The following is a 57671-nucleotide window of genomic DNA, read 5'->3' on the forward strand; positions in this document are numbered from 1 at the left end:
CGCGCTGGCCCCGATGATCACCGACGCCGAGCACGTGGTGGTCGCGCTGGGTGTGGCGAACGGCCTCGGCTTCGCGGTCGGCGCCGTGGTGGGCGGTTTCCTGCTGCACCGCAGTCTGGGCGATCTCCGAATGGCCAATGTAGGCCGAACGGTGACTCGTGTCGTCCTTGCCTCACTCGCGGGGGGCGCGGTGATGTGGATCGTGGACCGGGTACTCGGCCTGGATCGGCTGAGCGCGTCCTTCGGCGGGCCCGGTTCACTGATCCGGGTGGCGATCAGCGCGATCGTCATGTTCGCGGTGGCCTTCGGCTTGATGCGACTCGCCGGTATTCCGGAGATCGTCGCCATCACCGTGGCCATCTCGCGACGCCTCGGCTGGACCCCGCCCGCGCCGGAACTCGGCCTGGAAAGCCCGGCCGAAGATCCCTATGTCACGCAGGTGCTCCGCAGGCCCGACCCCTACTTGGCATACCCGCGGTTCGATCCGTACATGGATGCCCAGACGATGGTGCTACCTGTGATCAGACCCGATGCCGTTGACCGCACTGGCATGGGGGAGTTCCCGTACCCTGTTCGGCAGAGAAGCACAAGTGGCGAATTCGCCGGAACCTCGACATACCAGGGCGAAGGAGGACCGAGGGTGAGCGACGACGCGGTGGGCGGCGTCCCGGCCGCCGATTCTTCTGCGACCACGTCCGGCGGACTGTCCACCGATGTACCGCCGACCGCGGGGGAGCCGTTGGATCCCGCGTACGCGAACAACGAGCCGGACACGGCCGGACCGGAGCAGGACGCGGCGAAACCGCAGGAGAACCAGCTGCCGCCGCGCGATCCGATGTACGACACCGGGATGATTCCGGTCGGCTCGCCGGAGATGCCGCCGATGGGTGGCGAGAACTTGGGCGCCCGGCGAATCCCGCGCGGCCCCAAGTTGATTCCGGGCGCGTCGGTGGCAGGCGGCCGTTACCGCCTGCTGGCCGATCACGGCGGCGCCCGCGGCCTGAAGTTCTGGCAGGCGCTGGACATCAAACTCGATCGCGAGGTCGCGCTGACCTTCGTCGACGCCGACCAGAAGGAGACGGAGAACTCCGGGCAGGACGGTCCCCAGGCGATTCTGTCCCGGACACTACGGCTCGGCCGGATCAACTCACCCGGCCTCGCCCGCGTACTCGATGTCGTGCGCGGCAGTTCCGGCGGCATCGTGGTGGCGGAATGGACGCCGGGCCGTTCGCTGCGCGAGATGGCCGAGACGGTGCCTTCGCCGATCGGCGCGGCGCGTGCCATCCGCGCCCTCGCCTCGGCGGCGGAGCTGGCGCACCGTGGCGGCGGATCGCTGTCCATCGACCATCCCGACCGGGTACGCATCAGCGCATCGGGTGACGCGGTGCTCGCGTTCCCCGGCACGCTGTCCGATTCCGACGCGCAGTCCGACGTGCGCGGTCTCGGTGCGATGCTCTACGCGCTGATCACGGCCCGCTGGCCGATCCGCTCGGGCGGTGTGAGCGGCGCCGCCGCGACCGTCGGCGGACTGCGGCCGGCCGATTTCGGCCCGGACGGCACTCCGGTGGAACCCCGCCAGATCCGTCCCGAAGTGCCGTTCGAGATCTCCGCGGTCGCCGTGCGCTCGCTGGAGTCGAACAAGGGCGTGCGTACCGCGGCAACCGTCCAGCACGTGCTGGAGCAGGCGTCGGTGGTCGACCAGAAGACCGATTTCATCCCGGTGCTGCGGCTCGGCCAGCGCGCTCCCGCGAACATGGACGACTCGCTCGCCGATCCGGAGCTACTCGCGGCCGAACGCGAACGCTCGCAGCGCATGATGTGGATCATGGTCGGCCTCGGCATCCTCGCCGCGCTCGTGGTCGGCGTCGTGATCTGGTGGATGGTCAGCGTGTTCGCGCCGAGCGCTTCCGAAGCGCCGCTGAACGAGCAGCGCAATATCGGCCTGACGACGAACAACCAGCCCGCGCCGACGCCCGCCGCCGCGGGCCCGAACCTGACCTCGACCGGTGCCCCGGTCCCGGTGACCGGCGTGTCGGTGTTCTCGCCCGAGGGCACCGCCGACGGCGTCGCCAACGCCCGCGCGGTGCTGGACAACGACCCCGGCACCCAGTGGCGCACCGATCAGTACTTCCAGCAGTTCCCCGCGCTCAAGAAGGGGGTCGGTCTGCTGGCCACGCTGCCGGCCCCCGCGAAGCTCACGAACGTGTCGATCAACTCGCCCAGCGCGGGCACCTCGGTGGAGATCCGCACCTCGCCCACCGGCTCGCCGACGCTGGATCAGACCCAGCTGATCGGTTCCGCCCGGCTGGACGACGGCGTCACCGACATCCCGGTACGGGCCGACCAGGCCGCCCGCTACGTGCTCGTCTGGATCACCGGGCTGGCGAATTCCGGAGGACAGTTCCAGACCGCCATCGCGGACATCCGCTTCGACGCCGCGCCGTAGCCCGGCTCCACCTGCGCCGCCCATTCGTTCGCGCGCAGTGTGCTGCGCGACGTCGAGTGTCGCGTATTCGCTCGCATCCGTCCCGAAGTTGGTTGCTGCCAAAACATAACGGACGATATGATCTTCGGGCGCTCTCAGCAGGGGAGCTTCCCAGGTTCTGGCGTTTCTCGATCCTGGATGCTGCGAGTCTCGGTGATGGTCAACCATGCCCGTTGCCGCCGTGAGGGCTGTCCAAGGGGTTGGCATTGTCGTCCGAAGTGAACGAGGAGCTCGGCAGGGATGCGTCGCAGCCGGTGATGTGTCGCGAGCGCTCCTTCGAACTCGGTGAACGCACCGATGTGGAGTTGTTGCGGGCGCATGTCGCCGGTGAGCGGTACGCGTTCGCGGAGTTGCTGCGCAGACACAACGATCACCTGTGGCAGACCGCGCTGCGCACCTCCTACACGCGTGAGGATGCGGCCGATTCCCTACAGGACGCGCTCTTGTCGGCGCATCGCACCGCCGGCTCGTTCCGAGCGGAGGCGGAGGTGCGCAGTTGGTTGCATGCGATCGTGGTGAACGCGTGCCTGGACCGGATCCGGCGGAACAAGGCCAGGCCGGCGTTGTCGCTGTCACCGGAGTCGATGCCCGAGCCGAGGCTTACCCGCGACGAGATGGCCGAGGTAGAGACGTCGTTGGTCATCGATCGGGCGTTGTTCTCGCTGCCTCCAGATCAGCGAACCGCGCTGGTGGCGGTGGATGTGGAGGGGTATAGCGTGGCCGAGGCGGCGGCGTTGCTCGGCGTGCCCGAGGGGACGATCAAGAGCCGGTGCGCTCGCGCGCGGCAGCGGTTGAAAGAGCGATTGGATTTTCTGCGTGATCCCGGGAACCGGGGGTAGTTGGGATGCGTCATTAACAGTGACGAACCACTGAGCGAATCAGAGACAGGCCCCGTCGCCGAGGGGGTCCCCGCGATATCCGATGCGAACAACGGAGGTGCGATGGCTACCGAGTCCGTGCCGCAGCCCCCGTTCGCGCCCGACTTGCTGTCCGACCTGCATGCCGGCAACGTAACGCCGGCGCAGCGGAAGCAGCTGTGGCCGATCGTCTCGCGCGACCCGGAAGCGGTTCGCTATCTGCACGCGCTGGACGACGTGCGTGCCGAGCTGCGTGCTCTTGGCCGGGACGAGCGCATCGTCCATTCGATGCCGGACGACGTGGCGGCCCGGCTCGCTCGGTTCGTCGACGAGCTGGAGCCGCCCGAGGGCGCCACGGTTCATGAGCTTCCGCCTCCGCGGGTACGCGAATCCGTCGGCGAAACAGAAGTTTCCGGATCGGCGCCGGTGGCTTCGGACGAGCGTCGCCGCGGCAGGTTGCGCTGGTTCGCCGCGGCAGCCGCGGCGATCGTCGCGGTCGCCGGTGCGGGTGTCTGGGCTTCGACGCTGCGCGGCGGTGACGGCCCGGCGCCCACCGCACAGCCGACCACCAGTAATGAAGACTTGGGCGAGGATCTCACGGCCACCGTGGCCCTCGGCGCGCTGGGCCGTCACAACGTCACCGGAGCGTTGGCCGGCCCGGAAGCGCTGGAGCGTTGTGTACGGGCGAACGGTCTGGACCGCACGATCCTCGGCTCCACCGATATCCGTTTCCAGGGCGGCAACGCGGTGCTCATTCTGCTCAACGGCCCGCAGCCGCCCAAGATCACCGCGCTCGTGGTCGGGACCGGTTGCGGTACAGGTGATCCCCAGCGCAAAGCGCTACAGGACATCGGCTGACCTTGCGATCTGGACCACCCGAGCGGTGTGACCCCGCCGATTCGGGAACAACAGCCATTACCCTGTTGTTGACCGACACGTCCGATCGAAACTTTGCGGAAGGGCCCCATGAGCGAGCGTAGCGAGCAAAAAAGCGACACCGGCACGCCAGTTCGCGATCTGATCATCATCGGCTCCGGCCCCGCAGGCTACACGGCCGCCGTCTACGCAGGCCGCGCCGAGCTCCAGCCGCTGCAATTCGAAGGGACCCAGTTCGGCGGTGCGCTGATGACCACCACCGAGGTCGAGAACTTCCCCGGCTTCCGTGGCGGCATCATGGGCCCGGACCTCATGGAGGAGATGCGCGAGCAGGCCAAGCGGTTCGGCGCGGACATCCGCACCGAGGACGTAGAGGCCGTCGACCTGACCGGTCCGATCAAGAAGGTCGTCGTAGGCGGGGAAACCTTCCAGGCCTACGCCGTGATCCTCGCCATGGGCTCGGCCGCGCGCTACCTGAACGTTCCCGGCGAGCAGCGGCTGCTCGGCCGCGGTGTCAGCGCCTGCGCCACCTGCGACGGCTTCTTCTTCAAGGGCCAGGACATCGTGGTGGTCGGCGGCGGCGACTCCGCCATGGAAGAGGCGACCTTCCTGACCAAGTTCGCCTCCAGCGTCACCATCGTGCACCGCCGCGAGGAGTTCCGCGCCTCCCGCATCATGCTGGAACGCGCGAAGGCGAACGAGAAGATCAAGTTCGTGCTCAACGCCGAGGTGGCCGAGGTGCACGGTGAGACCAGCGTCACCCACCTCACCTTGCGTGACACCCGGACCGGCGAAACCTCCGAGCTGGCCGCCACCGGCCTGTTCGTCGCGATCGGCCACGATCCGCGCAGCGAACTCGTCAAGGGCCAGGTTGCTCTGGACAGCGAAGGATACGTGCTGGTAGACGACCCGACGACCGCGACCGACATCCCCGGTGTCTTCGCCGCGGGCGATCTCGTCGACCACACCTACCGCCAGGCGATCACCGCCGCAGGCACGGGTTGCCGGGCGGCCATCGACGCCGAGCGCTGGTTGGCAGACCAGGGCGACATCACCTCGAACACCCTCACCCACGCGGGTGAGTCGGTAGCCGTCAACTGAGCTCGCGCCGGACGAGCCACACACTTCTGTCTCGCTGTATCGCAAGGAGAACATTCATGTCCGAGTCCGCCAACACGGTCACCGTCACCGACGCGTCCTTCGCCGACGACGTGCTGCTGAGTGAGAAGCCGGTCCTCGTCGATTTCTGGGCCGACTGGTGCGGACCGTGCAAGATGGTCGCGCCCGTCCTGGAGGAGATCGCGGGCGCGCACGCCGACAAACTGACCATCGCGAAGCTGGACGTGGACGCCAACCCGAGCACCGCCCGCGACTATCAGATCCTCTCGCTGCCCACTATGATGCTGTTCCGCGGCGGTAAGCCGGTCAAGCAGATCGTCGGAGCAAAGGGCAAAGCGGCTCTTCTGCGCGAACTCGAAGACGTCATCTGAGGACGCGCCGTAGGATGCCTGGACCCGGGGATTGTCGAAACCCGGTCCGGGTCTGAGACAATCGACTGACGCTCCGGTCGTGCGAAGGTGTATCCCGTCGCATGAGTGGGTACCCGCGGGTTTGACGGAAGGAAAGGGCTCTCACGCATGCACCGACTTCGTCACGGCGATTCCGGTCCAGCCGTAGCAGAGGTTCGGAGCACCTTGGCAAGCCTCGGGTTCCTGCACGCGCACGTCGGTATCGATAGCTCGGACGCCCGCGAGTACTGGAAGGACACCGAAGTCTCCTTCGATCATCACCTCGACTCCGCGGTTCGCGCATTTCAGCAGCATCGTGGTTTGCTCGTCGACGGTGTGGTCGGCCCGGCGACCTACCGGGCACTGAAGGAAGCGTCCTACCGACTCGGCGCGCGCACGCTGATCTACCAGCTGTCCGCGCCGTTGTACGGCGACGATGTGGCCACGCTTCAGCGCAGGCTGCAGGATCTCGGCTTCTACGTGCACCGGGTCGACGGCTACTTCGGTCCGCACACCCATGACGCGCTGACCGCTTTCCAGCGCGAGATCGGCCTGTCGGCCGACGGCATCTGCGGTCCCGACACGCTGCGCTCGCTGGACCTGCTCGGTGCCAGGGTGACCGGGGGCAATCCCCACCGGATCGCTGAGGAGGAGGTCGTGCACCGGGCAGGACCGCAGCTCACCGGAAAGCGGATCGTCATCGATCCGGGTCTCGGCGGCCCCGACAAGGGCTACACCGTGCCGACGGAGTACGGCGACGTCTACGAGTCGGAGATCCTGTGGGACCTCGCCAGCCGTCTGGAGGGGCGGATGGCGGCCACGGGCATGGAGACCTTCCTGTCCCGGCCGTGGGGCGCCAACCCCACCGACGCCGAGCGCGCGGAAACGTCCAACGCCTTCGACGCCGATCTGATGATCTCGCTGCGCTGCGCCGCCAACCCCAGCCCGCTGGCCAACGGCGTCGCCGGGTTCTACTTCGGCAACTCGCACGGCTCGGTGTCCATGATCGGACAGGTGCTCGCCGGGTTCATCCAGCGCGAGGTCGTTGCTCGAACGTCCTTGCAGGACTGCCGCACCCACGCGCGAACCTGGGACCTGTTGCGTCTCACCAAGATGCCTACCGTGCAAGTCGACATCGGTTATCTGACAAACGAATACGATGCGTCGGTACTCACCAACCCGCGCATGCGCGACGTGATCGCCGAAGCCATTTTGATCTCGGTGAAGCGGCTGTACCTGCTCGGGCAGGACGACCAGCCCACCGGCACATACACGTTCGCGGAGCTGCTGGCCGAAGAGCTGGCCGCCGCCGACCGGATGTAGCCGTCGTTCTTTCGCAAGTCGAAGCGCTCCCTGCCAACGCTTGGTCGGCAGGGAGCGCTTCGATGTTCAGCTCAACGCGCTCCGATGCGGGTCGGCACGGTCATCGACGCCGCCGCGAGCAGCTGATCCAGCGCCCGTTCGACGTCTTCCTTCCAGCCGTGGTCGGAGGCCAGCTCCAACCGCAAGCGCGGGAATCGGTGATGCGGAGCCACGACCTCGAAGCCGACATCTTCCAGGAAGTCGGCGTCGATCATGCAGCTCTCGGGTGAGCATGCGGTCGTCGCGCCCGCCGGGTTCGCATTCTTGATCGGCGCGACGATCCGCTCGAGCAGTGTCATCGAGCCGGACCGATCCGACAGCGCCTGCGTCGTCGGATCGGTTCGAATACCGAACGCCTCCAGAGCGCGCACGCCGCGGCGCACCAGATCGGCCACCACGGCCTGGATCAAGCGGTGGGCGACATCGGCATCCTGATAGGGGAATTCGGCCCGCAGCGTGGTCAATAGGACCGCGTCCGGGCTCACGGGGGAGGTGGGGAAGAGCGTGGCGCGCGGCACCGCGCTCGGTGGTGCGTACAAGGCGCAGCCGGCGACGTTGCCGTCCACGTTCGCCACCTGTCCGCAGGAACCCCACTCCAGCATGACCGTGGACAGCCAGGCTTCCTTCTCGAACACCGGATCGCTGAAGTTGCGCGAGTCTTCGGCCACCGCGGGGTCCATCTCCCAGAAGACACAACGCCGCGCATGCGCGGGAAGCTTCTCCAGTCCGCCGAGGGTTAGTGCTGTGACGCTGGTCGACACCGCTCTGCTCAGCCTCCAGCTGTCCGATTCATCCACGCTCACGTCGCATCAATGTTTGCTCGCCAGCAAGAATAAGCGATCAACGGGAACCTGCCTCATTCCATATCGCTGTGCTGTTTGTCGGAAGAACTTGTGTTGCTCCACTGGGAGCGACGCACGCTCCACGGCCGCGCGAGACCCTGCCGTCACAGTGACGTTTCGACCGGGACCCTGCACCTATCTGAACCACAAGTTCAATTTCGTCACTTCTGTCACACTGCGGGTGCGTTCCGCTCCATCAGGGCGACGATCCGTTCGAGGTCGTCGACCGAGCCGAACTCGACGACGATCTTGCCTTTGCGCTTGCCCATGCTCACGAGGACCCGGGTGTCGAAGGAGCCGGACAGCCGATCGGCCACGGCCTGTAGACCTGGCATCTCGATCGGCTTGCGCCGAGCGACCGGAGAGGGCGCGGCCGCGTCCTGTTCCCGGTTCGCCAGCATGACGGCTTCCTCGGTAGCCCGGACCGAGAGTCCCTCGGCGACGATCCGGGTGGCGAGCACCTCTTGAGCGTCCGCACCCGCGTCGAGACCGAGCAGTGCTCGCGCGTGCCCGGCGGACAGTACGCCCGCCGCGACCCGGCGCTGCACCGGAATCGGCAACTTCAGTAGACGGATCATATTCGTCACAACGGGGCGAGAGCGGCCGATTCGGGCAGCCAATTCCTCGTGGGTGACATCGAATTCCTCCAGCAACTGCTGGTAGGCCGCCGCCTCTTCGAGCGGGTTCAGCTGCACCCGGTGGATGTTCTCCAGCAAGGCGTCGCGCAGCATGGACTCGTCCGCGGTCTCCCGGACGATCGCGGGAATCGCGGCCAGCCCTGCCTCCTGGCAAGCCCGCCAGCGCCGCTCGCCCATGACCAGCTGGTAGCGGTCCACACCCGGTTCGGTCCTGCGCACCACGATGGGCTGCATCAAACCGAATTCGCGAATCGAATGCACCAGCTCGGCCAGTGCGTCTTCTTCGAAGACCGTGCGCGGCTGCTTCGGGTTCGGCTCGATCTGATCCGGCGGGATCTCCCGATAGACGGCGCCGCCGGCCTCCAGTTCGGCGTTGTCGGCAGGATCCGGCACGCGATGCAGGTAGGTCGAGGGAGGCTGCTGTCCGACGGGATCCAGACCGATGACACTCGCCGCAGCACTGCTGAGTCCCGGTGCTGCCGTCGGTGTCGTCGGTGTCGTCGGGATCAGCGCGGCGAGGCCACGCCCGAGCCCACCCTTCTTCGCCTGACTCATCGGTCTACCGACCCCTTCCTCGTTCCGCTACCAAACCGGACTGTGCCGAGCGTCGGCCCGGCCGGCCGAGTCACTCCGCCGTCTTCGCGGCGACGCGCGGGACCATCGCGCGGGCCGCCATCTCACGTCCGGCGTCCAGGTAGCTCATCGCGCCCCGGGAGCCTGGATCATAATCGAGCACCGTCATGCCGTAGCCGGGCGCCTCCGACACCTTCACACTGCGTGGAATCACCGACCGCAGCACGACATCGCCGAAGTGCCCACGGACCTCTTCGGCGACCTGGTCGGCCAGTTTGGTTCGCCCGTCGTACATAGTGAGAATCACGGTCGAGACGTGCAGTTCGGGGTTCAGATGCGCCTGCACCAAACCGATATTGCGAAGCAGCTGACCGACTCCCTCCAAGGCGTAGTACTCGCACTGGATCGGAATCAGCACCTCCTTCGCCGCGACGAGCGCATTGACCGTCAGCAGCCCCAAGGAAGGCGGGCAGTCGATCATCACGTAATCGATGTCGTATCCGGCGATATTCGCCTCTTGGATAGCGGCTTTCAGGCGCCCCTCCCTGGCCACCATCGACACGAGCTCGATCTCGGCGCCCGCCAGATCGATCGTCGCGGGGATGCACAAGAGGCGCTCGTTGTGTGGACTCGCTTTGATGGCGTCCTTGACCGATACCTCGCCGATGAGCAGTTCGTAGCTCGAGGGGACACCCGAATGGTGCTCGATACCGAGGGCGGTGCTGGCGTTGCCCTGTGGATCGAGGTCGATCACGAGCACCGTCATCCCCTGATGCGCCAGGGCGGCCGCCAGATTCACGGCGGTGGTCGTCTTCCCGACGCCGCCTTTCTGATTGGCGATCGTGATGATCCGTTGCTCGTGCGGTTTCGGCACAGTCACCTTTCCTGGATGGAGGACCTGACTTGCACGTTGCGCTTCGGCGGCTATCGGGGTCTCACTGGGAGAGATGTGCCCGAATGGTGTACTTCCGAATGCCTCCGTCTCGAAATTGCTGGAGTCCAGCATCCCCGGCACGCGCGACGTTGTTTCCCGTGAAACATTCGCCGGACCGCTCGACATAGACAGCTCCTAACCCGAGAAACTTCAGAACACGTGCGCGCGACGGGTCGGCGTCGTTTCTGCAACAGCCTTTGTCGGTTCGAGCGCGATGCACAACCGGCTTCGCGGCGCCCGATCGACCGAGCGGAGCTGCTCGCCGCAGTGACAACCAGATCCCTCGTGGCACCTACGCTCACGCCCGACGCACACTAGCTTGCCAGCACTGAGCGGTTTAAGAAAGCTGAATCGCGGCGAGGCGCACAGCGACACGCAAAATCCGCACGAATTTGCCTCGACACGCGTGCGGTTTCACATGAAACATTGCCGTCGGCAGGCGATACGGCGGCAGGCGTATCGCAGCCGGATCGCGGATTGCTACTCGCAGTGACGGTTCGACCCCGGGTGCACTTCGAGAGGCACTCGATGCAGTCCCCTGATTGACGCAGAGGCATGCTCGTGGAACTCCCCGGCTCGGCGGCGCGATTCAGACACTCCGGTCGGCTCTTTGGTCCCGGCACACGGCACAGCCGTGCACCACGTCAAATGAACTGAGCTCGATCGCGGATCGACAGCCCAGCAGTGGATTCTTGCCTTGCGTGTACGTTGCCGCGTTCCGAGAGGGACGGGCGGACAAAGGATCACACAGATCGCATCCGGCCGCAGCTCCACTCGGAGGCTGATCCCGTCAGCGCCTTCTGGTTCCGCGGTGGACGGCTCCGCCACGCCACTATGACTTCACAGCGATCACGCCCCAGCGATCCACCGCTCTCAGCGCGCGTGCGGTTTCACATGAAACATTGCCCGTCGGCCGGCAGGCAGGCGTGCCGCAGCCGGATCGCGGATTGCTACTCGCAGTGACGGTTCGACCCGGCGCGATTCAGACACTCCGGCCGGCTCCTTGGCCTGGCATAGCCGTGCGGCAGCTGAGCGCTCTTGGCGCCACTACGGTCCGATGGCCACGAGGGGAGTCCCGTCAACATCACGGTACGGCGGCTTCGCACCGACTGCTGCCCGCCCTGAAACTCTGTCGCAGATCTCTGCGATCACACCGTCCCAACCCGACCGTATGCGGAGTTCGCGAGGACTCCTTCTACGCAAGTCCGACTAGATCCAGCGGCGGGAGATACCGATTCACGTGAAACATCCGGCGGGCGACAGCTCGCACCGTGAACAGACGGCTACGAGTCCCGAGACGGAGTCGCTCTAGGGCACTTTGATTCACGTGAAACATTCGCCGCTCGGCAATCTGGACCGCCACGCGATAGCAAATCCGTGACCGCCGCTCTCCGCTCGGACTCCCGCGGCTTGGATTCACGTGAAACATCGGCAGCAATGTGTCCGCGGATGGATGAGCCGAGCCGGGAGTTCCACGAGCATGCCTCTGCGTCAATCACGGGACTGCTTGGAGTGCCTCTCGAAGTGCACCCCGGGCATGCATACGGGCGGCTAACGCGATGACCTGTCGCATGCCGGCACGATGGGCTTGATCCGATCCTTCACCACGCGGACCGCTCCGCACGCCTTCGCTCGCAGGGCGCCAGTCGCAATTCCCTTTCGAAGCAACAGCAGACGGAAGCCCTGACTCTCGACTTCAGCCACCGAGCAGCCACACCGGGTTCGAAATGTGGGACCCATCGATGAAGTCCCCGCCGCGCCCGAGTACCGGAGGGAATCGAACCAGGTGCAAGTAGATCATCCGCTGAGTCGTCCAAGCGACTTACTCGGAAGCGTACGCAGCACCACCGGGTGCACGATCTGGATGATCTCCCCGACCGCTCGGCGATCACCCACGGCCGCCTGATCCATCCGCGACTCGGGACTGGCGGCCAAAAGCCGGACCATCTGCCTGGACCGGGTTTCCTCGACGACATGCCGATAGGACGGAGAAAGCAGCGACTCCACCTGACCGAGCATGCCCGAACCGACTCCAGCGGTCTTGGGCCCATGACGCCAATAGATCCAGCCCCGACGCTCCGCCCACCACCGCGATCCGATCGATCACGACCACTGCCACGACAAGCCCCGCCACTCCGATCACCCAGTGCATTCGCCAGCCTCCCACCGCTCGAATCGCCACCCGAAACCAACGGATCCGACGATCACGGACAGAGCGGATCCACCCGCCGCCACAACTTGACGAAAACCATAGGAACACCCCGAATTCGCGCGCAGCTACAACTCCCTGCCGCTCAACCGGCGACCATTCCGTCAGAGTGACGAATCGAGCCCAGGTTCGAGGTCGAGCGTCGATCCTTCGTAATCGAAGCTTCTACTTGGCCTTGCGTGCCGCACGCTTGCGCGCACGCTCCGTCGTCGCGGTGCGAACCGCCTTCCCGCCACGCTCGACTGCGCGCTCGGCACGCCGCCGGGTGGCACGCTCGGTGCGGGGGAGGCGCTCTGCGCTGATCACCATCGTGGGTGTCGACACCAGGCCGACGCCGCATTCGAGCACGACCGCATTACCTGCTCCGGCCTTCACCAGTGCGTCGCCGTCGCGTTCGAGCTCCTCGGCCGCGCTCGCGCCTTTGAGCGCAAGCATGTGCCCATGGTCGCGGAGGAGGGGAAAGGACCACTGGGCGAGTTTTCCGAGTGGGGCAACCGCGCGGGACGTGACCACGTCCGCGCCGCCGGCTTCCTTCATCACGCCGGACTGTTCCGCGCGCCCGCGCACCACGGTTATGTCCAGCCCGACCGATTCGATGAACTCGCTCAGGAAGATGGTTCGGCGTAGCAGGGGTTCGACGAGAGTGATCCGGAGGTCCGGCCGCGCGATCGCGAGCGGGATGCCGGGCAGTCCCGCGCCGCTGCCGATATCGACCACGGACGCACCCTCGGCGATCAACTCGCCGAGCACCGCGCAGTTCAGGATGTGGCGATCCCAGAGGCGGGGTACCTCACGCGGGCCGATCAGCCCGCGCTCGACGCCCGCGGTAGCCAGGGCGGTGCAATACCGACGCGCGAGATCGAGTCGGTCGCCGAAGATGGTGGCCGCCGCCGCGGATGGCTCCAACTCCGTGGCTCCCGCGGTGGTTCCACCGAGATCTCGTTCCACGTGAAACATCCTTCCGAACTCGGGTCGATCGACGAGCGAGCAATCGGGCTCCGGACACGAACAAGGCCCCCGGTCCACAGACCAGAGGCCCTATCCAACCACTACCCGTCCGGGCCGCGAAACATGCCGCCCGCTCTAGGGAGCTGCCCGCGCCTCAGCTGGGAACGACCACCACGTGCCGGTTCGGTTCGACGCCTTCGCTTTCGCTGCTCACGCCTGCGACGGCCGCCACCGCGTCGTGCACGATCTTGCGCTCGAACGGGGTCATGGGTGCAAGCGACTCCGGCTCGCCGGAGTCCAGCACTCGCTGTGCCGCGGCGGCGCCGAGCTCGCTCAGCTCGGATCGCCGCTTGGCCCGCCAACCCGCCACGTCCAGCATCAGCCGGCTGCGAACTCCGGTCGCCTGCTGAACGGCGAGCCGAGTCAGCTCTTGCAACGCGTCGAGTACCTCGCCGTTTCGCCCGACGAGCTTCGTCAGGTCACGTCCGCCGTCGATGCTCACCACGGCGCGATCACCTTCCACGTCGAGATCGATGTCGCCGTCGAAGTCCAATACGTCGAGCAACTGTTCGAGATAGTCGCCCGCGATCTCGCCTTCCTCGATGAGCGCTTCCTCGGCATCACTCGCGACATCGCCGGTCTCCGCTCCGGCGTTCGCCGTCGTCGTCGCCACGGTGGCGTCCCCTCCGTCGGTCTCAACAGTCATTTGATTTCCTTCATCTGCTCATCGCGCGCGCCGGGCAATCGCCGCCGGGCGGTATTCGCGATCAAGGGGTTGCTCAGCGATCAAGGTGGGCGGCTCAACCCACCGATGGTGATCAGCGCTTGCGCTTCTGGTTCGCCCTGCCCCGGTTGCCCGGCCGTTTCTGCCCCGCCGGACGCTGTCGGCCCGCCGACTGCTTCGGCGGCTTGGCGGTGCCGTTCGTCGACGCGACAGAGGTGTCCTCGTCCGACTCGGTATCAGCAGCAGCGGCGGGGGCCGGCTTCTTCTTCACGTTGACCGGTTTGGCGCCGGGCTTGGGCGCGTTCTGCGCGCGCTGCTCCAGCTTGGCCTGTTTCTTGGCTTCTTCTTCTTTCGCCATGCGACCGAACACGAGGTGCTGCTGCCCGTAGGTCCAGATGTTGTTGGAGACCCAGTACAGCAGGATGGCGATCGGCAGGAAGGGGCCACCGACGAGTACACCGAGCGGGAACACCCACAGCGCGAGCTTGTTCATCATCGCGGCCTGGGGGTTGGCCGCTGCTTCCGGCGTCTGCCGCGCGACCGACGCGCGGGCGTTGAAGTGCGTCGCCACGCCTGCGATGACCATCAAAGGGATCGCGACGAGCGCGATGCTCAGCTTGGACGGCACACCACCGTAGTCGGCGAAGGCCTGCAACTGGGGAGTCGGAATGGTGATGAATGCCGAAATCGGCGCGCCGAAGATGCGAGCGCTCAGGAAGGACTGCACATCGGTCGCGCTGAAGACGTAGTTGGCGGTATTGGCGTTCTGCTCCGGCGTCATGCCCAGCTGGCCGATACCGTGCCCGGTCCGGTTGAACGAGCGCAGCACATGGAAGAGCCCGAGGAACACCGGAACCTGGGCGAGGATCGGCAGGCAACCCATCAGCGGGTTGAAGCCATGGTCCTTCTGGAGCTTCTGCATTTCGAGCGCCATCTTCTGGCGGTCGTTCTTGTACTTCTTCTGCAGCTCTTTGATCTGCGGCTGCAGTTCCTGCATCTGCTTGGTGGTGCGCACCTGCTTGACGAACGGCTTGTAGAGCACCAGACGCAAGGTGAACACCAGGAACACCACGGCCAGCGCCCAGGTGAGACCGTTGTCCGCGCCGAACGCGAACCCGAAGACCCGATGCCAGAACCAGAGGATCCAGGACACCGGGTAATAAATGAAGTCGAGCACGGCTCTATGCACTCCCGTCGTTCGTGTCGCCGATCACCGCGTACGGCGATCCTTTACAAGCTTTCGGCTCCGACCGCGGTCCGGCGGGCAGGCTTGTTTCCTGCGACGTCGCGTCGGTCGCTGCCCCGTCCGCCGGCTCGGCGCGATGCGTGTTCCGCTTCCGCTCCGGAACGGGGTCCCACCCACCAGGGTGCCAGGGCGCGCATTTGGCCAAGCGCACGACCGTCAGTAAGAGCCCCATGAACACGCCCCGAGTGCGCAGTGCGGTCACCGCGTACTCACTACAGGTCGGGGTGAATCGGCACACCGGCATGCGGGTGGGGGAGACGTAGGTCCGATACAGCTCGATCGAAAAGATCAGCACGTTCGCGGGCAGTCCGGCGATTTTCGCCCGGAGACTCATGCCGGGCCGCCCGTCGACATATCCGCCTGAGAGCCGACCCCGAGCTTACGCAGTGCAGTGCGCAGCTGGCGCAGCAGGTCGTCCGACGACGCGGTTGCGGCACCTGGAAGCGCACGGATGACGACATCGGTCTCGGCGGGCAATTCGTCGACCACCTGGGCGCACATATGACGCAGGCGGCGGGCGACGCGATGTCGAATCACCGCGTTGCCCACCGCCTTGCTGACGATCAACCCGAAGCGTGGTCCGCCCACGCGGACCAGCGCGTCATCCGGGATCTGATCGTGTCGTCCATTCGCGCCCACGACTCCGTCATACCCGTGCGCGAGCGCATGTACGACCAGATCACGCCTCCCGATTCGCTGGCCGCGGCGCACCGTCCGGGAGAAGTCGGCACGATGATGCAACCGATACGGCTCAGGCAACACCCGAGCGTCCGAGAGCGAGAATCAGGCAGTGAGGGAAGCGCGGCCCTTACGGCGCCGCGCCGAGACGATGGCGCGGCCCGCACGGGTGCGCATCCGGAGGCGGAAGCCGTGAACCCGCGCCCGACGACGGTTGTTCGGCTGGAACGTCCGCTTGCCCTTGGCCACGGTCAACACTCCTCGAGTAGGCGGGCACCAGGTAGTGCCCGAAGCTTGTCGGTGATACGTATGTTGCGCGAATGAATCGCAGGTCTGGTCATCATCGGCGCGCGTCGGTCCTGGCGCACAGTCGGTCGATCATCGACCTAAACGCGGTCAGCACAAGACCGCCACCGCACCAAGGGGTGACTGTACGAGGGTACTGATCGGCAACGGACGGGTCAAACTCGCCCCAGCCCATTCGGCCGCCTCCGGTGACCAGGCGGTATCCGGCTTGTGGAGTCAGGCATTCTGACAATGACCGTGAGTTCGTCCACACCCCTGGCCATCCCGCACCCAGCGCCACTAAGGTACTTAGCCAGGCGATTGCTGTAGATCCGCAGGTCGTGGCGTCGCTGCTCCCGCGCGTGCGCGCGTTCCACAGTTCCCCAGGGTTCTCCACATCTGTGGATAATTGTGTGGAAAGAACCCTGGAGTGGCATATTCGTAGGGCCGACGGTGCCACGCCGCTGTCCAGATGGGGGACCCGGACAGCGTCCGAACCGGTTACGGACGTACGCAGGATCACGGGACCGATCCCGAGCATCGCACCCCACGCGTGCCCCGGCCGTCTGCTCCTATCGACCTACTCCGGGGAGGAACTGCATGGACGACGAGCAGAACGTGCTGGCCACGGTGTGGCCCGAGGTTGTCACCGAGCTGACCACCGGGTCGCCCGACGGCGCTATTCCTCCGGTGACCCGAGCACAGCAGGCCTGGCTGAAGCTGGTCAAGCCGCTGACGGTCGCACAGGGGTTCGCGCTGCTCTCGGTGCCCTCATCGCTGGCCCAGGAGGCCATCGAGCGCGATCTGCGCGAGCCCATCCTCCGTTCCCTCGGCCGCCGGCTCGGCCCTCAGGTGGAAGGACTCGGCGTTCGCATCGCTGCCCCCACCACCCCGACCGTCGATCGGCAGAGCAACACGCCGCGGCACGCGCGGATGACGAGCAGGCCCGAGCGCACCCGCGATGGCCGCGCTCCCGCCACCTATCCGGGTTCGGAGTTTCCCGGTCGCGATGCCTACCCGGGGCCGCGTTACGCACAGCCGACCGATTTCCCCGCGGCATCCGCGTACAACGAGGACTCCGAATACCCGGGCTCCGAATACGGTCAGGACTTCGCCCCGCCGCAGGAGTACCGCCGGCCGGAGTACGCCCACGCCGACTATCCGCCGCGTGGCGAGTACGCCACGACAGCCGAGCTGCCCATGATGGCCGGGCCGGACGCCGCGCCGCGACGTGAACCCGGACTTCCGCCGCGGCGGGAACCTGGCATCCCGCCGGGACAGGAGTCGCTGTTCAACCCCGAGCCGTCGCCGGGTGGGGTGCGCGGCCCGCTGCGTTCGGCGATGCGCGAGACCGCCGACGACGACACGGGCTTGGCGCACGAGCCGGTGCGTGAGCCGGTGGGTGACCCGCGTGGCGATCAGGACGACGAGCCCGTGGTGAACGTCCGCAACTCGTGGCCCACCTACTTCGCCAAGTCACAGGAATCGCCCGCTCCGTCGACGTCGTCGGCCAGTCTGAACGCGAAGTACACCTTCGAGACCTTCGTCATCGGCGCGTCCAACCGCTTCGCGCATGCCGCGGCCGTCGCCATCGCCGAAGCCCCAGCCCGCGCTTACAACCCCTTGTTCGTCTGGGGTGCTTCGGGATTGGGCAAGACGCATTTGTTGCACGCGGCCGGCCATTACGCACAGCGTCTCTTCCCCGGGATGCGGGTCAAGTACGTGTCCACCGAAGAGTTCACCAACGACTTCATCAACAGTCTGCGCGACGACCGCAAGGTCGCGTTCAAGCGCCGCTACCGCGAGACCGACATCCTGCTGGTCGACGACATCCAGTTCATCGAGGGCAAGGAAGGCATCCAAGAGGAGTTCTTCCACACCTTCAACACCCTGCACAACGCGAACAAGCAGATCGTCGTCTCCTCCGATCGTCCCCCCAAGCAGTTGGCCACCCTGGAAGAGCGGTTGCGGACGCGATTCGAATGGGGGCTGATCACCGACGTACAGCCGCCGGAGCTGGAAACGCGCATCGCCATCCTGCGCAAGAAGGCGCGGATGGACCGGCTCGACGTGCCGCACGACGTGCTGGAGTTGATCGCCAGCCGGGTGGAGCGCAATATCCGCGAGCTGGAGGGCGCGCTGATCCGGGTCACCGCCTTCGCCTCGCTGAACGGCCAGCCGCTGGACCTGCCGCTGGCGGAAGTGGTGCTGCGCGATCTGATGCCGGACACCGCGGCCCTGGAGATCAACGCGGCCACGATCATGGCCGTCACGGCGGAGTACTTCAACACCACACTCGAAGAACTCACCGGTCCCGGTAAAGCGCGTCCGCTGGCCCAGGCCAGGCAGATCGCCATGTACCTGTGCCGCGAGCTGACCGACCTGTCGCTGCCGAAGATCGGCCAGGCGTTCGGCCGCGACCACACCACGGTGATGTACGCGGAGAAGAAGGTCCGCAAGGAGATGACCGAACGCCGCCGCGTCTACGACCAGGTGCAAGAACTCACAGCCCGGATCAAGCAGCGCTCCCGCTGACCGGCATTCACACCTGAGCACCGCCCCTGACCTGGGGCGGTGCTTTTTTTGGGTTGTGGATTCCTCGAGGAATCCTTGTGGACTCCTCGAGGAATCCACTGGTTTGTCCACCGATCTGTGCACAGGTCGGGGCAACGGGTCCCTCGAGTTTCCGCACAGGGCGAATTCAACAGTTTCCCCAGGCATGCTTACGCACACCCGCTGACCAGGGGAGGACCGGATCCGGCCTTGTGGATTCCTCGAGGAGTCCATGTGGAGTCCTCGAGGATTCCTCGAGCTGTCCACGATCTCGTGCACAGGTGTGAACAACCGGGTGAATCCAGTGGAACAACTCGAGGAGTGCTCGAGGATGAATCCGGGACAACCATGGAAGCTCCACAGACGCCTCGTGTTCATCCTCGAGACACTCCACGGTCATCCCCACGGCACCACGCCCGCTGAACAGCGGTTTCGGCCGCAGTCCACAGAATCCACAGCGCCTACTACTACTTCAGTTCTTCTCATTAGAGATCTCTCTTCAAAACAGGGTGTGTGGAAAGTCGGTCGAGCGACGCACTTCGCCGTCCGCCCCCCGTTTCCCGCACGGACGACAGCACCGACCGGAAGCCGCATCACGGTCCCGATGACCGATCGCCGTACGCGGCACGCGCCCGCGGCACGCCGGACTCGATTTCCCGTCGCCGGTCCGCGCGGATACGCTCCGGGCTCGGCCATCCGCCGTGCCGGAGGGTCGGGCTAGGTGCACGTCCCTCGCGCGGGTACGGTTTGATGTCGGTCGCCTGTGCCAGACTTCGAAGGCGGCCGATTCGGCCGGACCCTTTCGAGCACCGACACTGACGAGCCGACAACAGATCACGGAACCGGGAGAGGACAGATCGGGCGATGGAGCTTGCAAGCATGAAGTTTCGGGTCGCCCGCGAGGATTTCGCCGAGTCCGTCGCCTGGGTGGCGCGCAGTCTTCCGTCCCGGCCGCCGGTTCCGGTACTCGGCGGTGTGCTGCTGGTCGCCGACGAGGACGGGCTGACCGTCTCCGGCTTCGACTACGAGGTGTCCGCGCAGGTGCGAGTCGCGGCCGAGGTCGCGGGCCCCGGCCAGGTGCTGGTCTCCGGTCGTCTGCTCGCCGACATCACCAAGGCGCTGTCCAACAAGCCCGTCGACGTCTCCGTCGACGGCACCCGCGTGCTGATCACCTGTGGCAGCGCGAAGTTCTCCCTGCCGACCATGCCGGTGGAGGATTATCCCCAGCTGCCCGAGGTGCCTCAACAGACCGGTGCACTGAGTGTGGATGTCTTCGCCGAGGCGGTCGGCCAGGTCGCCGTCGCCGCAGGCCGCGACGACACCTTGCCCATGCTGACCGGCATCCGAGTGGAGATCGAGGGATCGCAGGTCGTGCTCGCGGCGACCGACCGGTTCCGCCTCGCCGTCCGGCACATCGAATGGCAGCCCACGCGTGCCGATATCGAGACTTCGGTGCTCATTCCGGCGAGGACGCTGTCGGAGGCCGCCAAGACACTCGGGCCCTCCGACGCGCCCGTTCAGCTGTCCTTGGGCACCGGCGCGGGGTCGGACGGCCTGCTCGGCATCGTGAACGCGGGCCGCCGGACCACCACCCGCCTGCTGGACGCGGAATTCCCCAAGTTCCGCCAGTTGCTCCCCAAGGAGCACACCTCGATCGCCACCCTGGCTGTCGCCGCGCTCACCGACGCCATCAAGCGCGTCGCGCTGGTCGCCGAACGCGGCGCGCAGGTGCGGCTGGAGTTCTCCGCCGACGGCCTGCTGCTGTCCGCGGGCGGCGACGACGCGGGCCGGGCCGAGGAGTGGCTGGAGGCGGATTTCCGCGGCGAATCCCTGACCATCGCGTTCAACCCGGGTTATCTCGTCGACGGCCTGAACGCGCTGCACGCCGACCGGGTCACCTTCGGCTTCACCACGCCGAGCAGGCCCGCCGTGCTGCTGCCCGCGTCCGAGGACGAGCCGGAGGTGCTCGACTCGGGGACGTTCGCGGCGCTGTCGAGCCCGTACACCTATCTGCTGATGCCGGTCCGGCTCCCGGGCTGATCGCCCGTGCACGACCTGGTTTCCGGCGGGTCCGCTCCACGCGATCCAGCGCGGGGGAGCGATGACGGCGCTGGAAACTTCCCAGCGACGTCGGAGAAATCGGTTTCCGCGCGGCTGGGATCGCACTTTATCCACAGGTGTTCCACAGCGGCGTGGCCCGGCGCATGGTCTGCGTGTGGCGCGGCGGCAATGCGTCCACCGGCGGAAATGTCCGCTGCGACGCAGGCAGGGGCGCGATAGCGGATGTTCGTCCGAGCTCTGTCACTGCGCGACTTCCGCTCGTGGGAGCATGCGGAACTGGAATTATCCCCAGGTCGAACCGTTTTCTTGGGATCGAACGGCAACGGTAAGACGAATCTGTTGGAAGCGATCGGCTACCTGGCCACGCTCGGGTCGCATCGGGTCGCCACGGAAGCTCCGTTGATCCGGACCGGCACCGATCGTGCCCGGATCGGCGCCACGGTGGTCAATACCGGCCGGGAACTGCGTATTGATGTCGAGCTGAATCAGGGCAGTGCGAACCGCGCGCAGATCAACCGCTCACCAGTCCGGCGCCCCCGGGAAATTCTGGGGATTCTGCAAACGGTGTTGTTCGCTCCGGAGGATCTCGCTCTGGTGCGCGGCGACCCGGGGGAACGCCGACGATTCATGGACGAGTTGTGCACAACTCGGCTACCCAGGTTGGCCGCGGTCCGCGGCGACTACGACCGGGTGCTGCGCCAGCGCTCGGCGCTGTTGAAAACAGCTGGACGGCAAGCCAGGTCGAAGGCAGACCTGAGCACTCTGGACGTGTGGGACGGACACCTGGCCGCGCATGCGTCCGTCCTGCTCGCCCAACGGCTGCGGTTGGTGCACGATCTCGCGCCCTATCTCGCCCAGTCCTATGCATCGATCGCCCCTGAGTCGCGGCCCGCATCGATCGCCTATCGCAGCGCCGCGCTGCCCCCGGAGTTCCTCGATCCGGATCGGCCACCGCGCCCGGAGGATACCGAGGAGCTCGAGGCGATCGTGTTGCGTGAACTCCTCGCCGCCCGACCGAGGGAACTCGAACGCGGTGTCTGCCTGGTCGGTCCGCATCGCGACGAACTGGACCTGGTACTGGGCGATTCGCCCGCGAAGGGATTCGCCAGTCACGGTGAGTCCTGGTCGTTCGCATTGGCTTTGCGCTTGGGCGCGTTCGAACTGCTTCGTGCCACCGGCGCCGAACCGGTACTGCTGCTCGACGATGTGTTCGCCGAGCTCGACCGGCGACGCCGCGCCGCGCTGGCGGCCGTTGCCGCGGGCGCGGAACAAGTGTTGATCACGGCGGCGGTGCCGGAGGACGTGCCCGCCGAACTCGCCGCCGTGCCGCTGCGCGTCGAGACCGCCGGCGGTCCCGACGGCCGCGTCTCGCGGATCCTGGCCGAGGACCGATCGGGCGGCGGTGATCGACAGGATCGCCATCCATCCCGCGGTCCACTACAGTGACCTGTCGTCGGGAACGCCGATCGAGTTCTCGGCAGCTGAGTCCGATTCCCCAACACCTGTGGAAAACTCGTCCGGTCACGAGTGCCCGCTTCTCCGAAATCGGTTCAGCAATAGCTGAGCAAGTCATCCGACTTCGCCGGAAAGAGGCTGTTTTGGGCCTGCAACAGAACATTCGGCCGACTGACCGCAGCGGGCATTGGGCATGATTCTCGGTGCTGGCAACCTCTAGCACTGGCTGGGGATAACTTGATCGAAGCTGGGGACAACCCAGTGGACGCGGAGGAACGAGGGCGATGAGCGATCAGTCCGCGGAGCGCGAATCCGCAGGACCGGAACCCGAACTGCGCGGAATCGACCTGGCCCGCCGTGCTCTGGAGGAAGCGCGTGCCGCGGCACGGGCGAGTGGGAAATCCGTCGGTCAGGGCCGTTCTTCCCCCCAGCGCAGGCTGCGGACGGGTGCCCGAAGGCGTACCGGATGGTCGGGCGCGGGCCCGGACGACCGCGATCCACAGCTGTTGTCCAAGCTTGCCGGCTCCCTCGCGCGGAGCCGCGGCTGGTCGGGCAAGGTGGCCGAGGGCATGGTCTTCGGTCGCTGGGCGGGAGTGGTCGGCGAGGACATTGCGGCGCACGCCACACCGGTCACCTTGAAAGACGGCGTGTTGAGTATCTCGGCCGAGTCGACCGCATGGGCGACTCAGCTGCGGATGCTGCAAAGCCAGATCCTCGCGAAGATCAACGCCGCGGTCGGGCAGGGCGTGGTCACCTCGCTGAAGATATCGGGACCCGCCGCGCCGAGTTGGCGCAAGGGTGAGCGTCATATCAAAGGTCGCGGACCGCGCGACACCTACGGATGAGCACAGTGGGCAGTATCTGATACTGGGTATTACGTTATTCGCAAGCGGCGTTTCACGTGGAACGGAACGCTTCGACGTCGCATCGAAGGCCTGTCTGCGGCGTCGGATCGACAGCGTCCGTCCAGAGAATCTCGATGACCATCACCACCTCGGTCGGCCCGTTCCCAGCGGGTGTTGTCCGGCCGCCGGCCACGTTTCCTCGGAATTTTCGACGACCTGGATCCCATGCTGGTGGAGACGGCGCCGAGCCCGCGCGCCCGGTATGCTCGACAACCTGAAGCTCTACCGCGCGAATATCCGGACCGATCTGCGCCATCGGTGACCGCGTCCGATCGAGGTGCCCGTCCAGTTGATCGTCGCGACCGGCGACCGCGCCGTGCGGCCGTGGTGAACGCCGGGGCCGACCGGCGGGTGCCACATCCGGGCAGGGCCGAGATCCGGGGCGGCACTGGTCACCGATCTCACACCCGGCCGAACTGGCGCGTCACACCGCCGCCTTCATCGTTCGGATCGACGCCGCTCGCCGCTGCGGAGCGCTCGAAACGCCGACCTTCCAATGCATCTCTCAGCCCACTTCTGATGGATCGAAACCGGCAGGAGGCGGAATCGAGTCGCCGAATTCCGATTTCTCGCATCCACGCCGCCGTGAGGGGTGTCGGAGGTGGGTTGTAAGTTGGCTGTACCAGTAGGATGGTGACGTAACTAGCGGCGATACCTTCGGCGCGTTCCGCACAGTCCGCGCGTGGACCCTAATTCTCCAGCAGGCATCACCAGGGCCCCACGTGTGCTGTCCGATCGCTCTATGCCGGGATCAGCAAGTAAGGAGAGCTACCGACCAGTGGCTGCCAAAGACTCCAACGCATCGGGTTCGACCAGAGCGACCGGGAAGCAGGACTACGGTGCCTCCTCCATCACGGTTCTCGAGGGCCTCGAGGCGGTTCGTAAGCGCCCGGGCATGTACATCGGCTCCACCGGTGAGCGCGGTCTGCACCACCTGATCTGGGAGGTCGTCGACAACTCCGTCGACGAGGCGATGGCCGGATACGCGACGAAGGTCGAGGTCACCCTGCTGGCCGACGGCGGCGTCGAAGTAATCGACGACGGCCGGGGTATCCCCGTGGAGATGCACGCGCAGGGCATCCCGACCATCGAGGTCGTCATGACCCAGCTGCACGCGGGCGGCAAGTTCGACTCCGAGTCCTATGCGGTGTCCGGTGGTCTGCACGGCGTCGGCATCTCCGTGGTCAACGCGCTGTCGACGCGGCTGGAGGCCGAGATCGACACCGGCGGCCATCACTGGACCCAGGAATACAAGGACGCGAAGCCCGGCAAGCTCATCCAGGGCGAGCCGACGAAGCGGACCGGTACCACCATCCGGTTCTGGCCGGATTCGGATATCTTCGAGACCACCACCTTCAACTTCGAGACCGTCGCGCGCCGGTTGCAGGAGATGGCGTTCCTGAACAAGGGCCTCACCATCGTCCTCACCGACGAGCGGGTCAGCGACACCGAGATCACCGACGAGGTGGTCAGCGAAACCGCCGAGGCGCCCAAGCACGCGGAGGAGGGCGCCGCACCCGCCGAGCACAAGGTGAAGTCCCGGACCTACCACTACCCGGGCGGCCTGGAGGACTTCGTCCGCCACATCAACCGGACCAAGCAGCCGATCCACAACTCGGTCGTCGCGTTCACCGGCAAGGGCACCGGCCACGAACTCGAGGTCGCGATGCAGTGGAACTCCGGTTACTCGGAGTCGGTGCACACCTTCGCCAACACCATCAACACCCATGAGGGCGGCACACACGAAGAGGGCTTCCGCGCGGCGTTGACCACGGTCGTCAACAAGTACGCCAAGGACAAGAAGCTCATCAAGGAGAAGGACGGCAACCTCACCGGTGACGACATCCGGGAGGGCCTGGCCGCCATCGTGAGCGTCAAGGTCGGCGAGCCCCAGTTCGAGGGCCAGACCAAGACCAAGCTGGGTAACACCGAGGTGAAGTCGTTCGTGCAGCGCACCTGCAACGAGCACCTCACCCACTGGTTCGAGGCCAACCCGGCCGACGCGAAGACCATCGTGAACAAGGCGGTGTCCTCGGCGCAGGCCCGCGTCGCCGCGCGCAAGGCCCGCGAGTTGGTGCGCCGCAAGTCGGCCACCGACCTGGGCGGACTGCCCGGCAAGCTGGCCGACTGCCGGTCGAAGGACCCGAGCAAGTCCGAGATCTACATTGTGGAGGGCGATTCCGCCGGCGGCTCGGCCAAGTCCGGCCGCGACTCGATGTACCAGGCGATCCTGCCGCTGCGCGGCAAGATCATCAACGTCGAGAAGGCGCGTATCGACAAGGTACTCAAGAACAACGAGGTCCAGTCGATCATCACCGCATTCGGCACCGGCATCCACGACGAGTTCGACATCAGCAAGCTGCGGTATCACAAGATCGTGCTGATGGCCGACGCCGACGTCGACGGCCAGCACATCTCCACGCTGCTGCTGACCCTGCTGTTCCGTTTCATGCGCCCGCTGGTCGAACACGGGCACGTGTACCTGGCGCAGCCGCCGCTGTACAAGCTGAAGTGGCAGCGCAGCGAGCCGGAGTTCGCCTACTCCGACCGGGAACGCGACGGCCTGCTGGAACGCGGTCTGGCCGCGGGCAAGAAGATCAACAAGGACGACGGCATCCAGCGCTACAAGGGTCTGGGCGAGATGAATCCGAAGGAACTCTGGGAGACCACCATGGATCCCTCTGTCCGGGTGCTTCGTCAAGTGACGTTGGACGACGCGGCCGCGGCCGACGAGTTGTTCAGCGTGCTGATGGGCGAGGACGTGGAGGCCCGTCGCAGCTTCATCACCCGTAACGCCAAGGACGTCCGCTTCCTCGACGTGTGATCCGCCCGAGGCGCCGCCGACCGATCCGGCGCCCGGCAGTTTCCGCACGTCAGCCCGCTAAGGAGACTTCATGACCGACATCACCCTGCCGCCGGAGGGCACGGGCGACCGCGTCGAGCCGGTCGACATCCAACTGGAGATGCAGAACAGCTACATCGATTACGCGATGAGCGTGATCGTCGGCCGCGCGCTACCCGAAGTGCGCGACGGCCTCAAGCCGGTGCATCGCCGCATTCTCTACGCCATGTACGACAACGGGTACCGGCCCGATCGCGGGTATGTGAAGTCCGCGCGCCCGGTCTCGGACACGATGGGTAACTACCACCCGCACGGCGACTCGGCGATCTACGACACCTTGGTGCGCATGGCGCAGCCGTGGGCGATGCGCTACCCGCTGGTGGACGGCCAGGGCAATTTCGGCAGCCGCGGTAACGACGGCGCCGCCGCCATGCGGTACACCGAGTGCCGCCTCACGCCGCTGGCCATGGAGATGCTGCGCGAGATCGACCACGAGACGGTCGATTTCATCCCCAACTACGACGGCAAGACGCTGGAACCGGTGGTCCTGCCGAGCCGCGTGCCGAACATGCTGATGAACGGCAGCAACGGCATCGCGGTCGGCATGGCGACCAACATCCCGCCGCACAATCTGACCGAGCTCGCCGCCGCCATCTACTGGGCGCTGGACAACCACGACGCCGACGAGGAAGCCACCCTCGCCGCGTGCATGGAGCGGATCAAGGGGCCGGACTTCCCGACCTCGGGCCTGATCGTCGGCACCCAGGGCATCCACGACGCGTACACCACCGGTCGCGGCTCGATCAAGATGCGCGGTGTCGTGGAGATCGAGGAGGACAATCGCGGCCGCACCACGATCGTCATCACCGAGCTGCCCTACCAGGTCAATACCGACAACTTCATCAACGCGATCGCCGAGCAGGTCAAGGACGGCAGGATCGCGGGGATCGCCGATATCCACGACGAGTCCTCCGACCGAGTCGGCCTGCGCATCGTGGTGACGGTGAAGCGGGACGCCGTCGCCAAGGTCGTGCTGAACAACCTGTACAAGCACACCCAGCTGCAAACCAGCTTCGGCGCCAACATGCTGTCCATCGTCGACGGCGTGCCGCGCACGCTGCGGCTGGACCAGATGATCCGGCTCTACGTCAACCACCAGTTGGACGTCATCGTCCGGCGCACCAGGTACTTGCTGCGCAAGGCCGAGGAACGGGCCCACATCCTGCGCGGCCTGGTCAAGGCGCTGGACGCGCTCGACGAGGTGATCGCGCTGATCCGCCGCTCGGCCAACACCGACACCGCGCGCACCGGCCTGATGCAGCTGCTCGACATCGACGAGGTCCAGGCGACCGCGATCCTGGATATGCAGCTGCGGCGGCTGTCGGCGCTGGAGCGCCAGAAGATCGTCGACGATCTGGTCAAGATCGAAGCCGAGATCGCCGACTACAAGGACATCCTCGACAAGCCGGAGCGGCAGCGCGCGATCGTGCGTGACGAGCTGGCCGAGATCGTGGAGAAGTACGGCGACGAGCGGCGCACCCAGATCGTCTCCGCGGACGGTGACGTGGCCGACGAGGATCTGATCGCTCGCGAGGACGTGGTCGTCACGATCACCGAGACCGGCTACGCCAAGCGCACCAAGACCGATCTCTACCGCAGCCAGAAGCGCGGCGGCAAGGGCGTGCAGGGCGCGGGCCTCAAGCAGGACGACATCGTCAAGCACTTCTTCATCACCTCGACGCATGACTGGCTGCTGTTCTTCACGAACAAGGGCCGGGTCTACCGTGCCAAGGCCTACGAACTCCCCGAGGCCAACCGCACCGCGCGCGGCCAGCACGTGGCCAACCTGCTGGCCTTCCAGCCGGACGAGAAGATCGCGCAGATCATCCAGATCAAGTCCTACGACGACGCCCCGTACCTGGTGCTCGCCACCAAGAACGGCCTGGTGAAGAAGTCGAAGCTGACCGACTTCGACTCCAACCGCAGCGGCGGCATCGTCGCGGTGAATCTGCGCGACGAGGACGAACTGGTCGGCGCCGTGCTCTGCTCGGCCGACGACGACCTGCTCCTGGTGTCCGCGCTGGGCCAGTCGATCCGGTTCTCGGCCACCGACGAGGCGTTGCGTCCGATGGGGCGTGCCACCTCCGGCGTGCAGGGCATGCGGTTCAACGACAGCGATGCGCTGTTGTCGCTCAATGTGGTTCGTGACGGCACGTATCTGCTGGTCGCCACGTCCGGCGGCTACGCGAAGCGGACCGCGATCGAGGAATACACCCCGCAGGGCCGCGGCGGTAAAGGCGTATTGACCATCCAGTTCGACGCGAAACGTGGCACCCTGGTCGGGGCGCTCATCGTCGACGACGAAGATGAGTTGTACGCGATCACCTCCGGGGGCGGCGTCATCCGGACGGCGGCTAAGCAGGTTCGTAAGGCTGGACGACAGACCAAGGGCGTGCGATTGATGAACCTCGCCGAGGGCGATACCTTGCTTGCGATCGCGCGCAATGCCGATGAGCCCGATCCCGATCAGGTCTCCGGTGGCGGCGACACCGGCTCCTCCGAGAAGTAACCCAACAGCGGCGGCAACGAACGGATCTAAGGATTCCCATTGACCACTCCGAATCAGCCGAATGACGAGCGGCACCAGACGAACGGTGTGACCGAGCGGATCGCACCGTCACCGATTCCGCCGCGGCCGATCCCACGGCCGGTCGCCTCGGCCGAGAACGGTCAAGGCCAGCCGAGCGGCGGCCAGCCGGGCGGCCACCCTGGTGGCGGCCACCCCGGTGGGCCGCAGCCGGGTGGTCCTCAGGGCCAGCCGAACGGCCCGCGGTCGGGTGGGCAGCCAGCCAACCAGCCCGGCGGCAACCAGCCGCACGAGATTCGTGACCAGCAGGGTGATTTCGCGCCGCAGCAGGGCGCGCCGGACCAGGCGCCCGGAGGCGACGGCCAGGATCGGTTCGACCAGAAGACGACCCGGATCCCCAACCAGACCCCCCAAGCAGCGCCCGAGAACGAGAACAAGCAGCCGGTGGGCGCCGCCAACGGCGGACAGCAGTCGCCGTATCAAGACGGGTGGGCGCAGCTGCCGCAGCGGGAGCCGCAGTCCAACCTGTACCGCCCGGGGCAGGCCCCGGTCACCGGTCGCCCGACCTCGGGTGGTGGGGGCCTCGGCGGCGGTACGTCCAACGCCCGCACCACCGCCGACCTGGCGGCCAAGGCGGCACGCAAGGAAGCGGCGATGGTGAAGTCCGTCGGTATCGACGGACCCACCCGCAGCATCGCGCGGCCGGAACTGATCAAAGACATGCCGGACCTGTCCGAGATCCGGCACCCGCTGCCGCAGGCCGAGGCCCCGGGCCCGCAGTCCGGGCCGGTTTCGCCCGCGGTTCCGGTCGCGGTCGCTGCGGTCGCCTCCGGTGAGCCGCTGCGGGCCACCGTGCAGATCCGTCGCATCGATCCCTGGTCGACGCTGAAGATCTCGCTGGTCATCAGCGTGGCGATGTTCTTCGTGTGGATGCTGGCGGTCGGCCTGCTCTACATCGTGCTGGAGGGCATGGGCGTGTGGGAGCGGCTGAACAACACGTTCACCGACATGGTGTCCCAGGAGAGCGGCTCGGTGGGGCTGATCGACGCGGGCACCGTGTTCGGGTACGCGGGCGTGATCGGCTTGATCAACGTCGTGCTGTTCACCGCGCTCGGTACCGTCGGCACCTTCATCTACAACCAGTGCTGCGACCTCGTCGGTGGCATCCAGGTCACCCTGGCCGACCCCGACTAGCCCGGGGACATCCCAGCCGGCCGGTACTCTCGCCCAGCGCGCAGGGTGCCGGCCGTTTCGTCGGTACTGTCTCCTGAGGTAATGCCGTGCCGGTGGCACCGGACGACTGCCGCTGCCGCCTTGTAAGCCTTCTACCAGCCGTTTTGGTCCAGTGGATAGGTGTTGTGTAGTCTCTACACGTCGTTGTTCACCGCAACAACGCGAACTACGGGCCTATAGCTCAGGCGGTTAGAGCGCTTCGCTGATAACGAAGAGGTCGGAGGTTCAAGTCCTCCTAGGCCCACTCCCTTAGTGCCAGTCAGGCATCATCCGGCTGATGAGTGTATCCCGCTATACAGTGCGGGCGGCTGTGGCCTCACCGGCCCCCGAGATACGATCGGCCGACCTTTACCGCAGTGTTGTGCGGAGCTGCCGTTCGAGTGACTGTCCGACTCCACGATGCGATCAGTGGCGGACCCTCATCCATTCACTGTGCTCCGCCAGCTCGTGTGACCCTGCCGACGACGTCTGGACTCTGTGCCCAACCGGCTGTCGAGGTCCGGGAAGTGCAGCCGGCTTGCAGTTCACCGCACGTGGAACGAAAAAGGCTCATGCTCCCGTGAGCATGAGCCTTCGAGTGGAGCCTAGGGGAATCGAACCCCTAACCCCTGCCTTGCAAAGGCAGTGCTCTGCCAATTGAGCTAAGGCCCCGCGCGTACCGACGCCTGCAAAACGGTACCTTCTCGCCGTCGGCATGGTCAAAACGGGGGGCCGGTAGAACTCGCCGAAAATCCGACGATGTTCGACTTACGCACTGGTCAGAGCCGTAAATCTCGATGCGGAGGCAGGTCTCGTATCGGGTGCGAGAGAGTCGCATTTGACGCGAGTCGCCAATGCGGGCGCCCGGATGTGCGAAACCGGCGGGATCGAGGCTGGAGTTGGCGGCGAGGACTTCCGGTTCTCGGTCGCGTTCGCGATCGGTTGTGATCGACCGGTACCGCCGGGCCGACGGAACTGGATTGCTCCTGACGGATGCAAGAATTCAGCCATGCGTTGGTTTCTACTGCTGGTTCCGATCGCCGTTGTGACGGCGTGCTCCTCGGCGCCGTCGGGTCCGCCGTCGGTCAGCACTTACAGTCTCCAGTCCAAAGCGGCGGATCTGTTCAAGGGGAAGATTCATCAGGATCCGAAGTCCGTATCGTGCGACGGCGAGCTGGACGCCACAGTTGGTGCGACGCAGAAATGTACGGTCGTGGATCTCACGGGCGGGAAGTGGGCCTTGACTGCCAAGGTCACCAACCTGAGCGGGGACATGGCCGACTACGACATGACCTTCGACGACAAGTTCGCGACCGCCGAGCAAGTGGCCGGCGTGGTCGGTGACCTGATCGGTTTTGGTGGGCTGCTGGAAGGTAGAGGCGTGAAGTCCAGCGTGTGCGATGGACCTCTATCCGGCACAGTGGGTGCCGAAATCCGTTGCACCGTCACGTTCAGCGATGGAACGACCATGCCGGCGACTGCGAAAACCGTCGGGATCGACCACCAAGGCGTGAAATACGACGTCTACGGGGACGGAAAGCATTGGAGCCGTTAGGTTAGGTCATCGACTCCTCGCCGGGGACTCCATCAGCCGAGACGAGGGGTTGTAGAACGACCCCATGCCGATGTCGGCGGCCTCGATGATCTCCAGGATGGGCGCGTGCAGCTTTCCGCTCGCGATGAACGACTGGGCCGGGTGACGAGGGCGGCGCGGGTGCGGGCCTTGCGGCGCTCCCGGCGGTTGGGTTCCACCCCGGTCCGACCCGTCCTGCTCCTCTTCCTGCCGATGCCTCGCTGATGATAGCGCTGCTCAGTTTGCCAAATTCAGCAGAATTCGCTGGAGCCCTTCTGGGCGGGTTTCGGGCACGGCAGTAGGGTGGAAACCATGAAACTTCTTCTCACCGCCGGTGTCGTGGCTCTGGTTCTCTTCGGCATCTCCAAGCTGCGCCAGCGCACCGACGCGGACATGTGGCACGAGGTGACCACCCGCTGATCCCGGGAGGGGCCTTAGCTCAATTGGCAGAGCACTGCCTTTGCAAGGCAGGGGTTAGGGGTTCGATTCCCCTAGGCTCCACTGATTTCGCACCTTCGTGGCCGTGGCGAACGCGAGGGCACGCCATGTCTGGGTCAGCACGTCGCCGGTGGCGGCATACACGTCACGATCGATGTGGACCTGAGTTTCGCCCGCACCCACCGCTTCTTGCTCGCGACATCACCTCGTCGGGAAGGACCGTTCCCGCCGCATCCCCAACAGCGTTGTCCAGACGTCCGCCCTTCTCGGCGGGGTCCCTCATCGAACCGCGAGAGCCTTCGCGGTAATCATCGGTCCGGGCGGTGGGTTCGAACGGAATGATATTCCCAGGTGTGGGAATTCTTCTGTCGGTGTCGGGGTGCGCGCGTGGGCGAAAATGCGCGTCTACGCAGGGTGGAGGGTACGCCGGGAGCGGGCCGCGGCGATGACTTCGCCGCTGATGGAATCCGACGCCGACCCTCGGATTTTGTGTCCAATTGGACACATCGGCGGCTGCGGCACAGCCGGAACAAGGCGCCGCAATCAGACGATATTCGCCGACTCTGTGCCAGACTGGCCCCGCACAGTAATGCACTCCTCACCCTCGGAGGAACGTCCATGACGAATTCTGTTGCGCCACTCGATTTGCCCGAACCTCTGGTCATCACGCTGGGGAACCTAAAGGGCGGTGTCGGCAAAACGACATCAGCGTTCTTCTTGGCGAGCTACTTCGCGTCGGTGCACGAGCTGCGGGTGCTGGTGATCGACGCCGACCCGCTCAGCCAGACCGGATATTCCTGGTACCGGCGGCTGGTCAAAGGGGGCATCGAAGTGCCGTTCCATCTGGTCGCATTCCCCTCGCGACATGTCGGCGACTGCATCAACGACAATGCCGCCGATTTCGACGTCATCATCGTGGACGCCGGGGGTGAGTCGGCCGATATCTTCAAGGCCGCTGTTCCGGAGAGCGACGAGCTGCTGCTGTTGACGAGTGTGAGCCCGTCGGAAGTCAAGCGTGTGCCGAGTACGTTCAAGGCCGCCGAGGAGGCGGCGGCCGGCACCGATCGGGAGATCCGGGTGCGCGTGCTGATGACCAAAGTTCCGGTGATCATGAAAAAAGGCGTCAATGTATCGACCGAATACCGCGCGCAGCGGGGCCATTTGGAAAGCGCGGGCTATGAAGTATTCGATTCCTATTTGAGTGCATGGAAATGGTATCGGGAGGCAGCTGACGGGGAGGTGGGGGAGGGCGCCGAGAATCCGATCGAGGATTTGGGAGAATACCGCAACGTGGGCGACGAGCTGCTGAGCGTGTATCGCGCCCTGATGGAGGTGCCTGCCTGATGCCTCCGCAACGCAGGAAAGGTTCGATCGGCGGAGGTAATCCGCTATCCGACGGCGCCGAGCACACGCCACCGGTGTCTCCGCTGCGCGATGCCGAATGGCGGCGGGCGAAGCCGGCGGTGAGCCCGAATGTGTTGACCATGCCGGTGCCGGACGCGGGTGACGGACCGCTGAGCGACCGGGAACGGGCGCAGTTGAGCGCGTGCGAGTCGTCCATCGACACGCTGCGTATCGCATTCTGGGCGGCCGGGCGTGCGCTGCAGATCGTGCGGGACGGCCGGCTCTACCGCGACAGCCATGAGACGTTCGACGACTACGTGGAACAGCGATGGGATATGCAGCGGTCGTACGCGCACAAGCTGATCCGCGCGTGGCCGCTCGCCGCGCGGCTGCATCCGATCGCACCGGCGATCAACGAGGGCCAGGTCCGTGAGCTGTTGCCGGTGGCCGCCGAATACGGCGAAGACGCGGCGGTCACCGTCTACACCACCGTGGCGGCGAGCGCCGACGTCAAAGTCACGGCGGGAAAACTCCGGCAAGCGGTGGCCCTTCTGCCCGAACGCTATGAAGAAGAGGTGGTGGTCGAGCGTCTCCGGGCGTGGCTGCGCGGCGAACTGCCGGGCGACCCGACCGACCGCGCGGCCGACATCTTCACCGCAATGGAATCCCGGCTCGCGGCGCTGACCAAGCGCGTGGTCAAAGGATCCAGCGACGACCCGCGGGCGGCGCGTGAATTCGCGGCCAAGCTCCGTACGATCGCGGAGCAGATCGAAGAACAGATCACAGCGTGAAAGCTGGATTCGGCACCGGAATGAATTGAGAACAGTGCAATTCCTATTTCAATGCCGCGCACCGGAACGAGTTATTCTTTCGTTATGAAAATAAAGGTGTGTTGTGCTTTACGTGATGCAAGCTATGCCGAAAGGTGAATACTCGGATCGGATCCGCTGGACTGACGAAGCACCGTGATGGTTTTCGAATCAATTCGAGGTCTTTGGTGAAGTCCCTCGCGCCACGCATGGTGGCGTCGTATGGCTCCGCCGGAGGCCGGCGATATGAGCATCGGAGGACCGAATCATGGCATCATCGACCGACGACCGATATCTCCGCTACCTGCGACGTGCTGTGCTCTGGGCACTCGTCACCGGAGCGGCCGCATTCATAGGTGTGTTGTGCAACGCAGGGGAGGCATCGGCCCAGCCGGTGACCATCCCGGGCGTGGGAGAATTCGAGATTTCCGACGATATTCCGCTTCCCGGCCCGCCGCAGATACCGTCCCGGAACAACGCCATATTTCCCGTGACCGAGAACATCGCACCCGCCCCGGTTCCGCAGATGGAGATCGCACCTGCCACTCTCGGCCCGGCGATCGATTCCCCGTTTTCGGTGCACATTCCCGTGATCGAACTGCCGATGCCGACGATCGTGCCGGCGATCGAGATCCCGCTGATCGGCGTGCTTCCGGAGATCGAGATCCCCTTCCTCGGCGACCTCCCGCAGCTCCTGCCCCGGGCGCCCACCCCGCCCGCGGCGATGACACCGCAGAAGACCACCGGTGAGATGGCGGTCGACGCGGCGCGAACCAAACTCGGTTCCGATTACAGCTACGGCGCCGTCGGCCCCGACTCCTTCGATTGCTCCGGATTGGTGCAGTGGTCCTACGAGCAGGCCGGCGTGGAGCTGCCACGCACCAGCTACGACCAGCTCGCCGCCGGAACGCCGGTACCGCTCGACGAACTGCGCCCCGGCGACATGGTGTCGTTCTACGGCGGAAGCCACTCCGCCCTCTACGCAGGTGACGGCAAAGTCATCCACGCATCGACGTACGGCACGGGCGTGACCACTTCCCCCCTCTCCTCGATGCCGGTGACAGGCGCCCGCCGATTCTGATTTCCCCCGGTGCGGCCGCACCGGCCGTGCTCGGCCAGGGCGAGACCGCCGCCGCTTCCAGTGTGTCCAGAGTTTCGGTATCCGGCCAGTGGCGGATCTCGTAGCGGCGAAGTGAGAGATCCTCCAACGCCGAAGGTGTTGGGGCGCAGGATCTTTCGCAGCATTCCGTACCGAGGGCCAGTCCGGTGCGGGGCCCGTGGACGCGGTCACCGTAGTCGCGAAGCCGGGCAGACGCCCTGCCGTGGCTTACCGCGTGAGGGGACCGTGCCGGTCCAGGTGCAGGTAGGTGAATCCGGTGACGAGCAGGCACACGACGGTCGCGGTGATCAGCATGGCCCAGCCTGCGACCAGCAGGCTCAGCAGTCCGCCGAGCAGCGCGCCGAGCGAGAAACTGGCGTAGAGCAGGAAGTATCCGAGCCAGTCCGCGTAGTCACCACCGCTGAGATGGCGTTCGATGCCCTGCCCCAATTTGACCAGCGTCCCGGTGACGTAGCTGAGCGGCACCGACACCTCACCGTTGCGCACGAACGACGTGTTGAGCGCGCCGACGCCGAATGCGACGAACATGATCGGCAGCAGGCCGATCGGCTCACTGGACGCCTGGTATTCGAGTATGTCGACGGCCGAGGCCAGCGCCAGGCAGACAGCGGTGAGCAGAGTGGGTCCGTGCGGGTGCCCGGACCAGTAGCGCCTGCGGCACCAGGACGCCACCACCACACCGGACAGGAACGAAATCAGCAATCCGGCGGCGGCCAACGCCAAGTCCGATTCGTCGTGGAAGTACCCGAGGACGGACCGTTCGGTATTGCCCGTCATGAAGGTGACGAAATAGCCGGCCGTATGCATGAACGCCGCAGCACCGATCAAGCCGGCGAGCGCCGCCAGCACCCAGGACAGTCTGGCTTCGGAGTCGAAAAGTGCCTTCTTGCGGCTTTCTTCCAGTTCCGGCACGGTCGAACTCCTTCCGGTACGGGGCGACAGTTCAGTCAAGCAGGCTCGTCGATGGATTCGCCCACGCAGCGCCGATGGTCGCTCACAGATCGCCGGTGTTTCGGCGGGTTCTGTCGGCGCATGGTTCCCACGCGGTATCCGAGCGCCCCGTAGTGCCGTTTCACCCTGGTCGGTGGGGATTCTGTCGGCTACGCGCGCCACTGGTGGCCGAACTCGAGCCCAAGTGGCAGTCCGTGGACCCGGTGACCCGACAGCGGTGGGAGCGGGACCGGCCACTGCTCGCCACCGCCGGGCGCGTGCGCGCGCAACGGCTCGCTGCCGCATGGCGGGCGGTGGAACCGGCAATGACCGCACGCGGACCAGCGACTGATCGGGCCTGAAAATGGGGAGCGGGCCTCGGCGAAGGGGGGGAGTTAGCCGAGGCCCGCGTAGGGTCGGCCCGGGGGGGGAGGGGCCGACGTGAACGATGCTACTCGATGATGTGCGTTCGTGTGTGCGTGGGACGGCCATGTTCCAAAGTTTTTTGGGTGGGCTTACTTTCTGGACGCCGCGGGGTCAGTTGTCACCGGCCCGTCCGTGTCCCCGCCGCTGCCAATAGTTGGCTTGTCATTTGCCAAAATGTTTGTCGACCAAGCGCTTCCAGGTCAACCCATCGGCATGACCTGCCACGTCGATACGTTGCGCACAACATGCCGACCGGTCGCCGATGGAAGGAATCACCGAGAACGTTCGGGCGTGTCGGCCTCCCGGGCGCATAGCGACGCCGAAGGGCCGAATGTGTCGTACCCCGATGCGAACATGTGTTCGTGCTCACCGACCGGACTGTCCGCGCGCAGTACCCCCGCCCACCGCGACGGCGCGCATGCGAATTTCCGCTGTCCAGGTACGGGTCGTCGGCGATTCGGGTAGCCCGCTACGCACGCACCGATGCCCGTGCACGCGGGATCATCGAACCGGTCGCATTCCGATCCGGCACCCCCGAGCACCGACCGGATCGGAATGCGGCCTTCTCGCGTTGCCCTAGTCATCCGTCCGTGGTGGGCCGGTATTCGAAAACAAATCGGATGAAATCGTGGGCGGCCGGGACAATACTGTCTCGGGTATCGGCCGATCATCCGATCCAGCGAATCGCCCGGCGCCCGGGCCTCCTGGCGTCGCACCGATTCACATCGAACTCGTCAACCTCAGGAGAATCATGCCCGACGCAATAGTCGCCGAGGGTCTGGTCAAACGATACGGCCAGCTGGTGGCCCTCGACGGACTCGATCTGCGAGTCCCGGAAGGCACCGTTACCGCGCTGCTCGGACCCAATGGCGCAGGCAAGACCACCACCGTCCGCGTGCTCACCACCCTGCTGGTGCCGGATGCCGGGAACGCGACGGTCGCGGGAATCGATGTGCTGCGTGATCCGCAGTCGTTGCGTTCCCGGATCGGTGCGTCGGGACAGTACGCCGCGGTCGACGAATACCTCACCGGCTTCGAGAATTTGGAAATGGTGGGACGTCTCTATCACCTGGGCGTGCGGCGGAGTAAGGAACGCGCGCGCGAACTGCTGGAACGATTCCGGCTCACCGACGCCGCGGACCGGCCGGTCAAGGGCTACTCCGGCGGTATGCGCCGTCGTCTGGATCTGGCGGGCGCGTTGGTCGCGAATCCTCCCGTGCTGTTCCTCGACGAGCCCACTACCGGGCTGGACCCTCGTGCCCGCCTGGATCTGTGGGACGTCATCGAAGAATTGGTCGCGGGCGGGACCACGTTGCTGCTCACCACCCAATACATGGAGGAGGCGGATCGGCTCGCCGATTCGATCGCGGTGATCGACCACGGCAAGGTGATCGCAAAAGGTACCGCCGACGAACTCAAGACCATGGTCGGCGGCGACCGGATCGAGCTGACCGTCGATCGCGCGGACAATCTCGCGACGGCCGAGGCCGCGCTGAAGACCTTGGCGGACGGGGAGATTCATCTCGAACCGGGGCTGCGCCGGATCATCGTTCCGGTCTCCGACGGGTCGCAGGCGCTGGTGGAGGCGGTCGGGCGGCTGGCCGAGCACAGTGTGCAGATCCACGATGTCGGTCTGCGCCGCCCGTCGCTGGACGACGTCTTCCTCACCCTCACCGGACATGAAGCGGCGACTATCGCCGACGGCGACGTGCCGAACGACAAGCTGGAAGCTACGGAAGGAACGATCCGATGACCGCGACGGCTCCGGTGCCGGCCCGGACCGCGCTGGGCGCTCGACTGTCCATAGTGGTCAGCGACAGCGTGACCATCGCGAAACGCAACGTCATCAAGATCAAGCGGGTACCCGACGTCCTGATCTTCTCCACGCTTTCGCCGATCATGTTCGTGCTGCTGTTCGCCTATGTCTTCGGCGCGGCCATCGACGTGCCCGGCCTCTCCGGCGGTTACCGGGAGTTCCTCATCGCGGGTATCTTCGCGCAGACGGTGGTGTTCGGTGCGACCTTCACCGGTGCGGGACTCGCGGAGGATATGCAGAAGGGCATCATCGACCGATTCCGCTCCCTGCCGATGGCCTCGTCGGCCGTGCTGGTCGGCCGCACGATCAGCGACGTGGTGATCAACGTGGTCAGCCTGACGGTCATGTCGCTGACCGGTCTGATCGTCGGCTGGCGCATCCGCGGTTCTTTCCTCGACGCGGTGCTGGCCTACGTCCTGTTGCTGCTGTTCGCCTACGCGGTGTCCTGGATCATGGCCGTGGTGGGGCTGCTGGTGCGGGCGCCGGAGGTGTTCAACAACGCCAGCTTCATGGTGATCTTCCCGCTCACGTTCATCGCCAACACGTTCGTCCCCAGCGAGAAGCTGCCCACCGTCCTGCGTGTGATCGCGGAGTGGAATCCGGTGTCCGCGCTCACCCAAGCGACGCGGGAACTGTTCGGCAACACCAGTCCGATCGCGCCCACCCCGGATGCCTGGTCGTTGCAGCACCCGGTGATCACCTCGCTGGCCTGGGTGGTGGTGATCCTGGTGGTGTTCGTGCCGCTGGCCCTGCGTCAGTACAAGAGGACCGTCAGCCGCTGATCCGCTGTGTTCACGTCAGCGATCGGTCTCCGCGCCGGCTTCCGCCAGCGGGGTCGGCGTGGAGCCGTTGCGGGAGTACCCGATGCGCGGCGGCGCGGGCGCGGGTTCCGGCTGCTGTGGCCGCCGAGTACGGACCAGATAGGCCGCGCTGCCCGCCAGTGCGACAGCGGCGGCGAGCAGGAGCCGATTACGTGAACGGGAAGAGACATGCAGGCGCCCCGAGGTCATGGGACCACTCTATGCACAGCACGGCGATTCGCGCAGGAGGCCCAGCTCACAGCACGGTCCAGCCCAGTTCCGCGGCCGCGTCGCCGACCGTGGCACGATGGGCGGCGTGACCTCACCGAATCAGACATCCGTGGCAACGCTGCACACGAATCACGGCGATATCAAGCTTGCGCTTTTCGGTAACCACGCGCCCAAGACGGTCCGCAACTTCCTAGGTCTCGCCGACGGTTCGGCGCCGTACACCACCGCGAACGCCAGCGGAGGCAGCAGCGGCCCGTTCTATGACGGCGTCCTGTTCCATCGCGTGATGGCCGGCTTCATGATCCAGGGTGGCGATCCCACCGGCACCGGTCGCGGCGGACCCGGCTACGAATTCGGCGACGAGTTCCACCCCGAACTGCGGTTCGACCGGGGCTACCTGTTGGCGATGGCCAACGCGGGCCCGGGCACCAACGGCTCCCAGTTCTTCATCACCGTCCGTCCGCAGCCGCACCTCAACCGCAAGCACACGATCTTCGGTGAAGTGGTGGACCCGGATTCCCGGAAGGTCGTCGACGCGATCGCGACCATCAACACCGATCGCAACGACCGGCCCCTGGAGCCCGTCGTCATCACCAAGATCACGATCGAATGAGGCTATGAATCCCCAACCGCCCACACCCACGTGCGTCCGCCATCCGAATCGCCCGACCGGCCTGGCCTGCACGCGGTGCGGGCGGCCGTCCTGTGCGGAATGCCTGCGCCCCGCGGCCGTCGGCCAGCACTGTGTCGACTGCCTGCGTGCGGATCAGCGCGCCGCCGCGCCGGTGCGGACGGTCGCGGGCGCGGCAGCGCCTCGGACGTCCGCGCCCTATGTGACCTATGCGCTGATCATGATCAACGTGGTGATCTACGCGATCACCGCGGCCCAGGCCAAGAGCCTGATGGACAACCAACTCGGCTCCGCGCTGTTCTTCGACTGGGTGCTGTACGCGCCTGCGGTCGCGGACGGCGAATGGTGGCGGGTGCTCGGTGCCGGATTCCTGCACTACGGTCCGATCCATCTGCTGCTGAACATGTTCGCGCTGTATGTGGTGGGCCGGGATGCCGAGTTGGTGCTCGGTCGGCTGCGCTATCTGGCGGTGTACCTGGTCTCGCTGCTCGGCGGGTCCGCAGGGGTCATGCTGTTAGCGCAGAACAGCCTCACGGCGGGTGCGTCGGGCGCGGTGTACGGCCTGTTCGGTGCGATCACGATCATTCTGCTCCGGTTGCGGCAGAACCCGAATCAGATGCTCATCATCATCGGCATCAACGTATTCATCAGTCTGTCGCTGCCCGGTATCTCGCTCTGGGGGCATCTCGGCGGTCTGACCGCGGGCACTCTCGCGACGCTCGGCATCCTGTTCCTGCCGGGTTGGCTGCGAGTGCGCACTCCGCAAGCGGCACGGACGGTCGGCTGGACAGCGGTGGCGCTCGTGGCGTTCGCGGCGCTGGGGCTGGTGGCTGTGGGCGCGATCACTTCCACTGCCTGACAGCGGGATTCGCTTCACGTGAAACATTCGTGGCCGGGCACGCCGAATGTCCCGGCCGAGTGCCGTCAGCGGGTCTTGTCCTGGGTGAGCCGCAGGGCTGCGACCAGGTCTTGATAGACGAATTCGGGACTGACGCCAAGATCCCAGCGGCCGAAGATCAGGAGCCGGTCGGCTCCGTCGCGCTGAACGTCGAGTTCCAACATCGGGGTCTTGCGACCGAGACGTCGGTAGCTCACCACGCGGGCGCGGATGATCTGCTCCGGGGTGTATTCGTCCGGTCCCGTCAGCGTGCGGACGACCAGGCGTGGTTGGGCGCCGGGCACCACCGACAGTCGCGGGCGTTGCCGGAATCCGAGCGCGGCAAGGGCGAGCAGCCCGGCGGCTGCCAGGCCGACGAGCAAGCGGCTCGCCGCCTCGGTGGTGACCACCGCCGCGACGGCCAACGCGACGCCGCCAACGGCGACCGCGACGAGCGCGGGGGTCGGTGTGGTCCAGGCCAGAATCGGCCCGTCATGGTCCGGCGGGCCGGGGACCGCGGACTCCGGGCTCACGGCACTCCCCAATCGGTCCTCGAGTTGTCCACAGGCTCATCCACAGGTGTGCATGAATGACACGGCTGTAATCCGCTCGATGTCGCTGCTCAGCGCCAGCGCATCGTCATGATCAGGCCGACCACCATCAGGCCGAAGCCGATCAGGAAGTTCCAGGCGTTGAGGTCGTTCATCCAGCTGATCTGCTCGGCCGCCAAGTAGTAGACGAGCAGCCACGCCAGTCCGGCGAGCATGAACCCGAGCATGATGGCGACATACCAGACCGGAGACGGCCCGGCCTTCACCTTCACCGGGATCCGGCTGGCAGGGTTGATCGTGTAGTCGGTCTTCTTACGGACCTTCGACTTGGGCATGACGTCCTCGTATTCGGCGTACAGGTCGTGGCCTCTAGGCTATCCCAACAGGTAATGGATGCGACGCGGTGGCGGGCGGGCACGTAATCTCGATGCCATGCGTGTTCTGGTCGTCGACAATTACGACAGCTTCGTCTTCAACCTGGTGCAGTATCTCGGCCAACTGGGTGTCGATGCGGTCGTCTGGCGTAACGACGATCAGAATCTGGCCGACGTCGGCACGGTGGTCGGTGACTTCGACGGCATTCTGATCAGCCCGGGCCCCGGTACCCCCGACCGTGCGGGCGCCAGTATTCCGTTGGTGCGCGCGTGCGCGGAGGAAAGCGTCCCACTGCTCGGCGTGTGCCTCGGCCACCAGGCGATCGGCGAGGCGTTCGGCGCCACCGTCACCAGGGCTCCCGAGTTGCTGCACGGGAAGACGAGTGAGGTCTTCCACATCGGCGCCGGCGTGCTGGCCGGTCTGCCCGACCCGTTCACCGCCACGCGGTACCACTCCCTCACCGTGCTCGAGGAGACCTTGCCGGAGGAGATCGAGGTCCTCGGACGTACCGAGAGCGGGATCGTGATGGCCATGCGGCATCGCACCTTGCCCATCCACGGTGTGCAGTTCCACCCGGAATCAGTGCTCACCCAGGGTGGGCATCGGATGCTGGCGAACTGGCTGGGCGTGTGCGGTGAGCGTCCCGCCGAGGGTTTGGTGCAGACGCTGGAGGCGGAGGTCGCCGCGCTGGTGCTGCGGTGACTCGTCCGTATGTGCTGCTGTCGGTCGCGGTGAGCATCGACGGGTACATCGACGACGCGAGCCCCGAGCGGCTGCACTTGTCCGACGCGGCGGACTTCGATCGGGTCGACCAGATCCGCGCGGACTCCGACGCCATCCTTGTCGGCGCGCAGACCTTGCGCAGCGACAATCCGAGACTGCTCGTCGGCAGCGCCGAGCGCAGAGCGGCCCGCCGCGCCGCGGGCAAGCCGGAATATCCGTTGAAGGTGACGGTCTCGGCGAGCGGCGAGCTGGATCCCGAGCTGCGGTTCTGGCACCACGGCGGCGGCAAGCTCGTCTACACCACTGCGGCGGGCGCGGCGAAACTCACCGCCCGGCTGGCCGGACTGGCCGAGGTGGTCGATCTCGGCGCCGAGCTCGACTTCGGCGCGCTGCTGGACGATCTGGGCCGACGGGGTGTCGGCCGTCTCATGGTCGAGGGCGGCACCCGCATCCATACCGCCTTCCTCGCCGCCGATCTGGCCGACGAGCTGCATCTCGCGGTGGCCCCGATCCTGGTGGGCGACGTCGCGGCTCCACGCTTCCTCGGCCCGGCCGATTTTCCGGGGGCGCCGCACCACAGGATGCGACTGGCAGGCGTGACACAAGTCGGCGACGTCGCCGTGCTGCGGTATCTGCCGAAGGCCGACTCGGCCTGACGCCGGGGTCGTGCCCGAGTGTATGCACACGGCATCGCTATCGGCCGGTGCCGCACCGCTCGACCCCTCTAGTTCGTATCGCCAGGCGGGAATCCACGGTGCCGGCGCGTCGCCGAAATGCGCAGGCCGATCCGGAGGGCGGTGCGGGAACCGCCCTCCGTACCGGTTCGAACGCTAAGGACGCCCGTAAACGGCGGTCACGAACTCGCCGAGCTGGTTATCGTCCAGATGCCTGGCCAAGTCCGCCTCGCTGATCATGCCGACCAGCCGCTTGTCCTCGATGACCGGCATACGCTTTACCCGGTTGCTCTCCATTTCATCGAGGACTTCCTGGATGTCGGCGTTGGCATCGACCCACCGCGGCGTCGCTTCGCACAATTCCTCGACCCGGCAGTCCGCGGGGGCCTTGCCCTGAGCGATGCACTTCACCACGATGTCGCGGTCGGTGACAATGCCACACATCCGCTCGTTGTCGTCGGAGACGATGAGCGACCCGACGTTGAGTTCGGCCATGGTACGCGCGGCCTGCTCGATCGTCGTGTCCTTGGCAATCCACTGAACGCCCGGTTTCATGATGTCCCTGGCAGTGGTCATGAGCTACCTCCTCGTGCTCAGCTGCGCTGATTGGGATGGAGCAGCATCATTCTCCCGCAATTCACACCGGATGGTCTCGTTTTCCGGATACCGGTGATCAGGCCGGTCACGGCGGGCCCAGCACCCCCACACCGACCAGGATGGCGCTGTTCTTCTGGATCGAACTGCCCGCCGACGGCTGCTGGCTGAGAATGCGTCCGACATTGCCCGCGTCGAAAGTTCCCTGTGGCGACTGGCTGATCTGGCTGGTGCTGCCGGTCCAGCCCTCCGCGCGCAGCTTCTCCACCGCCTGCGAGACGGTGAGACCGACCAGCGACGGCATCTTCAGATCGCCCGCGGACACTTGGACGGTGACCGTGGAGCCCTTCTCCGCGCTGCTGCCGCCGGCCGGGCTCGAGGCGACCACCTCGCCCTTCGGCTTCGAGGACTGCACCTCTTGCACGACGACCTTGAAGCCGTTGCCCTCGATGTTCGGCTGAGCCACGTCGATCGTCTGGCCGACGACGTAGGGAACGCGAACCGCTTCCGGGCCGGAGCCGATCGTGACGACTACTTCCCAGTCGACGTCGACCTTCGAACCCGGCGACGGATTCTGCTCGATCACCTGGTCCTTCTCGGCGGTGCTCGACGGCTTGCGCTCGACGTTCGAGTTGAGCCGTAGGCCTTTGGAATTCAGCACCTGCTCGGCCTGCTCCTGGGTCAGCCCGGTGAGCTTCGGCACCTGCACCTGCGCGGGTCCGGAAGACACCTGGACCGTAACGGTGCTTCCCTCATCGATCCGCGAGCCGCCCAAGGGCTGGGTCGCGATCACGTTGCCGGTGGCGACCTTGCCGTCGGGCTTCTGCTGGATCGCCACCGTGAAGCCGAGCTTCTGCAACGCGTCCTGCGCCTGTTGCGAGGACTTGTTGGACAGATCGGGAACGGCCACCTGGTCGGGTCGGCTGCCCGGCCCGAGCAACACCCAGAACAATGCGAAAGCCACGGCGACGGCCGCGACGGCGCCGAGCGCGATGTAGGCGGTCCGCCGCCGGCCGTTGGGCTCGGCCGGATCCTGCTCGGCGGTGTCGTCGTGGCGCTCGACGGTGCGGTAGTTACGCGGCGGGGGCTCGTCCGCGCCCATCATGGTGGTGCGATCCTCGTCGGTCATCACCATCGGCGCGCTCGGCTTCTGGCCGCCGAGCACCCGGATCAGGTCGGCGCGCATCTCCGCGGCGGTCTGGTACCGGTTGGCCGGGTTCTTGCTCATCGCCTTGAGTACGACCGAGTCCAGCTCGCGCGGAACCCCGGGGTGCACATGCGAAGGTAGCCGCGGATCCTCCCGGACGTGCTGGTAGGCGACGGCGACCGGCGAGTCACCGGTGAAAGGCGGCTCGCCGGTGAGGATCTCGAACAGTACGCATCCGACGGAGTAGACGTCCGAGCGGGCGTCCACCGTCTCCCCGCGCGCCTGTTCCGGCGAAAGGTATTGCGCGGTGCCGATCACCGCCGCGGTCTGCGTCATCGGGTTGGAGCTGTCGGCGATCGCACGTGCGATGCCGAAGTCCATCACCTTCACCGCGCCCGACCGGTTGATCATGATGTTGGCCGGCTTCATGTCGCGGTGCACGATCCCGGCCTTGTGGCTGAAATCCAATGCGGCGCAGACATCCGCGACGATCTCCATCGCGCGGCGCGGCGGCAAGGGGCCCTTGCCGCGCACGATGTCGCGCAGCGTGTCGCCGTCGACGTACTCCATCACGATGTACGGCAGCGGACCGCCGTCCACCTCGGCCTCACCGGTGTCGTAGACCGCGACGATGGCCGGATGATTGAGCGCGGCTGCGTTCTGCGCTTCGCGCTTGAACCGCAGGTAGAACGTAGGATCGCGGGCCAGGTCCGCCCGCAGCACCTTGATCGCCACGTCCCGGCTCAGCCGGATGTCGCGGGCCTTGTGCACCTCGGACATACCGCCGAACCCGATGATCTCGCCCAGCTCGTAGCGAGACGAGAGATTCTTCGGGGTCGTCATGGCAGTCCTTGCGAAGAAGTAGCGGATCCGCTGCGAGTGGTCGAAGGCCGCTGGGCACCGGGAATCTCCGGGAATGGCAGGTCGAGGGTCGGGATGCGTGGGCGGGTGGTGGGCGCGGTGGTCGTCGGCTTCGTCGTGCTCGGTGCCGTGGTGGTGGGCGGCGCGGTGGTCGTCGTGGGCTCCGGTGTCGTGGTCTTCGGCTCGGTGGTGGTCGGTTCGTAGGTCTCGGTTACCACCGGCGCGGGCGCGGGCTTGGGGGTGGTCGTGGTGGCCACCGGCGGGACCGGCTTCGGGTTCGGCGCGACGGTCGCGGTCGGCGCAGGCGTGGAATCCGGATTGGTATCGCCACCGAAGAGCAGGTAGGCCGTGAGCGCGCCGAGCAGCACGGCGCCGATGCCGAGTCCGGTCAGCCATTTCTGGGTCGTGGTGAACTGCTTGCCGCCACTCGGCGGTTGATCGCCCGCCGCGCCGCGACTCAGCACGGTAGCCGGAGCCGCGATCGTGCCCGCGCGATTCGCCGCGCCCACCGCGCCCGCCGCGGGCGTCGAGTAGCGCACCGTCGCGCCGTCGAAGTCGGATGGGGTAGAGGGGATCACGGCGGTCGGGCCGGGCGGGAGCACCCGCGTGGCGCCGGTCAAGGGCGCGGCGGGGTGGGTGCCACTCGGCGGCGGCGGACGGCGGCCCGCGCGCACCGCGGCGACCGCGTCGGCGAACTCGCCGCCACTGGCGTAGCGGCGCGCCGGGTCCTTCTCCATCGTGATCTCGATCAGTTCCCGCACGTTGCCGGGCAGATCGGCCGGCATCGGGGGCGGCGTCTCGCGCACGTGCTTCATCGCGACGGTGAGCGCGCCGTCACCGGTGAACGGCCGCTGTCCGGACAGCGCCTCGTAACCGACCACGGCCAGCGAGTACACGTCGCTGGCCGCGGAGGCGTCCTCGCCGACCGCCTGTTCCGGTGCGATGTACTGCGCGGTGCCCATCACCATGCCGGTCTTGGTCACCGGGGAGGCGTCCACCGCTTTGGCGATACCGAAGTCGGTGATCTTCGCCTGCCCGGTCGGGGTGACCAGGATATTGCCCGGCTTCACGTCGCGGTGCACCACGCCCGCGCGGTGCGCCACCTCCAGCGCCCGCCCGGTCTGCTCGAGCAGGTCGAGGCCTTGGGCGACCGACAGCCTGCCCAAGCGGTTGAGCACCGTGTTCAGCGGCTCGCCCTGGACGAATTCCATGACCAGGTACGCGATCTCGCTGCCCTGCGGGTCGGCCGTCTCGCCGTAGTCGTAGATGCCCGCGATACCGGGGTGATTCAGCTGGGCGGTGGTCTTCGCCTCGGTGCGGAATCGGTGCCGGAACGTCGGGTCGGCCGAGAACTCCGATTTCAGCACCTTGACCGCGACCCTGCGGTCCAACCTGGTGTCCAGCGCTTCCCAGACCTGGCCCATGCCGCCGGTCGCGATCAGTCGCTGCAGCCGGTACCGGTCGGCGATCATCGCACCGTTGTTCAGCATCGAGGTCCCCGTACCTTCACTCGCACATCCATATCGTTCAGCCCCCTCGAAGACCGGCGTCGAGAACCGCGCGAGCCACCGGCGCGGCGACCGAACCACCGGTCGCGGCAAGCGCCCGGTCCCCACCGTTCTCCACGATCACCGCGATGGCGATCTTCGGGTTCTGCGCGGGGGCGAACGCGATGTACCAAGCATGCGGCGGCGTGTTGCGCGGGTTGCTCCCATGCTCCGCGGTGCCGGTCTTGGACGCGATCTGATAAGGGGTCTGGTTACCTCCAGAGGTGTTGCCCTCCGACGCGATCATCAGGTTGGTCAGGGTCGACGCTACATCGGCGCTGACGGCTTGGCCGACCGAGACCGGCTTGGTCTTCGACAGCTCGCTCAGGTCCGGGCCCTGCAACTGATCGACCAGGTAGGGCTCCATCCGGACGCCGCCGTTGGCGATGGTCGCCGCGACGACCGCGTTCTGCAGCGGGGTCAACGCCACGTCGCGCTGTCCGATGCTGCTCTGGGCCAGGGCCGCGTCGTCGGAAATGGTGCCGACGGTGCTCTCCGCCACCGGCATCGGGATTCCGCGGTGCGGGCCGATGCCGAACGCGGCCGCCTCGTCCTTGAGGTTCGCGGCGCCCACCTTGACGCCGAGTTCGGCGAACGCGGTGTTGCACGAGCGCCGGAACGCCTCGAACAGCGAAGCGGTCGGGTTGGGACCGCAGGTGGAGCCGTTGTAGTTCTCCAGCGTGGTGCTGGTGCCGGGCAGCGTGATGTTCGGCGCGGCGGTGAACTGGTCGTCGGGAGTCGCGACCCGGTTGGACAGCGCGGCGGCGGTGACCACGACCTTGAAGGTGGATCCGGGCGGATAGGTCTGCGAGATCGCCCGATTCAACATGGGGTGGTTCGGATCCGCGCTCAGGGTTTCCCACGCCTGGGTGCCGCGCGCGCCGTCGTGCCCGGACAGCAGGTTCGGGTCGTAGCTGGGCGTGGAGACCATGGTGAGGATCTTGCCGGTACTCGGCTCGATCGCCACCACCGAACCGGTGTAGCCCTTGCTGGTCATCTGGTCGTAGGCCACCTGCTGCATCAACGGATTGAGCGTGGTGAGCACGTTGCCGCCGCGCGGGTCCCGGCCGGAGATCAGGTCGACGAGGCGGCTGCCGAACAGCTGACTGTCGGAGCCGTTGAGCACCGAGTCCTCGGCACGTTCCAGTCCGGTGCTGCCGTACTGCATCGAGTAGAAACCGGTTGCGGGTGCGTACGCCGCCGGTTCGCTCGGGTACGTGCGCAGGTACTTGTACCGATCGTCGGTCGCGACCGAGCTGGCCAGCACGGTGCCGCCGGCCGAGATCTGCCCGCGCTGACGGGCGTACTCGTCCAGCAGAACCCGGGAGTTGCGCGGATCGGAACGCAGATCGTCGGCTTTGATCACTTGGACGTAGGTGGCGTTCGCCAGCAGTGCGACGACCATCACCATCACCGCGATCGCGACTCGGCGTAGTGGAGTGTTCATGTCAGCGGCCCCGCCTCCGGTCGCCCGCCATCGCGCCGCAGCAGTTCGGTCTGCGCGTCGGCGATCGGCGCCGGTTCCTTCTTACGCACCGGGGCGGGTGCGCGGGCGGCGTCGGAGATCTTGATCAGCAACGCCAGCAATGCGTAGTTGGCCAGTAGCGAAGACCCGCCGTAGGACACGAACGGGGTGGTGAGACCGGTCAGCGGAATCAGCTTGGTCACCCCTCCGACCACGACGAACAGCTGGATCGCGATGGTGAACGAGAGACCGGCAGCGAGCAGCTTGCCGAAGCTGTCGCGCACGGCGAGGGCGGTGCGCAGCCCGCGCACCACGAACACCAGGAACAGCACCAGCACCGCGGCGAGCCCGATCAGCCCGAGTTCCTCGCCGATGGTGGTGACGATGAAGTCGGTCTTGGCGAACGGCACCTGATTCGGCCTGCCGCTGCCGAGGCCGGTCCCGGCGAGACCGCCGGTGGCCAGACCGAACAGCGACTGGGAGATCTGATAGCCGGTGTTGTTGTAGTCGTCGAACGGGTGCAGCCAGGTTTCCACCCGAACCCGCACGTGGCCGAACAGCTGGTAGGCGAAGACGAATCCGAGCGCGAGCAGTCCGCCGCCGATGACCAGCCAGCCGACCCGTTCGGTGGCGATGTAGAGCATCACGAGCACCGTGCTGAAGATCAGCAGCGAGGTGCCGAGATCCTTCTCGAACACCAGCACGCCGATGCAGACGACCCAGACGGCCAGGATCGGACCGAGGTCGCGGCCGCGCGGGAACTCCATGCCGAGCATGTGGCGCCCGGCGGCGGTGAAGATCTCGCGCTTGGCCACCAGCACCGAGGCGAAGAAGATGATCAGCAAGATCTTCGCGAACTCACCCGGCTGGACACTGAACCCGGGCAACCGGATCCAGATCTTCGCGCCGTTGGTCTCGGAGAACGCGCTGGGCAGCAGAGCCGGAACGGCGAGCGCGACGAGACCGATGAGGCCGAGGGTGTAGCTGTAGCGAGCCAGGGTGCGGTAGTCGCGCAGTGCGATCAGCAGTGTGATGAACACGAGCGTGCCCAGCGCGGTCCACAGGATCTGCTGATTGGCGTCAGGGGATGGGGTCGCCCACGAGTTGTAGGCGGCGGTCTGCTGGTCGGCCAAATCGAGCCGGTGGATCAGCACGAGACCGAGTCCGTTGAGCAACGCCACGATCGGCAACAGCAGCGGGTCGGCGAACGGAGCGAACCGCCGCACGGCCAGGTGCGCCACCGCGAACAACGCCAGGTAGGCCAAGCCGTATTTGGCGATGTCCAAGGTGATCGACTGTTCCTGACTCGCTTCGACCAGGAACAGGGACATGGTGGTGATCACCGCCGCCGCCGCGAGCAGCAAAAGTTCGACGTTGCGTCTGGTGCTCGGTGGTGGCGCGGGAGCGAAGCCGCCCGGGGGACTGGGAAAAGCCCCAGCCGACGGCGGTGCCGGCGCGGACATCAGTCCGTCACCCGGCAGTTCTCCCCCGCGGTCTGGGGGGCGGGCGACGTGGTCGACGGCGGGGCAGGAGCCTCCGGCTTCGTCGGCGTCTTGATCTCGGTGCCCCTGGCGTCGCCTTGTTCGGGTGCGGGTGCGGGTGCGGGTGGCGCGGGCTGTGCACCGTTGGGCGCGGGCGGCGCGGACTCGACGGGTGTCGGGACGATCCCCGGCTGCGGCGCAGATTCCTTGACCGGGCACGGCGGCAGCAACTCTCGCTGGGCCAGGTAGGTCATCGAGTCCCTGGCCTTGTCCAGCGAGCCCGGCGGCAAGCCCTTGTCCACCTGGTCGCGGCCGGTCTGCTTCAGATCGGTGACCTTCAGCGGCTTGCACGTGGAGGGCAGACCCTCGCCGGGCCCGGTCAGCGTGAGCTCTCCGTTGCGAGTCACGCACCCGACCAGGTTCACGTCGTGGATGGAGTAGCCCAGGATCGACCCGGGCAGCCCGCGCAGGATCACCACCGAACCGTCGTCGGCGCCGACGTAGTAGTTGCTGCGAATCATCTTGTAGCCGACCACGAGCCCCACACCGACGGCGACGACAAGCGCCAGCGCCAGCACGATCCAGCGCAGCCGGTGTGACTTCTTCGCGGGCGGCTCGGGCGCGGCGGCGGGCCGGCGCGGCGCGGCGCGCGGCGGGCGCAGCGCGGAGGCCCGGCCCGCGGCGGTGTTCGGCGGCGGCGTGTCCTCGTCGACGCCGGACGCGGCGCCTGCGACGATCGGGTGGCTCTGGCCGTAGTCCAAGTCGATGACATCGGCCACGACGACGGTCACGTTGTCCGGACCGCCGCTGCGCAATGCCAGCTCGATGAGCCGGTCGGCACACTCGTCGGTACTGCCCTCGCGCATCGTGTTCGCGATGGTCTCGTCGCTGACCACGTCCGAGAGACCGTCGGAGCACAGCAGGTAGCGGTCACCGGCGCGCGATTCGCGCATGATCAGTGTCGGCTCGATCTCGTTGCCGGTGAGCGCGCGCATGATCAGCGAACGCTGCGGGTGCGTGTGCGCCTGCTCCGGTGTGATCCTGCCCTCGTCGACCAGCGACTGGACGAACGTGTCGTCCCGGGTGATCTGAGTGAGCTCGCCGCCGCGCAACAGGTAGGCGCGCGAGTCGCCGATGTGCACGAGGCCGAGTTTCTTGCCGGCGAAGAGGATCGCGGTGAGCGTGGTGCCCATGCCGTCGAGCTCGGGCTCCTCCTCGACCTGATCCGCGATGGCGGCGTTGCCTTCTCGGGTGGCCGCGTCGAGCTTGCCGAGCAGATCGTCGCCGGGTTCGTCGTCGTCGAGGTGGGCGAGCGCGGCGATCATCAACTGGGACGCGACTTCTCCCGCGGCATGGCCGCCCATGCCGTCGGCGAGTGCGAGCAGCCGGGCGCCCGCGTACACGGAGTCTTCGTTGTTGCCTCGAACGAGACCACGGTCGCTGCGCGCTGCGTAGCGGAGAACAAGTGTCACGATCGCAGCTCGATCACTGTTTTGCCGACACGGACGGGCGTGCCGAGTGGAACACGGACGGCGGTGGTGACTTTCGCGCGATCGAGGTAGGTGCCGTTCGTCGAGCCGAGATCCTCGACGTACCAATCGTCACCACGGGGAGACAGTCTCGCATGCCTGGTCGATGCGTAGTCATCGGTGAGTACCAGCGTGGAATCGTCCGCACGCCCGATCAGCACCGGTTGGGTGCCGAGCGAGATGCGGGTGCCGGCGAGTGAACCCTGAGTCACCACAAGAAATTTGGCGCCCTTCTGGCCCCGGCTGAAGGATGGCAGCACCGCGGAACCGCGTGCGGCCCTGGGCTGGATCCGAATGCCGGATGCCGCGTAGATGTCGCTGCGCAACGTGCGCAGCACAGCCCACACGAACAACCACAACAGCAGAAGGAACCCCGCACGGGTCAGTTGCAGGATCAGTCCCTGCACGGCGCTCCACCTCCTGTTCGACCGTGTACGTCGGTGCCGTAGGTGCGGTTCGACCACCCCCACCAGCCTGCTGGTCTTGCCGGCCCCGGTGTCGGCGCCGCGCGTGTGTTGGCAGCATCATAGGGCCGTCGGTCGACTTCGATCACGATACGACCGACGAATCCCTCGAGAGCCATGTCGTGACCTGCACCGCGAGCTTACGGGATCAGACGATACGGATCAGGATCTCGGAGTGCCCGGCACGGATGACGTCGCCGTCGGCGAGCTGCCAATCCTGCACCGGGGAACCGTTCACCAGCGTGCCGTTGGTGGAGCCGAGGTCGGACAACATCGCGGTCTGCCCGTCCCAGCGCACCTCGATGTGTCTGCGCGAGACGCCGGTGTCGGGCAGCCGGAAGTGCGCGTCCTGGCCGCGGCCGATGATGTTGCTGCCTTCCCGCAGCTGGTAGGTGCGGCCGCTGCCGTCGTCCAGCTGGAGGGTTGCCGAATAGCCCGAACCGGCCTGCGGCGCGGCGCCGTAGCCCTGTCCGCCCGCGTAACCCTGTTGCGCGCCGTAGCCCGGCTGCTGCGAGTATGCCTGACCGTAGCCGCCCTGCTCTTCCTGGGCGTAGCCGCCCTGGTCGGCGTAGTTCTGGTCACCGTAGCTCGGATCGGTGTATCCCGACTGACCGTAGCCGGGCTGACCGTAGCCGGGCTGGCCGTAGCCCTGGTCGGCGTAGCCCTGCTGGCCGTAACCGGAGTCGCTGTAGCCCTGCTGGCCGTAGCCCTGCTCCGCGTAGCCCTGCTGGCCGTAGGCCTGGTCGCCGTAGCCTTGCTGGCCGTAGGCCTGGTCGCCGTAGCCTTGCTGGCCGTATCCGCCCTGCTGGCCGTATCCGCCCTGCTGTCCGTACCCGGGATCGCCGTAACCGCCCTGCTGCCCGTAGCCCTGGCCACCTTGCGGGTAGTCGCTTCCGTTCGGGTAGTCGCCGTAACCCTGCTGGGCGTCCGGAGCCTGGTAATCCGCCCCGTACGCTGCACCGCCACGACCGTAGTCGTCGCGGTACGCGCCGTTCTGCGGGCCGCCGCGTCCGGCAGGCGGTGGAGCGTACCCGCGGTTGCGTGGATCGGACTCCGCGGGCTCACGGCTCGGGTCGTAGCCTGAGTTCTGCGTCATGGGGCCAGCTCCTGGTTGCGGGGTTGCAGGTCGTTGTGGCGGTGATTCGGGGCCGCGAGCCGCGCCGGCTCTGTGTCCGACGTCGGGATCGACGCGGCCACTCGCCCTGAACTGTCCGGTGTGCAGCGTAGGTGATGCCTCGAACGCCACGTGTACTTCGCCGTAGGTCTGCCAGCCTTGCTCGCGGATGTAGTCCTGTAGGTGCTTGGCGAAAGCGCGGGTGGTGAGTTCGTGGTCGGCTTCCAGCTGTTGATGATCGGAGGTGTTGATCGTGATCACATAGCTGTTGGGTGCCAGCAGATGCCCACCGCCCAGGTCCTGGACATGATCGGCGGCCTCGCGTTGCAGCGCCGCCTCCACCTCCTGGGGTACGACACTGCCGCCGAAGACTTTGGCGAACGCGTCACCGACGGCGCCTTGCAGGCGACGCTCGAATCGCGAAACGATGCCCATCCCGGCCTCCCTTCGGTGCGCTGTCTACCTGATTCGTAACAACGACACGCGGGTATGGCGTGTCGCTGATCGACCACGTTCATTGCATGATATCCACGATCGTCCACACCTGTAACTCTTGGCGACGGCCCCGGGTTCCCGAACCCGTTCAGCCCCCCGGTCAGGCCTCTGAAATGGCGATTTCGTATCCGGCGCGAGGCCGTGATACTGTCTCCCAGTCGCTCGGGCGAGTGGCGGAATGGCAGACGCGCTGGCTTCAGGTGCCAGTGTCCTTCGGGACGTGGGGGTTCAAGTCCCCCTTCGCCCACAACATCGACGCGAGTCAGGGCATAACCCCCGGGGTTATGCCCTGATCGATATCCGAGACAACGACGCCCCACAGGTCTTCTTGCAGGGGCGTCTTGCGCGCGTCCGGGTCAGTCGGCGGGGCTGTGGTGGGCGAGCACCGTGCCCGGATCACCTACGGGATGGATGGTGACGGTGCCATCGAGGGCCCTCGCCCGATATTCACCCGGGCCCGGCACCGGCGCATCCAGGAACTGTGTCAACCGCCGGACCAGCTCCCCAGGGTCGCCACCCATCCGGTCGCGCAGCTCCCGCGTTGCCGCAGAGTTGGGGTCGGAGAAGATGGCGAGCACGAGGTGCGCGCCGCCGAGGTAGCCGTCGCCGCGGTCGTGTGCCCCCAGGAGTCCTTGTAGCTATCGCACCGCCAGTAACGGTCGCCGTACGGTCCTGCGTCGGTGCGGACCCGCTGACCTTCGTTGAGTCGTGAGCACGACAGGGCGGGAGATCCGTCTGGTACCGCGGTGGTGTACGGCCAGTTGGCCGAGTCGCTTCCGCGGACCCGGATGCCGGACGTCAGGGCCCGACGCGGGTGCACCGATCGGAACCGTGTGGCCGAGCGCTGTGCCGGACCGGGCCACGCCGGGACGCGGTCAGGCCGGCAGGGGCGTCTGGACGCCGCAGGAGGGTGCGCTGTCGCGTTCGGCGATGCGGACGTACAGCCGCAGCAGCACCTCACGCAAAGTTCTGCCGAGCTCGGCGGCGCGAATGGCGGCCAGCTCGAGCGCGAGGTCGTTGGTGAGCGTGCCGGGATCGCTGAGCATTTCGTCGAGCACCATCCCGCTGACAGCCTGCTCGCGGGTCAGGGTGACCGTGGGCAGCCAGCTGAGTTCCCAAGCGGTGCCGGAGGTAAAGGGAAGCAGCCGTGCCGTTTCCGGGGTGATGTCGCTGGTGATGATCGAATCGGTGATGTCGAGTGTCATGATCCGCTCTCATTCACTCTGTTCGGTATGACGCGGCCCCGCCGGGCTCGCCCGGAGTGCGATGACCGCGCTCGGCCACGGCGCGAACACGATGACTGCGTCCGTGCCCGAATTACTTGGTGCGCTGATGCTTCGGGAAGGCGCGAGCGTCGAACGCGGGGTGCCGGCCACGATGCGGCCTGCTCGCGCGGTAACGAGGTATCCGTATCCGGCACCTCCTAGAGTTATCGCGCCACCGAGCGCGGCAGGCGGAAAACCGCTGCGGCGAGGTCGAATTGCGGTGGCTTCGAGAACAAGGCTAGGTAGTGACACCTCATGCTGTCAATGAAGCTCTAGCGCTTCGTAACGATATCTTTTGAGCATTTCTGCTCAGAAATAGTCATATTGCTCAGAAGATGTCGACTATCAGCCGCAGTATCGCTCGTTGCCGCCGAGTGGAGTCCGGAAAGCGTGTTTGTGAGCGCCCTCGATCTCGCGGCGGCGGGAGGATGATCGCGCGGCCGGATTGCTGGTTGACAACGAAATTCGGCGAACGCAATTCGTCCGCCACCGCTTGCCACTTGATGACTAAAATGTCGCATCGTGATACTGCGTGGGCATGTGTATGCAAGCTGGAGGACGGGAGGCGCGGAATGGTTGATACGGGCACGGATGAGCAGGTCGGCAGCCTGATCCGCCGGCTGCGACTGGAGCGCGGATACACCCAGGCGGCACTCGCCACCCGAGCGGGCTGCTCCCGCAGCCTGATTCAGCAGATCGAGAACGGCAGCCGGATTCCGCCGCTCGCGCTGCGCGAACGCCTGAGCCTCGCGCTCGGCGCGGAACTGCCGACCGACGGCAGCGCGGATCCGGCGACCGATCCGACCAGCAGCGCTTACTACGACCTGCGGATGCGTTTCAACGTCCTGCTCGGCAAGGATCCCGAATTGGTCTCGCGCGCATTAGGTATCGCGCAGAGCCTGATCGATGCCTCGGGCGCGCGGGCGGAGATCGAGCCGCTGCGCCTGGTCGCCGATCGGCAGTTGGAGCGCGCCGAGGAGATCCTCGCGCAGATTCCCTCGCGCAGCGCCACAGTGTGGGAGTGGAATACCGTCACCGACTGGCTGACGATCCTGGAACAGGCCACCACGTCGGTACGCGCGATCCACACCGCGGACCTGGGCACGATCGGCGGCGACGTCGGCGACGACTATCACGCGGCGATCCTGCGCCTGGCCGACAAAGCCCATCCACCGAAAATCGATGTGCGGCGGATGTATGTGCTCGACGACATCTCGGACGTCTGGCCCTATGACGACAAACTGTGGAAGCAGGCGCGGTCGGGGGTCGAAAGCGTGCTGGTCAAGCGCGAGCACGCGCGCAACGCGCAGAGCATGCTCGTGGTCGACGACCGCTACGTGGCGGTGGGCGAGTACGACTACTCGCGCCAGGCCCGGGTGGCGACGCGCTTCTCCGCGCTGAAACACGATGTCGCGTTCGCGGTCAGGCGGTTCGAGAAGCTCTATGACCTCAGGCGCGCCGGTACGGCCATCGTGGTCGACCAGATCGTCGCGCAGCCGCCGCTGGCGGAGTTCGAACGACTCACCGATGGCGACTGCCGCAGCCTGTTTCGCGCCGCACTCCAGGAGAAATGGGACACCATGCTCGCACCGGGCGACTCTTCAGAAGGCGAGGTTCCGTGACTCAGAGCCAGGTGCTCACCGATCCGCTCGCCGACCTGGCGACGCTGACCAATCGCTCCGAGGCCAGGAAACGCGAAGTGCGCGGCCACGTTTCACGGGAAACGTGGTTCGCCGGGACCGGTGGCCGCCGCTACTCCGGTGTCATCGACGCCTATCACGGCGAGACCGGCCGGGCCCCGGACGCGCACGCGGTCGCGGCATTGGACCGGGCATGGCGGGAAAGTCTGCACATCGCACCGTCGGCGGACTATCTCGACGGCAAGCTCTACGACAAGCGGCAACCGCTGATCCTGCGGGAGTTGGCGGCTCGCAAGCTGTTCGAGCGCCTGTCCCACCCGGTCGAGGGGGTGCCCGGCGTCCGGGTGCGCCCGGAGGAGGTGATCGTCTGCCCGTACTCGAGCACGATGCTGCTCGAAGAGGCGGTGGCGACCCTCGCCAGGCCGGGCGGAGTGATCGTGTGCCCGGAGGGCTTCTACAAGAGCTCCAGCATCCACGTGGAGAAATTCGGCTTGCGCGTCGTCTCGTGTCCGGTGGCTCCGGATGACGGGTTCAAAATAGATCCCGCCCGGTTGGCCCGCTGCCTCGCGGAACTGCGTGCGACGGACGAACTGTGTGGAGTGCTGCTCACGCTGCCGGGCAACCCCGTTGTCGCGGACTACACGGCCGCCGAGCTGGCGGAACTCGGGCGGGTGCTGCTCGACTGCGGTGTTCCGGTCGTTTGCGACATGGCCTTCGACCGGCTGGTGGCCTCGCATATCCCGATCGCCGCACTGCACGTGGCGACCGGGCAGGGCGTCCGGCGGCTGTACGACGTGGTGCTGACCATCACGGGGAACTCGAAGGGCTACAACGCTTTCGGTCCCTGCAAGATGGGTGCGGCCTGCACCGGCGACAGCGCGTGGCTGGCGCGGATCCGGGAACGGCTCACGATCTCGTTCCAGCGTGAGACCACCCATCTGGTCCGCGCCATTCTCGAGCACACCTCGGAG

General features: G+C 66.4%; 49 protein-coding genes, 4 tRNA genes and 1 pseudogene (2 of these 54 cut by a window edge). 28 read left to right on the top strand and 26 right to left on the bottom strand.

Annotation, left to right across the window (positions count from 1 at the left end):
• From ACT89H_RS19845 to ACT89H_RS19870, 6 genes are all read left to right on the top strand, one after another.
• Nucleotides 1-2446: the 3' portion of a murein biosynthesis integral membrane protein MurJ gene (locus ACT89H_RS19845; RefSeq protein ID WP_445110118.1), read on the top strand. 1415 nt of this gene lie to the left of the window's left edge; only the last 2446 of its 3861 coding nucleotides appear in the window; the start codon falls outside the window, past its left edge; it ends in the stop codon at nt 2444-2446.
• Between the two features lie 296 nt (nt 2447-2742).
• Nucleotides 2743-3324, top strand: coding sequence for an RNA polymerase sigma factor SigM (sigM, locus tag ACT89H_RS19850; protein ID WP_445110370.1), 582 nt, complete (start codon nt 2743-2745; stop codon nt 3322-3324).
• Nucleotides 3325-3426: 102 nt separating this feature from the next.
• Complete coding sequence (locus ACT89H_RS19855; protein WP_445110119.1) at nt 3427-4200, top strand: RsmA family anti-sigma factor; 774 nt, start codon at nt 3427-3429, stop codon at nt 4198-4200.
• A 108-nt stretch (nt 4201-4308) separates the two neighbouring features.
• Entirely contained in the window at nt 4309-5319 is a 1011-nt protein-coding gene (trxB, locus tag ACT89H_RS19860; protein WP_445110120.1) for a thioredoxin-disulfide reductase, read from the top strand.
• Nucleotides 5320-5375: 56 nt separating this feature from the next.
• Nucleotides 5376-5708, top strand: a complete 333-nt coding sequence (gene trxA / locus ACT89H_RS19865) for a thioredoxin (RefSeq protein WP_445110121.1) — start codon at nt 5376-5378, stop codon at nt 5706-5708.
• Between the two features lie 147 nt (nt 5709-5855).
• Entirely contained in the window at nt 5856-7049 is a 1194-nt protein-coding gene (locus tag ACT89H_RS19870) for an N-acetylmuramoyl-L-alanine amidase (RefSeq protein WP_445110122.1), read from the top strand.
• Between the two features lie 71 nt (nt 7050-7120).
• On the opposite strand, the gene ACT89H_RS19875 is transcribed toward ACT89H_RS19870, so the two are convergent.
• From ACT89H_RS19875 to rpmH, 10 genes are all read right to left on the bottom strand, one after another.
• Complete coding sequence (locus ACT89H_RS19875; RefSeq protein ID WP_445110371.1) at nt 7121-7849, bottom strand: GNAT family N-acetyltransferase; 729 nt, start codon at nt 7847-7849, stop codon at nt 7121-7123.
• A gap of 251 nt (nt 7850-8100) precedes the next feature.
• A complete protein-coding gene (locus ACT89H_RS19880; RefSeq protein WP_445110123.1) occupies nt 8101-9123 on the bottom strand; it encodes a ParB/RepB/Spo0J family partition protein in 1023 nt (340 codons plus the stop codon).
• 70 nt (nt 9124-9193) lie between these two features.
• Nucleotides 9194-10147: a ParA family protein gene (locus ACT89H_RS19885; RefSeq protein WP_445110372.1), complete on the bottom strand. Its 954-nt coding sequence runs from the start codon at nt 10145-10147 to the stop codon at nt 9194-9196.
• 1725 nt (nt 10148-11872) lie between these two features.
• On the bottom strand, nt 11873-12094 hold the full coding sequence (locus tag ACT89H_RS19890) for a hypothetical protein (RefSeq protein ID WP_445110124.1): 222 nt from the start codon (nt 12092-12094) through the stop codon (nt 11873-11875).
• Between the two features lie 355 nt (nt 12095-12449).
• Nucleotides 12450-13241 carry a 16S rRNA (guanine(527)-N(7))-methyltransferase RsmG gene (gene rsmG / locus ACT89H_RS19895; protein ID WP_445110125.1) on the bottom strand — a complete coding sequence of 264 codons (792 nt, stop codon included), beginning with the start codon at nt 13239-13241 and terminating at the stop codon, nt 12450-12452.
• A 145-nt stretch (nt 13242-13386) separates the two neighbouring features.
• Nucleotides 13387-13938, bottom strand: coding sequence for a Jag family protein (locus ACT89H_RS19900; protein ID WP_445110126.1), 552 nt, complete (start codon nt 13936-13938; stop codon nt 13387-13389).
• Between the two features lie 112 nt (nt 13939-14050).
• Entirely contained in the window at nt 14051-15133 is a 1083-nt protein-coding gene (gene yidC, locus ACT89H_RS19905; RefSeq protein WP_445110127.1) for a membrane protein insertase YidC, read from the bottom strand.
• A gap of 4 nt (nt 15134-15137) precedes the next feature.
• On the bottom strand, nt 15138-15536 hold the full coding sequence (gene yidD, locus ACT89H_RS19910; protein ID WP_445110128.1) for a membrane protein insertion efficiency factor YidD: 399 nt from the start codon (nt 15534-15536) through the stop codon (nt 15138-15140).
• On the bottom strand, nt 15533-15964 hold the full coding sequence (gene rnpA, locus ACT89H_RS19915) for a ribonuclease P protein component (RefSeq protein ID WP_445110129.1): 432 nt from the start codon (nt 15962-15964) through the stop codon (nt 15533-15535). The genes yidD and rnpA overlap by 4 nt, the downstream gene beginning before the upstream one ends.
• A gap of 21 nt (nt 15965-15985) precedes the next feature.
• On the bottom strand, nt 15986-16129 hold the full coding sequence (gene rpmH, locus ACT89H_RS19920; protein WP_006550910.1) for a 50S ribosomal protein L34: 144 nt from the start codon (nt 16127-16129) through the stop codon (nt 15986-15988).
• Between the two features lie 636 nt (nt 16130-16765).
• On the opposite strand from rpmH, the gene dnaA reads away from it, so the two are divergent.
• The 8 genes from dnaA to ACT89H_RS19960 all read left to right on the top strand — a co-directional run bounded on the left by dnaA (nt 16766) and on the right by ACT89H_RS19960 (nt 30045).
• Entirely contained in the window at nt 16766-18700 is a 1935-nt protein-coding gene (dnaA, locus tag ACT89H_RS19925; RefSeq protein WP_445110130.1) for a chromosomal replication initiator protein DnaA, read from the top strand.
• Nucleotides 18701-19582: 882 nt separating this feature from the next.
• Entirely contained in the window at nt 19583-20758 is a 1176-nt protein-coding gene (dnaN, locus tag ACT89H_RS19930) for a DNA polymerase III subunit beta (RefSeq protein ID WP_445110131.1), read from the top strand.
• A gap of 243 nt (nt 20759-21001) precedes the next feature.
• A complete protein-coding gene (gene recF, locus ACT89H_RS19935) occupies nt 21002-22225 on the top strand; it encodes a DNA replication/repair protein RecF (protein WP_445110132.1) in 1224 nt (407 codons plus the stop codon).
• 293 nt (nt 22226-22518) lie between these two features.
• Nucleotides 22519-23079 (top strand): DUF721 family protein, encoded by a 561-nt coding sequence (locus ACT89H_RS19940; protein ID WP_445110133.1) that lies wholly within the window; start codon nt 22519-22521, stop codon nt 23077-23079.
• 838 nt (nt 23080-23917) lie between these two features.
• Nucleotides 23918-25963, top strand: coding sequence for a DNA topoisomerase (ATP-hydrolyzing) subunit B (gene gyrB / locus ACT89H_RS19945; RefSeq protein ID WP_445110134.1), 2046 nt, complete (start codon nt 23918-23920; stop codon nt 25961-25963).
• 70 nt (nt 25964-26033) lie between these two features.
• Nucleotides 26034-28550 (top strand): DNA gyrase subunit A, encoded by a 2517-nt coding sequence (gene gyrA / locus ACT89H_RS19950; protein ID WP_445110135.1) that lies wholly within the window; start codon nt 26034-26036, stop codon nt 28548-28550.
• Nucleotides 28551-28589: 39 nt separating this feature from the next.
• Nucleotides 28590-29762 (top strand): DUF3566 domain-containing protein, encoded by a 1173-nt coding sequence (locus ACT89H_RS19955; RefSeq protein ID WP_445110136.1) that lies wholly within the window; start codon nt 28590-28592, stop codon nt 29760-29762.
• 209 nt (nt 29763-29971) lie between these two features.
• Nucleotides 29972-30045 (top strand) — tRNA-Ile (locus tag ACT89H_RS19960).
• A 334-nt stretch (nt 30046-30379) separates the two neighbouring features.
• Here ACT89H_RS19960 and ACT89H_RS19965 read toward each other — a convergent pair.
• Nucleotides 30380-30452 (bottom strand) — tRNA-Ala (locus ACT89H_RS19965).
• A 337-nt stretch (nt 30453-30789) separates the two neighbouring features.
• Between ACT89H_RS19965 and ACT89H_RS19970 the strand changes: the two genes are divergently transcribed.
• Nucleotides 30790-31335, top strand: a complete 546-nt coding sequence (locus tag ACT89H_RS19970; protein WP_445110137.1) for a DUF4333 domain-containing protein — start codon at nt 30790-30792, stop codon at nt 31333-31335.
• Between the two features lie 48 nt (nt 31336-31383).
• Here the strand turns inward: ACT89H_RS19970 and ACT89H_RS19975 are convergent.
• A pseudogene (locus ACT89H_RS19975) lies at nt 31384-31532 on the bottom strand (TetR/AcrR family transcriptional regulator); the annotation flags it as partial.
• Between the two features lie 249 nt (nt 31533-31781).
• On the opposite strand from ACT89H_RS19975, the gene ACT89H_RS19980 reads away from it, so the two are divergent.
• The 4 genes from ACT89H_RS19980 to ACT89H_RS19995 all read left to right on the top strand — a co-directional run bounded on the left by ACT89H_RS19980 (nt 31782) and on the right by ACT89H_RS19995 (nt 35025).
• Nucleotides 31782-31854 (top strand) — tRNA-Ala (locus tag ACT89H_RS19980).
• A gap of 555 nt (nt 31855-32409) precedes the next feature.
• A complete protein-coding gene (locus ACT89H_RS19985) occupies nt 32410-33135 on the top strand; it encodes a ParA family protein (protein ID WP_445110138.1) in 726 nt (241 codons plus the stop codon).
• Nucleotides 33135-33926 carry a hypothetical protein gene (locus ACT89H_RS19990; protein WP_445110139.1) on the top strand — a complete coding sequence of 264 codons (792 nt, stop codon included), beginning with the start codon at nt 33135-33137 and terminating at the stop codon, nt 33924-33926. Before ACT89H_RS19985 ends, ACT89H_RS19990 begins: the two co-directional genes overlap by 1 nt.
• A gap of 622 nt (nt 33927-34548) precedes the next feature.
• Nucleotides 34549-35025 (top strand): C40 family peptidase, encoded by a 477-nt coding sequence (locus ACT89H_RS19995; RefSeq protein ID WP_445110373.1) that lies wholly within the window; start codon nt 34549-34551, stop codon nt 35023-35025.
• A 246-nt stretch (nt 35026-35271) separates the two neighbouring features.
• Here the strand turns inward: ACT89H_RS19995 and ACT89H_RS20000 are convergent, their stop codons facing one another.
• The gene (locus ACT89H_RS20000) at nt 35272-35976 is read right to left on the bottom strand and encodes a YoaK family protein (protein ID WP_445110140.1); all 705 of its coding nucleotides are present in this window, start codon (nt 35974-35976) and stop codon (nt 35272-35274) included.
• Nucleotides 35977-37171: 1195 nt separating this feature from the next.
• On the opposite strand from ACT89H_RS20000, the gene ACT89H_RS20005 reads away from it, so the two are divergent.
• Together ACT89H_RS20005 and ACT89H_RS20010 are read left to right on the top strand one after the other, a co-directional pair.
• The gene (locus ACT89H_RS20005) at nt 37172-38173 is read left to right on the top strand and encodes an ATP-binding cassette domain-containing protein (protein ID WP_445110141.1); all 1002 of its coding nucleotides are present in this window, start codon (nt 37172-37174) and stop codon (nt 38171-38173) included.
• A complete protein-coding gene (locus ACT89H_RS20010) occupies nt 38170-39018 on the top strand; it encodes an ABC transporter permease (RefSeq protein WP_445110142.1) in 849 nt (282 codons plus the stop codon). The genes ACT89H_RS20005 and ACT89H_RS20010 overlap by 4 nt, the downstream gene beginning before the upstream one ends.
• Before the next feature lie 15 nt (nt 39019-39033).
• On the opposite strand, the gene ACT89H_RS20015 is transcribed toward ACT89H_RS20010, so the two are convergent.
• On the bottom strand, nt 39034-39246 hold the full coding sequence (locus ACT89H_RS20015) for a hypothetical protein (protein ID WP_445110143.1): 213 nt from the start codon (nt 39244-39246) through the stop codon (nt 39034-39036).
• 106 nt (nt 39247-39352) lie between these two features.
• On the opposite strand from ACT89H_RS20015, the gene ACT89H_RS20020 reads away from it, so the two are divergent.
• Entirely contained in the window at nt 39353-39880 is a 528-nt protein-coding gene (locus tag ACT89H_RS20020) for a peptidylprolyl isomerase (protein ID WP_445110144.1), read from the top strand.
• A 4-nt stretch (nt 39881-39884) separates the two neighbouring features.
• Entirely contained in the window at nt 39885-40757 is an 873-nt protein-coding gene (locus tag ACT89H_RS20025) for a rhomboid family intramembrane serine protease (protein ID WP_445110145.1), read from the top strand.
• Nucleotides 40758-40822: 65 nt separating this feature from the next.
• Here ACT89H_RS20025 and ACT89H_RS20030 read toward each other — a convergent pair whose 3' ends face one another.
• Nucleotides 40823-41308 (bottom strand): PH domain-containing protein, encoded by a 486-nt coding sequence (locus tag ACT89H_RS20030; RefSeq protein ID WP_445110146.1) that lies wholly within the window; start codon nt 41306-41308, stop codon nt 40823-40825.
• Nucleotides 41309-41397: 89 nt separating this feature from the next.
• The gene (crgA, locus tag ACT89H_RS20035) at nt 41398-41661 is read right to left on the bottom strand and encodes a cell division protein CrgA (protein WP_445110147.1); all 264 of its coding nucleotides are present in this window, start codon (nt 41659-41661) and stop codon (nt 41398-41400) included.
• Between the two features lie 97 nt (nt 41662-41758).
• Between crgA and ACT89H_RS20040 the strand changes: the two genes are divergently transcribed.
• Both ACT89H_RS20040 and ACT89H_RS20045 read left to right on the top strand, forming a co-directional pair.
• The gene (locus ACT89H_RS20040; RefSeq protein ID WP_445110148.1) at nt 41759-42403 is read left to right on the top strand and encodes an aminodeoxychorismate/anthranilate synthase component II; all 645 of its coding nucleotides are present in this window, start codon (nt 41759-41761) and stop codon (nt 42401-42403) included.
• A complete protein-coding gene (locus ACT89H_RS20045; protein WP_445110149.1) occupies nt 42400-43080 on the top strand; it encodes a RibD family protein in 681 nt (226 codons plus the stop codon). The genes ACT89H_RS20040 and ACT89H_RS20045 overlap by 4 nt, the downstream gene beginning before the upstream one ends.
• Before the next feature lie 174 nt (nt 43081-43254).
• On the opposite strand, the gene ACT89H_RS20050 is transcribed toward ACT89H_RS20045, so the two are convergent.
• From ACT89H_RS20050 to ACT89H_RS20085, 8 genes are all read right to left on the bottom strand, one after another.
• Nucleotides 43255-43674 (bottom strand): CBS domain-containing protein, encoded by a 420-nt coding sequence (locus ACT89H_RS20050; RefSeq protein ID WP_445110150.1) that lies wholly within the window; start codon nt 43672-43674, stop codon nt 43255-43257.
• A 106-nt stretch (nt 43675-43780) separates the two neighbouring features.
• Nucleotides 43781-45682: a Stk1 family PASTA domain-containing Ser/Thr kinase gene (gene pknB, locus ACT89H_RS20055; protein WP_445110151.1), complete on the bottom strand. Its 1902-nt coding sequence runs from the start codon at nt 45680-45682 to the stop codon at nt 43781-43783.
• On the bottom strand, nt 45679-47190 hold the full coding sequence (locus ACT89H_RS20060) for a protein kinase domain-containing protein (RefSeq protein WP_445110152.1): 1512 nt from the start codon (nt 47188-47190) through the stop codon (nt 45679-45681). The genes pknB and ACT89H_RS20060 overlap by 4 nt, the downstream gene beginning before the upstream one ends.
• A 37-nt stretch (nt 47191-47227) precedes the next feature.
• Nucleotides 47228-48694: a peptidoglycan D,D-transpeptidase FtsI family protein gene (locus ACT89H_RS20065; protein WP_445110153.1), complete on the bottom strand. Its 1467-nt coding sequence runs from the start codon at nt 48692-48694 to the stop codon at nt 47228-47230.
• Nucleotides 48691-50175, bottom strand: a complete 1485-nt coding sequence (locus tag ACT89H_RS20070; protein WP_445110154.1) for an FtsW/RodA/SpoVE family cell cycle protein — start codon at nt 50173-50175, stop codon at nt 48691-48693. The genes ACT89H_RS20065 and ACT89H_RS20070 overlap by 4 nt, the downstream gene beginning before the upstream one ends.
• On the bottom strand, nt 50175-51665 hold the full coding sequence (locus tag ACT89H_RS20075; RefSeq protein ID WP_445110155.1) for a PP2C family protein-serine/threonine phosphatase: 1491 nt from the start codon (nt 51663-51665) through the stop codon (nt 50175-50177). Before ACT89H_RS20075 ends, ACT89H_RS20070 begins: the two co-directional genes overlap by 1 nt.
• Nucleotides 51662-52129: an FHA domain-containing protein FhaB/FipA gene (locus ACT89H_RS20080; protein WP_014980860.1), complete on the bottom strand. Its 468-nt coding sequence runs from the start codon at nt 52127-52129 to the stop codon at nt 51662-51664. Before ACT89H_RS20080 ends, ACT89H_RS20075 begins: the two co-directional genes overlap by 4 nt.
• A gap of 205 nt (nt 52130-52334) precedes the next feature.
• Nucleotides 52335-53735 (bottom strand): FHA domain-containing protein, encoded by a 1401-nt coding sequence (locus ACT89H_RS20085; RefSeq protein WP_445110156.1) that lies wholly within the window; start codon nt 53733-53735, stop codon nt 52335-52337.
• A gap of 224 nt (nt 53736-53959) precedes the next feature.
• Between ACT89H_RS20085 and ACT89H_RS20090 the strand changes: the two genes are divergently transcribed.
• Nucleotides 53960-54042: transfer RNA gene (locus tag ACT89H_RS20090), tRNA-Leu, on the top strand.
• A gap of 109 nt (nt 54043-54151) precedes the next feature.
• Here ACT89H_RS20090 and ACT89H_RS20095 read toward each other — a convergent pair.
• A complete protein-coding gene (locus ACT89H_RS20095) occupies nt 54152-54373 on the bottom strand; it encodes a hypothetical protein (protein ID WP_498049538.1) in 222 nt (73 codons plus the stop codon).
• A gap of 297 nt (nt 54374-54670) precedes the next feature.
• Nucleotides 54671-55000, bottom strand: coding sequence for a hypothetical protein (locus ACT89H_RS20100; protein WP_445110157.1), 330 nt, complete (start codon nt 54998-55000; stop codon nt 54671-54673).
• A gap of 488 nt (nt 55001-55488) precedes the next feature.
• Between ACT89H_RS20100 and ACT89H_RS20105 the strand changes: the two genes are divergently transcribed.
• Both ACT89H_RS20105 and ACT89H_RS20110 read left to right on the top strand, forming a co-directional pair.
• On the top strand, nt 55489-56682 hold the full coding sequence (locus tag ACT89H_RS20105; protein ID WP_445110158.1) for a helix-turn-helix domain-containing protein: 1194 nt from the start codon (nt 55489-55491) through the stop codon (nt 56680-56682).
• Nucleotides 56679-57671: the 5' portion of a pyridoxal phosphate-dependent aminotransferase gene (locus ACT89H_RS20110; protein WP_445110159.1), read on the top strand. Its footprint extends 450 nt past the window's final position; only the first 993 of its 1443 coding nucleotides appear in the window; it begins with the start codon at nt 56679-56681; the stop codon falls past the right edge of the window. Before ACT89H_RS20105 ends, ACT89H_RS20110 begins: the two co-directional genes overlap by 4 nt.

Source organism: Nocardia aegles (assembly GCF_052545135.1).

What these genes read in the sequence shown, in the direction of transcription:
- sigM (WP_445110370.1), top strand. Translation starts at nt 2,743, where the DNA reads ATGTGTCGCGAGCGCTCCTTCGAACTCGGTGAACGCACCGATGTGGAG.
- ACT89H_RS19855 (WP_445110119.1), top strand. Translation starts at nt 3,427, where the DNA reads ATGGCTACCGAGTCCGTGCCGCAGCCCCCGTTCGCGCCCGACTTGCTG.
- trxB (WP_445110120.1), top strand. Translation starts at nt 4,309, where the DNA reads ATGAGCGAGCGTAGCGAGCAAAAAAGCGACACCGGCACGCCAGTTCGC.
- trxA (WP_445110121.1), top strand. Translation starts at nt 5,376, where the DNA reads ATGTCCGAGTCCGCCAACACGGTCACCGTCACCGACGCGTCCTTCGCC.
- ACT89H_RS19870 (WP_445110122.1), top strand. Translation starts at nt 5,856, where the DNA reads ATGCACCGACTTCGTCACGGCGATTCCGGTCCAGCCGTAGCAGAGGTT.
- ACT89H_RS19880 (WP_445110123.1), bottom strand. Translation starts at nt 9,123, where the DNA reads ATGAGTCAGGCGAAGAAGGGTGGGCTCGGGCGTGGCCTCGCCGCGCTG.
- ACT89H_RS19885 (WP_445110372.1), bottom strand. Translation starts at nt 10,147, where the DNA reads ATGCTGGACTCCAGCAATTTCGAGACGGAGGCATTCGGAAGTACACCA.
- ACT89H_RS19890 (WP_445110124.1), bottom strand. Translation starts at nt 12,094, where the DNA reads ATGCTCGGTCAGGTGGAGTCGCTGCTTTCTCCGTCCTATCGGCATGTC.
- rsmG (WP_445110125.1), bottom strand. Translation starts at nt 13,241, where the DNA reads ATGTTTCACGTGGAACGAGATCTCGGTGGAACCACCGCGGGAGCCACG.
- ACT89H_RS19900 (WP_445110126.1), bottom strand. Translation starts at nt 13,938, where the DNA reads ATGACTGTTGAGACCGACGGAGGGGACGCCACCGTGGCGACGACGACG.
- yidD (WP_445110128.1), bottom strand. Translation starts at nt 15,536, where the DNA reads ATGAGTCTCCGGGCGAAAATCGCCGGACTGCCCGCGAACGTGCTGATC.
- dnaA (WP_445110130.1), top strand. Translation starts at nt 16,766, where the DNA reads ATGGACGACGAGCAGAACGTGCTGGCCACGGTGTGGCCCGAGGTTGTC.
- dnaN (WP_445110131.1), top strand. Translation starts at nt 19,583, where the DNA reads ATGGAGCTTGCAAGCATGAAGTTTCGGGTCGCCCGCGAGGATTTCGCC.
- recF (WP_445110132.1), top strand. Translation starts at nt 21,002, where the DNA reads ATGTTCGTCCGAGCTCTGTCACTGCGCGACTTCCGCTCGTGGGAGCAT.
- ACT89H_RS19940 (WP_445110133.1), top strand. Translation starts at nt 22,519, where the DNA reads ATGAGCGATCAGTCCGCGGAGCGCGAATCCGCAGGACCGGAACCCGAA.
- gyrA (WP_445110135.1), top strand. Translation starts at nt 26,034, where the DNA reads ATGACCGACATCACCCTGCCGCCGGAGGGCACGGGCGACCGCGTCGAG.
- ACT89H_RS19970 (WP_445110137.1), top strand. Translation starts at nt 30,790, where the DNA reads ATGCGTTGGTTTCTACTGCTGGTTCCGATCGCCGTTGTGACGGCGTGC.
- ACT89H_RS19985 (WP_445110138.1), top strand. Translation starts at nt 32,410, where the DNA reads ATGACGAATTCTGTTGCGCCACTCGATTTGCCCGAACCTCTGGTCATC.
- ACT89H_RS19990 (WP_445110139.1), top strand. Translation starts at nt 33,135, where the DNA reads ATGCCTCCGCAACGCAGGAAAGGTTCGATCGGCGGAGGTAATCCGCTA.
- ACT89H_RS19995 (WP_445110373.1), top strand. Translation starts at nt 34,549, where the DNA reads ATGCCGACGATCGTGCCGGCGATCGAGATCCCGCTGATCGGCGTGCTT.
- ACT89H_RS20005 (WP_445110141.1), top strand. Translation starts at nt 37,172, where the DNA reads ATGCCCGACGCAATAGTCGCCGAGGGTCTGGTCAAACGATACGGCCAG.
- ACT89H_RS20010 (WP_445110142.1), top strand. Translation starts at nt 38,170, where the DNA reads ATGACCGCGACGGCTCCGGTGCCGGCCCGGACCGCGCTGGGCGCTCGA.
- ACT89H_RS20015 (WP_445110143.1), bottom strand. Translation starts at nt 39,246, where the DNA reads ATGACCTCGGGGCGCCTGCATGTCTCTTCCCGTTCACGTAATCGGCTC.
- ACT89H_RS20025 (WP_445110145.1), top strand. Translation starts at nt 39,885, where the DNA reads ATGAATCCCCAACCGCCCACACCCACGTGCGTCCGCCATCCGAATCGC.
- crgA (WP_445110147.1), bottom strand. Translation starts at nt 41,661, where the DNA reads ATGCCCAAGTCGAAGGTCCGTAAGAAGACCGACTACACGATCAACCCT.
- ACT89H_RS20040 (WP_445110148.1), top strand. Translation starts at nt 41,759, where the DNA reads ATGCGTGTTCTGGTCGTCGACAATTACGACAGCTTCGTCTTCAACCTG.
- ACT89H_RS20050 (WP_445110150.1), bottom strand. Translation starts at nt 43,674, where the DNA reads ATGACCACTGCCAGGGACATCATGAAACCGGGCGTTCAGTGGATTGCC.
- pknB (WP_445110151.1), bottom strand. Translation starts at nt 45,682, where the DNA reads ATGACGACCCCGAAGAATCTCTCGTCTCGCTACGAGCTGGGCGAGATC.
- ACT89H_RS20060 (WP_445110152.1), bottom strand. Translation starts at nt 47,190, where the DNA reads ATGCTGAACAACGGTGCGATGATCGCCGACCGGTACCGGCTGCAGCGA.
- ACT89H_RS20065 (WP_445110153.1), bottom strand. Translation starts at nt 48,694, where the DNA reads ATGAACACTCCACTACGCCGAGTCGCGATCGCGGTGATGGTGATGGTC.
- ACT89H_RS20070 (WP_445110154.1), bottom strand. Translation starts at nt 50,175, where the DNA reads ATGTCCGCGCCGGCACCGCCGTCGGCTGGGGCTTTTCCCAGTCCCCCG.
- ACT89H_RS20085 (WP_445110156.1), bottom strand. Translation starts at nt 53,735, where the DNA reads ATGGGCATCGTTTCGCGATTCGAGCGTCGCCTGCAAGGCGCCGTCGGT.
- ACT89H_RS20100 (WP_445110157.1), bottom strand. Translation starts at nt 55,000, where the DNA reads ATGACACTCGACATCACCGATTCGATCATCACCAGCGACATCACCCCG.
- ACT89H_RS20105 (WP_445110158.1), top strand. Translation starts at nt 55,489, where the DNA reads ATGATCGCGCGGCCGGATTGCTGGTTGACAACGAAATTCGGCGAACGC.